Here is a 56,900-nt window from a genome sequence, read left to right as displayed (position 1 = left end):
CTCGCCGCAGGCCTCATACATGTCGAGCTCGCGCAGCAGCGCGAGAGGCTGGCGCAGGCGATACAGCTCGCCATGCACGATGTCGGCGGCCTCGTCGGAAGAGACGAGGCCCGGATAGTCCTGCGCGAGATACAGCCGGCCGCGGCACCAGGCATCCCCGAGAAAGTCGGCATTGGCCGCCAGCAGCCGCGCCATCGGATGATCGAAGCCGCGCATCAGGGAGCCGTAGACGAAGAGCAGGTCGGAGGTCATGCCCCGTCTATAGCCGTCATCGCGAGCGATGCGAAGCGATCCAGGGAACAATCGCGGAGCTTCGCCCGCGCCGCACGGCTGGACTTTCCTCCGCCCGATTTTAGAACCATTCTGCCGTCCCTGAAGACCTCGAATCACGTCATGGATGCTCAAGGCAACGCCGCCACACCTGTCCTGCTCGGACCCGACGAGGTCCTGCCGGTGCTTGAACGACATGTGAGCGGCCGCTCGCCATTCCTGTTCGCCTGCGATCACCACGGCCGCGCGCTCCCGCGCGTGCTCGGCGATCTCGGCCTGCCCGAGAGCGAGCTCGAACGCCACATCGCCTGGGATATCGGCATCGCCGGTGTAGCAGAGGCGGTAGCGGAGGCGCTCGATGCGCATCTGATCGCACAACGCTATTCGCGCCTCGTGATCGACTGCAACCGGCCGCCGAAGGCGCCGAACTCGATCCCGATGATCAGCGAGCGCACCACGATCCCGGGCAATGAGGGGCTGACGCATGAAGCGGCCGAGCTGCGACGCCGCGCCATCTTCGATCCCTATCACGATCGCATCAACGCGGTGATCGAGGCGCGAACGCGCCAAGGCAAGCCGACCATCCTGATCGCGCTGCACAGTTTCACGCCGGTCTATTCCGGCATCGCCAGGCCGTGGCATGTGGGCACGCTCTACCAGCGCGACCGCACCCTGCCGCCGCTCCTCCTGAAGGCGCTGCGCGCGGAGCCCGAACTCGTGGTCGGCGACAACCAGCCTTATGCCGTGAGCGACGCCACCGACTACACCATCCCCGTCCATGGCGAAGCGCGCGGGCTGATCTGCACGGGAATCGAGATCAGGCAGGATCTGATTGCCGAGGCCGAAGGCCAGCAGCAATGGGCCGAACGGCTGATCCGGATCTTTGGCGAGATCGAAGCGGCGCTGCGGACGCAGGGTCTGGTGTGACCCTGCGCGGCGAAGCTCCTACTCCGTCATGTCGCTCTCGTCCGGACGTGCGGACAGCAGGCTGGCGAGGCGCATCAAGGCGGTGCGCAGCTCATCATGGCTCGGCAGTCCGAGCGCAAGCCGCACCGCATTCGGCGAGTGGCCGTGCGCAATGGCGAAAGCGCTCGCCGGCGTGATTGCGATGCCGGCGCGCGCCGCGGCGGCCGTCAGCGCCTCAGCGCGCCAGCCATCGGGGAGATTGAGCCAGACGTGATAGGAGCGCGGGTCGGCCTCGATGTGATAGCCGGCGAGACATTCGGTGACGATCGCCTGGCGCACGAGCGCATCGGAGCGCTTGCGGCGGGTGATTTCGGCGGCGGTACCGTCCGCCAGCAGTCCCATGCCGGCGGCGAGCGCCAGCGATGTCACCGACCAGGCCCCGGTGCGCACCGTCGCGGCGAATTTCTCGCGCAGCCGTGAGGGGACATAGAGGAAGCCGACGGCGATGCCCGGCGCCAGCCGCTTGGCGAGACTGTCGACGATGACCGCCCGCTCCTCGGCCTGCGATGCAATCGGCGGCGCGTCGCTCAGAAAGCCATAGACGAGATCCTCGATGATCATCAGGTCGAGCTTGCGCACCAGGCGCACGATCTCCTCGCGCCTGGTCTCGCTCATGGTGTGGCCGAGCGGATTCTGCATCACAGGCTGGATGTAGATCGCGTTCAGCGCGTGCGCCCGGTGCGCCTTGAGCAAGGCGTCGCCGCGGATGCCCTCGCCGTCCATCGCGATCGGCACCAGGGTGACGCCGAGCCGGGCGGCGATGCCCTTGACCATCGGATAGGTCACCGCCTCGACGCCGAGCCGGCCACCGACCGGCACCAGCGCCGACATGGCCGTAGCCAGCGCTTGCCGGCCGCTGCCGGCGAACAGGAAATTCTCGGGCCGCGGCCGCAAGCGATCGGAGGTGAAGAATTTTGCGCTGGTGCGTCCGGCTTCGACCAGGCGGCGCTGCGTGATCGGCGCCAGCACCGTGGCCAGCACCTCCGGCCGCTGCCAGCTTTGCAGCGATTTGCCGATCAGTACGGCCTGGTCCGGCAACGTCGGAAAATTGAATTCGAGATCGATGCGGCCATCGAACGGCTCGAGCCGCAGCGCTGGCAGCGGCGCCTGCGGTTGGCCGGCGACGAAGGTGCCGCGGCCGACCTCGCCGACGACGAGGCCCCGGCGCAGCAATTCGGCATAGACCCGCGCCGCCGTGGACGCCGCAATCCCGCGCTCATAGGCGAACTGCCGCTGCGGCGGCAGCCGGTCGCCGGCCCGGAGCCGTCCGGCCGCGATATCGGCAGCAATGGCATCGACGAGAGCCGTATAGGAAACATTCATGCTATATTGCTCCGAGTGCAATGTTTTAATTGCACCGAGATTTGTACTGCGCGATTGCTCTTCGAACAATGATGGTCTTGAAGAGCAATAGGTGACACATGGCATATTCCCTGGCGCAGCGTTGGGCAACCGCGCAGACTGCCCACGGAGAAGGCACGCTGTTGCAGCGTCCGCAGATGTGGCTGCAGCGCTGGTCCTGGCGGCGCGAATTGACCAAGCTGGATACCGACCAGATGCGTGACTGCGGGCTCGATCCCGAGGCGGTGCGTCACGAGGCGGCAAAGCCGTTCTGGCGCGCGTAAGGAGCCCATCACATGCCGACATTGCCGTTCCATCAGGTCGACGTGTTCTCCGCAGCTCCCTTCAAAGGCAATCCGCTCGCCGTGATCGCCGGGGCCGATGGCCTCGACGATGTGACGATGCAGCGGATCGCCAACTGGACCAATCTGTCGGAGACCACGTTTCTGCTGCAGCCGCGCGAACCAGGCGCCGACTATCGCGTCCGCATCTTCACGCCGCAGCGTGAACTGCCGTTCGCGGGCCATCCGACGCTCGGCTCCTGCCACGTCTGGCTGGCGCTCGGCGGCGCGCCGAAAGGCGAGCATGTCGTGCAGGAATGCGGCGCCGGCCTGGTGCGGATCAAGCGCGACGGCGCAAAGGAAAATACCAGACTTACGTTCGCGGCCCCGCCGCAGCGTCACTCCGGTGAGGTCGAGCCCGAGCTGAAAGCCCGCATTGCGCAGGCGCTTGGGGTGACCGAGGCTTCGTTCCGGGCCGCGCAATGGGTCGACAACGGGCCCGGCTGGGTCGCGGTGCTGATGGGCTCACGCAGCGAGGTGTTGGCGCTGAAGCACGATGCGAGCATCCTACCGAACCAGTCCCTCGGTGTGGTCGGACCGTGGACCCCCGCAACTGACGGCAACGAAGTGCAGTTCGAGGTCCGCGGCTTCATGGGCCGCGGCGGCGAGGATCCGGTGACCGGCAGCCTCAATGCAAGCCTGGCGCAATGGCTGATCGGTGCCGGAATTGCACCGAGGCAATATGTCGCCGCGCAGGGCACAGCGCTCGGCCGCGCCGGCCGCGTGCACGTGACTCAGGAGGGCGAAACGATCTGGATCGGCGGTGACGTCACGACCTGCGTGAAGGGCACGATCAGCGCGTAGGGACGAACTCGCGGTATGGGTGGGCACAGACATTTCCGTTGAACCAACACATTCGGCTGTCGCCCCTGCGAAAGCAGGGGCCCATAACCACCGGCCGGCGTTCGATGCGAGTGCTTATGACATCCTTCATCGCAACAAATTTCTGCTGCGGCGTATGGATCCCGGATCGCCCTCGCTGCGCTCGGTCGTCCGGGACGACGGCGGTGAATGTCTTGGCGTCTGTCTATTAGCGCGACCGCGTCAGCGCGAGCCAGACGCCGCCGCCGATCATGAAGCCGCCGGAGACGCGAGACACCAGCCGCGTGCGCTGCGCCGAGAACAGTTTGCGCGCGCGGCCTGCGAGCAACGCATAAGCGCCGTCGGTGAGGCCCGCGATCACCATGAAGGTGACGCCGAGCAGCGCGACCTGCGGAACATGGTCGCGGCTCATGTCCATGAACTGCGGCAGGAAAGCGCCGAAGAACACCATCACCTTCGGATTGGACAGCAGCACCACGAGCCCCTGCAGAAAGAAGCCGCCGCGCGGCGGCGGAGGCGGCGCCTCGCTGGCTGCGATGCCCTCGACGGGAAAGCGGATCAGCTTGATACCGAGCCACACCAGATAGGCCGCACCGAGCAGCCGCACCCACTCGAACCAATAGCCCATGGTTGCCATCAGCGACGTCAGGCCGACGGCAACGACGCCGATCGCAATCGCGAGCCCGGTCTGCACGCCTGCGATATTGACCAGCGCGGCGCGGGTGCCGTGGCGCAGCCCGTTGGCGATCACCAGCGTGACGACGGGACCCGGCAACAAAGCAAGTGCGACGCAGGCGGCGAGGAAGGCGAGATAGGCTTGCAGGGACATGGCGGGGGCTCGTATGTGAGGAGAACTTCTGCATTAATGCACGGCCGCTACGCGAGCGGAAGTGCCCGGCCACGAGTCCTGATCTGAACAGAGTTCCGACGAGAATGCCGCAGCATGACGATGGGCTGGAACGCAGAAGCCATATCCTCCGCCGATGTCGAGATCGTCAGACGAGCGCTCTGCGCCGCACTTGAGGGTCCTTTCTTTCCTGACTGGGAATTTCACACGCTTATCGGCGTCGACCGAAACACTGCGAGCGAAGTTCTGGCGGCATGGCCTCAACGAACGGTTGCACCAGATGACTTTCGGTACGCGGTGATCGGGGTACTGAATATAATCTTCTTGGATATCCTCATGGAAGGGACGAAGAACTTCTCACCTATGTCCCCCAAGGCCGGGAAGCCATTCAGAATACATTGACTCGCTTGATCGCGGCTGGCGCTTGAGCCTTCACTTCCCGCTTCCCACCGTCGACAGCATCCAGCGCTGCACCTCCTGCGAGGCCAGGAACTGCTGCGCGGCCTGTTCCAATAGCGGCTGGACGGCCGAGCCCTTGATCACGGCAACCATCAGGTCGCAGCGGTGTGACAGCGCAAAGCCGATCGCGCTATGCGGGGCGCCCTCGCCGGACTCGAGATCGTAGCTGCGCGCCCGACCGCCGAGCTCGGCAATACGAACCGCCTGGCCCGGCGCACGCGCCGTGAAATGCGGGTTGATCAGGTCGATATCGGCGACGCGGTCGACTTCGTCATCATCGGCGACGCCGGTGTCGCAATTGCAGAAGCCGAGCTTGGCGCGAAGGTAGATCTCGCTGTCCTGGGCGCAGGCGGCAGACTGGCAGCGAAAGGCGCGGCCCGCAGGCCAGCCATCGCGCGGGAACGGCCAGGCGATCTCGCGCCAGCCGAGCTTTCCGGTCCCCATCTCCCGCTGCCGCGCGGCGCGCGACTGCATCGTCTCGAACACGAGCACCGCCCAGGCGACACTGAGCGCAAGCAGTGCGATCACAAGCAGCGGTTGCGGTCGCATGGCGATCTCACGGCAGGCCGGCGATGGCACGCGCCTCGCCGGTCATTTCGAGAACATGCAGGCCGGTGTTGGCGCGATCGACCGCATAGATATAGCCGCGATCGTCGGTCTCGACATTGTTGGTCTGGATCGCGACCTTGCAACGTTCCTCACCCTCGATGGTGACGCAGCGCTTGTCGGTCTTGTCGGTGATCGACGGGATGAAATAGCCGACCTCGCGCGGATGATAGGGGTCACGAATGTCGAGCGCGCGCACGCCGGCATTGAAGAAGGCGATGAAGGCGAGTTTCTTGTAGTAGACCGGTGCCATGCTCTCATTCGAGGAATGCGAGCCGAAGCGGCCGCCGCGGCTGCAGAAATGGCAGCTCTCCTCCGGCACCGTATAGCTCGAGATCATCATCGGCCGGGCCTCGGTGGTGACGTCGGCGAACCACACCATCTGCCGCGGCTCGCCGCATTCGTTCTGGATCGCCTCGTCGACGATCATCACGATGTCGCGCGTCCCGCCATCCTTGTCTTTGGCAAATTCGGCGATCGGCATCCCTTTCATCGGGAACGTGGTGTGCGCGCCGTTGAAGGCCGACATCGGCATGCGCGAGATCTCGGGATAGCGCAGATTCTCCGGCGTCGGCTCCTTCGGCCCGTTGAGCAGCCTATCGCGATCGACGATCTGCAACATCCCGCCCTTGTTGGTGCCGTAGCCGAAATAGACCCGATTGCCTTGCGGCCCCAACGAGATCGGCCCGTGCAGTTCGGTCGGCACGGCGCCGGTCGCGCCCGGCTCCTGGCCGGGAAGCCCGAAGTCGCGGATCTTGACCGGATGCGCGGGGTCCGAGAGATCGTAGACCTGGGTCATGCGGCGCACCCGCCAGTCGGGCGCGCCGGAGACCAGAAAGGCGATGCCGGTGTCGCATTCCCACCAGCTCTTATGCGTGTCCTTCAGCCCACTGAGCCGCGTCACCAGCACCGGATTTTCGGGATCGGCGACGTTCCAGATCTCATGCGCCTCGCTGCCGAAGGTGCGCAGCAGATAGACCGCATTGCGATCGCCCTTCGGCAAGGTCTTGCCGTCACAGACGCGCACCATCTGCGCGCCGCCCCCCTCATACTTACCCTCCTGCCCCGGGATGTGATGCAGATAGCGCGGATGCGCGGGATCGGTGACGTCGACGATCGAGGTGCCGTTCGGCTCGGCCTTGCCGGTCATCGGATTGACGGGATCGGGAACGGCCTCGGTGCCGCCATGATGGCCGATATAGGCGATCCAGCGGTCGCCCTGATGATGGATGGTCGGCTGATAGGCGCTGCGCGCCTGCAGATCGTTGTAACCGACCAGTCTCATATTCGAAGCCTCAGGCGCGGCTCCGATCACCTGCTGCGCCGACGCGGCAACGGGCGCAACGAAACTGAGAACCAAGACCGCCAAGCCGACGCGACGTTGCATTCGTTCCCACCCTTCTTCTCGTCACCGGTCTGATCGCCGGCTGGCTCCAACCTAACACGGCCAAGGCGGACGCCGAACACACGCTCTTGACATGCAACCATTTGGTTGCCTAATGTCTTGACCATGGACGACGTCTTCAAGGCGCTGGCGGACGCATCACGGCGCGCACTGCTCGATCGGCTGCATGCGCGCAACGGCCAGACGCTGACCGAGCTCTGCGACGGCCTGGCAATGACGCGGCAGGCCGTGACCAAGCATCTTGCGATTCTGGAAGCGGCCAACCTGGTCGCGACGATCAGGCACGGCCGCGAGAAGCTGCACTATTTGAATCCGGTACCGATCCACGAGATCGGCGAGCGCTGGATCAGGAAATTCGAGCGCGGAAAACTGGCCGCGCTCAGCGAGTTGAAACGGCAATTGGAGAGGCGTGATGAGTAAGCCCGAATTCGTCTATGTCACCTATATCGAGACGACGCCCGATGCATTGTGGCGGGCGCTGACGGACAGCACCTTCTCGCGGCAATACTGGTTCGGCACCGAGTTTCGAACCGACTGGAAGGTCGGTTCCCCGTTCGCGCTGGTCATGAACGGCACGACAACCGATGTCGGCGAAATCCTCGAATTCGATTCGCCGCGTCGCCTCTCCTATACGTTCAAACATGTCCTGGACAACGAGTTGCGAAACGCAGGGCCCACCATCGTCGTGTTCCTGCTTGAGCAGCACGGAAAGTTCATCAAACTGACGCTGACCCATGAAGGCTTTGTCGGCGCAGACGCAGTGAAGCTGCTCGACGGCATCTCCAAGGGCTGGCCGGCGATCATGTCGAGCCTCAAGAGCCTGTTGGAAACCGGCACGGCGCTCGCGATCCCCACGTCCGCGCTCGGCATCGAGGGAGTCTGAACCATGGACATCAGCGCGTTCAAACCCGAGACGGTCTACACAATCTACATCGCCTCGACGCCCGAGAAGGTGTGGCAGGCGCTGACCTCAGCCGAGTTCAGCCGGCAATATTTCTTCGGCAATGCGGTCGAGATCGATCTGAAGGTCGGCGGCAGCTACATCGTGCGGACGCCGGATGGGGCGCTGCATATCAGCGGCGAGGTCATCGAATGCGAGCCGCCGCGCAGGCTCTCCGTCACCTTCAACGTCAACTGGCCGGCGCTGATCGAGGCGCTCGGGCAGACGCTGGTCACTTATGAGATCGAGCAGATCGGCGACGCCGTTCGGCTCACCATGATCGAGGCGCATGAGCGTCCGCTCGCTGATGACATCCTCGAAGGTGGCCGGCAGGGCTGGCCGGCGATCCTGTCCAGCCTGAAGAGCTTGCTGGAAACAGGACAGCCGCTGGTCGTGAAGATGGCGCCGCCGGCAAAGATGCTGGCGGCGCTGAAGGCGTTGGGGATCGCGGTGCCTTAGCGAATTCGATGTCGTCCCGGCCTTGAGCCGGGACCCATAGCCCGCGGCCGAAGTTTTGCGCGAAGAAGAATTGGCAAACATCCCGCCACACGATCGCGCCCTGTGGTTATGAGCCCGGCTTTGGCCGGGGCGACAGCTAGAACGTGGACGATGCGTCGAAGGCGGCCGGCAGGGCGGGCCGGCGAGTCTGCTACGGCACGGCAGCGATGTAAGGAATGCTGGCGACGACAGCGCCGACCTGGATCGCATTGCTCAGCATGCCGCCCCAATGCAGCCGGCGCAGGCCACGCACGGCATTGGCGTCGCCGGCATCCCGGTCGCTGATCCGCGCGTCCATCTGATGCAAGAACCAGCGGCGGGAGACGATCGCAAAACCGGCGACCAGACCGATCCCGAGGGCCAACATGGGACGTTGATCTAACAGGACGGCGATCGTGCCGATGGCGCCGGCAATCGCCAGCGCCACGAAGTAGGAATCGAACATGCCGCGCAACAGCCGCGTGACGGGCACGATATCGAGCCTCACCAACAGAAAGGCCGGCGCAGCCAGCAGGAGATAGAACATCGGAAGCAGCAGGATGATTGCGGCGAACAAAGCGATGTTGTCTGGCATCGTACCCTGCCCTTACTTCACGTGCCGGCCTGATCGTTGAGCCGTATGATGCACCCGTCCAATCCTCTCGACCATTGCGCTTTGGTCGAGGATCGGCCGCAGGGTCGTTGCTTTGATCGGCGCGCTCTTATTCTTCAGGCCGGAGCCGGGGCGACGATCCGCCGGTAGAGATGCCAGGTGGTGTGGCCGAGCACGGGCACCGTCACCAGCAAGCCGAGGAAATAGGGCAGCGCGGAGACGATCAGAAGCACCACGATAATCGCCGCCCAGCCGATCATCGGCCCCGGGCTCGCCACCACCGCCCGCACGCTGGTCACCATGGCGGTGACGAAATCCACCTCGCGCTCCAGCAGCAGCGGAAACGAAACCACCGTCAGCGAGAACAGGATCAACGACAGGGCGGCGCCGTCGAGATTTCCGATCGCCAGGAACAACAGGCCTTCATTGGTTGTCAGCACCACGGTCAGGAATTCGCGCATGCTGGAGAAGGAGGCATTGAGCCCGAGCAGGAGCGCGATCAGGAGCCGGACCTGGTACATCCAGATCACGAAGAAAAACAAGGTGACGAACGCCATCCAGCCGATCTCGGCGCGCGAGGTGATCGTGCGCCAGATCGCGGCAAGAGAGATCGGCTCCTTCATCTCGCGGCGGCGGCTGACTTCATAAAGCCCGATCGCGACGAACGGGCCGATCAGCGCAAAGCCTGCGGCGAGCGGATAGGCCAGATAGACCATGCCGAAGGCCGTGAGGCACATCAGGATGGTGATGCCGCCGAGGACATAGACCGCGCCGAAGGCGAGGCCATAGAGCGGCTTTGCCTGGAAATCGCGCAACCCTTGCGTCAATGCTTCGGCGATGTCGGTCGTGGTGATGCGCCGCACCACGGGGTCGACCTTGCCCGAGACGGATGCTGTCATCGGCCTACCCTCCCAAATTCTTATTGGGGGGATGCTACCAGCGGGTGCGGTGCAAATTCAATTTGAACTTGGGGGCGGATTCGGATGGCGCAGGACTACGTCCCTCAAGGCGAGATGTGGGCTGACGCGGCACGGACCGTAGGCTCCCTCTCCCCGTTCTTACGGGGTCGCGACGAGCTTCGCTCGCGCTGAGAGGGTTGGGGTGAGGGGCAGACGCAACATGGGTGTGAATCGTAACACCTGTACCCCCTCACCCGGATTGCATCTTGCGATGCAATCCGAGCTCCCAGCGCGAGCGAAGCTCGTCGCGTCCCCGCAGGCGGGGAGAGGTTTAAGAGGCAGCGGTACATCCCCTACCCCCGCGCCCGTAGCTCCCGCCGCAGCACCTTGCCGGTGGCGGTCATCGGCAGGGTGTCGGTGAACTCCACCTGGCGCGGATATTCGTGCGCGGCGAGCTTCACCTTGACGAAATCCTGGATCTCACGCGCCAGCGCATCGCCCGGTGCAAAGCCCGGCCGCAGCACGATCCACGCTTTCACCGCCTCGGTTCTGACCGGGTCGGGCACGCCCACCACGGCCGCCAACGCCACCGCCGGATGCTTGAGCAGCGTGTCCTCGATCTCTGACGGACCGATACGGTAGCCGGCCGAGGTGATGACGTCGTCCTCGCGGCTCGAATACCAGAAATAGCCGTCTTCATCCTGGGTGCCGAGATCGCCGGTCAGCAGCACATCGCCCGCGAACTTCTTTCGCGTGGCGTCCGGATTGCGCCAATATTCGATCATGGTGCAGGGGTTGGGCTGGCGCACACCGATGATGCCAGGCATTCCTCGCGGCAGCTCCTCGCCCTTATCATTGACGATCAGCACCTCGAAGCCGGGCGTGGCCTTGCCCATCGAACCCGGGCGGATCGGAAACAGTCTGGCATTGTTGCCGACCACGAGATTGCACTCGGTCTGGCCGTAGATCTCGTGCGCGTCGATGCCGAAGGTCGCGCGCACCCAGTCGAGCAACTCGGCGCCAAGCGACTCGCCGCCGCTCAAGATGCTGCGCAGCTTCACGCCATCGTGCCTGACATTGGCCTGCCGCATCAGCTTCAGCGCGGTCGGCGGCAGAAACACGTTGCGGACGGCGTAATCGGCCATCAGCCGCATCGCCGCATCCGGCTCGAATTTCTTCGCCCGATAGCCGACCACCGGCACGCCGTGATACCAGGCCGGAAACAGCGCATCGAACAGCCCGCCGATCCAGGCCCAGTCGGCCGGCGTCCACATCACATCGCCGGGCTTGGGCAGGAAGTCGTGCACCATCTCGACATTGGGCAGATGTCCCAGCAACACGCGATGCGCGTGCAGCGCGCCCTTGGGATTTCCTGTCGTGCCCGAGGTGTAGATGATGATGGCAGGATCCTCGGACGATGTGGCCACGGTCGGGAAGTCATCTGAGGCGCGTTCGAGCGTCGGCCAGAATGGCCGGGCGCCGATGCCGCCGCCGTCGGTGACATAGATCGTCTTCAGCTCCGGCAACCGGTCGCGGATCGCAGCGAGTTTCGTCAGCCCCACAGCGTCGGTGACCACCACCTTGGCGCCGGAGTTCTGCAGCCGAAATTGCAGCGCGTCCTCGCCGAACAAAGTGAACAGCGGCACCGAGACCAGGCCGGCGCGAAACGCCGCGAGATGGACGATCGGCAATTCCAGGGATTGCGACAGGAATACCGCGACGCGGTCGCCCTGCGCCAGACCGTCGGCCTTCAGCACATGGGCGAAGCGGCGGGAGAATTCGCGCAACTGATCGAAGGACACGCGCCGGGCGCTGCCGTCCTCCTCGACGACGGTCAGCGCCAGACGACCTGAGCCGTCGGCGTGGCGGTCGCAGCAGGCGGACGCGATGTTGAACTGCGCCGGGATTTGCCAGCGGAAGTCGCGATAGAGCCGGTCGTAGTCGGACGTTTCCTTGAGCATGCGGAGGCGTTTCCCTCTCGGTGATTCTTCACCTCTCCCTGTAAGAACGGGGAGAGGGAGCGCATCGCGTACGCGACGTATAGCCCGTGCCTGCTTTCGACAGGGGGTGCTAACCCGACAGCGCCGCCTTCACCAGGCCGCTGGCTTTGGCAAAATCCATCTGGCCGGTGTATTTGGCCTTCAGCGCGGCGATCACCTTGCCCATGTCCTTGATCCCGGCCGCACCGGTCTCGGCGACCGCAGCGGAAATGGCCGCCTTCACCTCGTCTTCCGACATCTGCTTTGGCAGATAGGCCGAGATGATCGCGATCTCCTCGCGCTCCTGGGCGGCAAGTTCGGCACGGCCGCCTTTGTCGTAGAGCTCGACCGCCTCCTGACGCTGCTTGATCATCTTCTGCAGCACGGCCAGGATCTCGGGGTCGGCTAGCGGCGGCTTGCCCTGGCCGCGCGCCTCGATGTCGGCGTTCTTGAGGGTGGAATTCACCATGCGCAGCGTGGAGAGCTTGCGCTCGTCCTTGGCCTTCATGGCCTCCTTGACCGCATTATTAATGTCATCGCGCAGCATGATCGTGCCCTCTTCAAATCGTTTGGGCTGATCTAGGCGGTTCGCGCCCCCGAAACAACTCGGTTCCGCAGCCAGGGGTGACCCTGGCATACCAATTTGCCGGTCAAACCGGCGGAAAACGCGTGGGAACGAGGCGCCTGCCGCTTTGACGCCGGCGCGCCGGCCCTCTATGTAGAGGCCTCATGACACAGATTGAGAATGATGCCGCTTGGCCGGACCACAAGCCGACCGCGCTCCTCGTGCTCGCCGACGGCACAGTGCTGGAAGGCCATGGCCTCGGCGCCGAGGGCCACGCCGTGGGCGAGGTCTGCTTCAACACCGCAATGACCGGCTATGAGGAGATCCTGACCGATCCCTCCTATGCCGGCCAGCTCATCACCTTCACCTTCCCGCATATCGGCAATGTCGGCACCAACGACGAGGATATCGAGACGGTGAACATGGCGGCGACGCCGGGCGCGCGCGGGGTGATCCTGCGCACCGCGATCACCGATCCCTCCAACTACCGTGCCAGCCGTCATCTCGATCAATGGCTGCGCGCGCGCGGCATCATCGGGCTGTCCGGCATCGACACCCGCGCGCTGACCGCGCTGATCCGCTCCAAGGGCATGCCAAACGCGGTGATCGCGTACGCCAAGGACGGTCAGTTCGATCTCGACGCGCTGAAGAAGGAAGCGCGCGAATGGCCGGGCCTGGAGGGCATGGACCTGGTGCCGATGGTCACCTCGGCGCAGCGCTTCAACTGGGACGAGACACCCTGGGTGTGGAATGAAGGCTTCGGCCGCCAATCCGCGCCCGAGTTCAACGTGGTCGCGATCGACTACGGCATCAAGCGCAACATCCTGCGCCTGCTCGCAGGCGTCGGCTGCAAGGTCACGGTCGTTCCCGCCACCACCTCGGCGGAGGACATCCTGGCGATGAAGCCGGACGGCGTGTTCCTCTCCAACGGCCCTGGCGATCCCGCCGCGACCGGCAAATATGCCGTGCCGGTCATCCAGCGGGTGATTTCGTCGGGGACGCCTACATTCGGGATTTGTCTGGGCCACCAGATGCTGGGCCTGGCGGTCGGCGCCAGAACCAAGAAGATGCATCAGGGCCACCACGGCGCCAACCATCCGGTCAAGGACGAGACCACCGGGAAGGTCGAGATCACCTCGATGAACCATGGTTTTGCGGTGGACCAGGCAACATTGCCGGCCGGCGCGACCCAGACCCATATCTCGCTGTTCGACGGCTCCAATTGCGGCATCCAGCTCGAGGGCAAGCCGGTGTTCTCGGTGCAGTACCATCCCGAGGCGTCGCCCGGGCCGCGCGACTCGCATTATCTGTTCCAGCGCTTTGCCGAGCTGATGCGGGAGAACAAGCGCGCCCGCGCTTAAGGCTTCCCGCCGATCCGATCGTGACATCGATGCCCGGGTTCGTCCCGCCTGTGGGGCCGAAGCCCCCTCGGCGCGGCGAAGGCCCGGGCATTTGCTTATGCATCATGCGGTGCGCCGCCGGAACGCGTCGCACTGGCGGCGGTTGAATTCGCTCAACGCAGAATCGCCGGGGAGGATCGCATGGCCACCGTCAAGGAGAAGATCGAACCGCTGGCGGTCGTGTTCAAAGACGACGGCTTGGTGCCGAACAATCCGATGCCGTTCCTAATCTACAAGGGCGCGGTGGATGTCGCAGGCGGCCACCCCGAGGAGACGATCGAAGAACTGTTTGGCGCCAATGACTGGGGCGACATGTGGCGCAACGGCGTCTACGACTATCTGCATTATCACGCCACGGTGCATGAGGCGCTTGGCGTCGCCCGGGGTTCGGCGCGGGTGCGCTTCGGCGGCGATAAGGGCAAGGAATTCGACCTCGCGCCCGGCGACGTTGCGATCCTCCCGGCGGGTACCGGCCATCGATGCATCGCGGCGAGCGATGATTTCTGCATCATCGGCGCCTACCCACCGGGGCCGAAGATGCAGATCACGCGGCCGACGCCGGAGAACCACGCCAAGGCATTGAAGACCATCCCGCAGGTGCCGATGCCACCGACTGATCCGGTGATGGGAAAGGACGGTCCGCTGCTCCGCCTCTGGAGTCCTCGACACCGTTAGGTTGCGCAATACCACACAACACAGGCTTGTGATTGCACCCTCTGATCAGACGTGAACGTCGGCCCATCTGATCAGACTATTTCTCAGGGGCTTCGCGCTCCCACTGCATTTGCTCAAGATTTTTTTCCACTTTCACCAGTGTTGTGGAGGCTCGTCATGAACAGCCGCTGTCGCTGCATCAACTGCATTACTCCGCCTCATATCCTCAAGAAACTGCTCGAAAATCCCGATGGAAAAGTTCGCGACGCCGCGCTCAGGACGCTGCTCACGACTGCGAGCCTGCGTGGCGAACGTCGCGTCCGCAGCCTGATGGGATTTGCAGCGGCGCCGTCCGGCGCGCGTCGCACCATTTTCGACTGCAACAGCACCACCACATTGCCGTCAGCAACATTGGCGCGCAGCGAAGACGGCCGGCCCTCCAGCGACCAGACTGCCAATGACGCTTTCGACGGATTGGGCAAGACCCGGCAGTTCTACAAGGAGGTTTTCGATCGGGACTCTCTCGATGGAAACGGCATGCGCCTCAACGGCTATGTTCACTACGGCTCCGCCTACAACAACGCGTTCTGGAACGGTAGCGAGATGATCTTCGGCGACGGCGATGGCGTGCTGTTCACCGATTTCACCAAGTCGCTCGACGTCATCGCCCATGAGCTGACCCACGGGGTGACGGAATTCTCGGCCGGGCTGGAATATCATAATCAGTCCGGCGCCCTGAACGAGTCGATCTCCGACGTGTTCGGCTCGCTGGTCAAGCAATGGGCCGGCCAGCAGACGGCCGAGCAGGCCGACTGGCTGATCGGCGCCGAGGTATTCACGCCTGGGACCCCCGGTGATGCGCTGCGTTCGATGAAGGCGCCCGGCAAGGCCTACAACAATCCGACGCTCGGGCGCGATCCTCAGCCGGACCATATGAGCAAATATGTCCAGCTGCCTGACACCGACGATGGCGACAATGGCGGCGTTCATATCAACTCGGGCATCCCGAACAAGGCGTTCTATCTGACGGCGATCGGGATCGGCGGCTTCGCCTGGGAGGCGCCCGGGCATATCTGGTACGCCTCGCTGAAGGCCTCCTCCGCCAAGACGGACTTCCAGGAGTTCGCCGACACGACTTATCTGCAGGCGGGTCAGATCTACGGCCAGCAAAGCGCGGAACAGCAGGCCGTGCTGGCAGCCTGGAAGGACGTCGGCATCCGCATCAGCGGCGTTCGCGCACTCGCAGGAACGGCCACGCGCATGAAGAAGCAGGCGGCCTTGACCACGGGCAACGGGCGCGACCAGGATCAGGAAATCATGCGCAGGATCGACGAGTTGTCGAGCCAGCTTGCAACGCTGACACAGGAGGTCGCAAGTCTTGGAGGCGGCAGGCCGCACTGATCAAGCATATGAGAGCCAACAACCCGCAGGGACCGGCTCTCACCCCATGAATGCAGATATGGCATGAAAGTCTCGTACACGTCCCATGGCGGCCAGGCGGCCGGGCTGTTCGTACAGCGGCCGCCTGTTGTCGTCGATGCCGCCACGCTCGATCCGACCAGGGTGAGCGAACTCAAGAGCCTTGTCGACGCCGCCATCGCAGCGCCTCCCCCCGCCGCGCGCTCGGACAGGACGCGCGACGAGATGAGCTACACGATCACGGTCCAGGATGACGGTCACGAGACCAGGCTTTCGCAGTCCGACACGACCATGTCGGCAGAATTCCGCAGGCTGCTGGACTGGCTGCGACATCATCCCGGGAGCTGACCCGCTCATTCCGGGAGACGCCAACAGGCCTGACATCACCCGTGCAAGGACGACGCCACGGCAGATGGCGGCGTTATCCGCTTCCATACACAAGCGAATCGGTTGGCTGCTAGCAGGACTCCGCTCCAGTCGACCGCCGACCCGCATCAGGCCGCGTTGCTGCCCTCCTGGCGGCTGGCTTCGAACAGGAACCAGGTCCGCCGCTCGGTCTCATCAATGAAGGTCTCCAGCAGGCCCGCCGTCGCCGGATCGTCATTATCGTCACAGAGCTGGTGGGCTTTGCGCATGGCGGCGGCAATGTGCTTGTTGTCCTCCATCAACTCGCGCAGCATCTCGCGCGGCGGCACATATTCCTCGTTGTTGTCCTTGATGGTCTGCAGCTTCGAGACCTGGCTGATCGAGCGCAGCGTGGTGCCACCCAGCTTGCGGACGCGCTCGGCAAGCTGGTCGGTGGTGGCGAAGATCGCGTCCGACTGCTCGTCCAGCATGATGTGATAGTCATGGAAATGGCGGCCGCTGACGTGCCAGTGGAAGTTCTTCGTCTTCAGGTAGAGCGCAAACGCATCTGCCAGCAGTGTGTTCAGCGCGGCCGAGATCTTGTTGACGGCGTCGGGCGCCAGATCGGTCGGGGTGTCGAGATCGGTTTTGTCAGTCTTCGCTTTACTCACGGTGGCACCTTCCTGTTAAAGCAGGCCATGGACAGTCGAGGCGGGACCCGTTAACGCTCGCTGGCCTCACCGGTTCCAAAGCCGGAACTCCATTTTGAAGCTCGCGGACCATGGACGACTGGATCGATTACTACGATTCCACGCACACGATTTACGCGAGCAAGCGGCATCGCGACCTGCACTTTCAGGTGATCGCGCGCGACATCATCGGCTACATCAGCGCGCCTGATGCGGTCGTTCTGGACTATTCCTGCGGCGAGGCGCTGTCGGCGGCGAAGGTCGCCGACGCCTGCAGCATGCTGATCCTTGCCGAACCTGCGCCGGGCGTGCGCGGACGACTGATCGCGCGCTATGCACCGAACACAAAGATCCGGGTGCGCTCGCCGGAAGAACTGCGCCGGATGCCGGAGGCCTCGATCGATCTCGTGGTGATGAACTCGGTCGCGCAGTACATGACGCAGGCCGAGCTCGATGTGGCGCTCGCGGTGATCCGCCGGCTGCTGAAACCGACCGGCCGGCTGGTGCTGGGCGATATCCTGCGTCCAGGTGTCGGCATGGGCCGCGACGTGCTGGCGCTGTTGCGGTTTGCCGCCGCCGACGGCTTCCTCAAGGACGCCCTGGTCGGCCTGATGGCAACCGCGCTGTCGGATTACCGCCAGCTTCGCACCAAGATCGGGCTACAGCGCTATCGCGAGACCGAGATGCTCACCAAGCTGAAAAAGGCCGGCTTCAGCGCGGTCCGGGCGCCAAAGAACATCGGCCACAATCCCTGGCGGATGACCTTCGTGGCGCGCCCCGCTCTCACCGGCAGCACATGACACGGATCGAAACCGGATTAGGGTTAACCGAAACATCGGGTGGCCGCCGGCAGCGCGAGCGGTAAGATCACCCTCGGCCCGGTGGCGGAAGCTTCGACGCGAAGAGCGGTGCAACGCTCTTGAACCTGGTTCAAGTCCAGGCCGGGCCTCCAGCCTTCGCTGCTTGCGCAGCTACGGCTCGGCGAGCCAGCCTTCATCGGCCTGTGCAGCCACGGCTCGGGAGCCAGCCCTCTCCGCCTGTGCAGCTACGGCTGGGCAAGCCGGCTTCGCCGCTGACGCGGCTTCGGCTCGACGAAGCAGCTTGAAACCTCAATCGCTTGGCGCCGCCTCGCATTCCCGCATCTGCAACCGATCGGCATCGCGGGCAGCCGAGGCGATGACGGCATCGAGCAAACCAGGAAAGCGGGCGTCGAGATCCTCCCGGCGCAAGCTCATATAGCGCGCGGTGCCGACCAGACGTGTCTGCACCAGGCCGGCCTCGCGCAGCCGCGCAAAATGATAGGCCAGATTCGACTTGCCGCTGAAGGCGTTGAAGTCGCCACAGCGAAGCTCTCCTCCCTCCGGTTCGTGCTTGGCCAGGTTGTAGACGATGGCCAGCCGGATCGGATCGCTGAGGCAATCCAGCAGGACGGGCAGCTCGATCTCTGCGCGGGTCGGATGGTGAGGGGTACGGCTCATGGCGCGATGATAGGCAGCTCCTAGTGATGTTCAATAGTTTTTGAACCAATTGACAAATGGTATCGGCCTGACGATTGTTCAATGGAAATTGAACAAAAGGCGGCATGACGATGAACGTACTCTGGCTGGCGTTGGCGACGTTTGCGATCGGCACCGAGGCCCTGGTGATCGCCGGCCTGTTGCCGACGATCGCCGCCGACCTGCAGATTTCCGCACCCGCCGCCGGCCAATTGGTCACCGCCTACTCGCTCGCCTACGCGATCGGCTCGCCGGTGCTGGCCGTGCTGTTCCACAATGTCGACCGCAAGACGGTGTTGATCCTGGCACTCGTCTGCTTCATCGCCAGCAACCTGCTGGCGGTCGTGGCGCCCGGGTTTCCGCTGCTGATGGTCTCGCGCGTCTTGATGGCCCTGGGTGCCGGGCTCTGCACCCCCACCGCGATCGGTGTTTCGGTGGCGATCGCCCCACCGGAACGGCGCGGACGCGCCGTCGCACTGGTCACCTCCGGGCTGACGGTCGCGACCGTCGTCGGGGTTCCGCTCGGCACCGTCGTCGGCAATCAGATCTCCTGGCGCGCCACCTTCCTCATGGTCGCCGGGCTGGGCGTCTTCGCGCTGGCCGGTATCGTGCTGCGCCTGCCGCGCAATCTGCCCCGGCACACGAGCAGTCTCTCCGAACGGCTGGCGGTGGCGCGGCACCCTGGGGTGCTGATCGCGTTGGTCGCCACCACGTTGTGGGCGATCGGCGCAATGTCGGTCTTCGCCTACCTCGCGGTTCCCCTGCACGGCATCGGCTTCGGCACTGCAGAGGTGAGTTTCGCCCTGTTCCTGTTCGGGGTGGCGGCGGCGGTCGGCAACATCTCCGGTGGCATGCTCGCCGATCATTTCGGCCCGGTGCCAACCTCGGCCATCGCGCTGGCCGGCATGGCGACGGCCCAGTTCCTGCTCTCCGCGCTGCTGAAATCCACTCATTCCGGGGATTTCACGCACTATCTCGTCCTGCTGCCAATCGTCTGCTGGGCCGCCTGCGGATGGGGCTTCTTTCCGGCCCACAGCACGAACATCATTCGGGCCGAACCGCATGCTGCGCAGATCGCGCTCTCGCTCAATTACTCCGCCATGTATCTCGGCTTCGCGATCGGCGGCGCCCTCGGCGGGATCGTGCTGTCAACGCTGGGTCCGGCCAATCTCGGTTGGGTCGGCGCCGCCAGCGCCAGCATGGGACTCGCGGTGCTCCTGCTGCTGGTGCGGCGGGAACGGCTCCAAACTGCCTAAAATGCCCGTTGATGGGTCTCTCAAAGCCCTTTTCGGCTTAGGGAAACTGGTCTAAAGAGCCGCTTGCGCGCGAGGACTGGTCGCGCCTTGGCCGAAGGGGACGCGCGGTTCGCGCGCCCTTTTTTTGTGCCTGAATTCCTGCCCGTGAGATTGAATGCCGAAACGAACCGACATCTCCACCATCCTGATCATTGGCGCCGGCCCGATCGTGATCGGCCAGGCCTGCGAATTCGACTATTCCGGAACGCAAGCGGTGAAGGCGCTGAAGGAAGAGGGCTATCGCGTCGTCCTCGTCAATTCCAATCCGGCGACCATCATGACCGATCCGGAACTGGCCGATGCGACCTATATCGAGCCGATCACGCCGGAGATCGTCGCCAGGATCATCGAGAAGGAACGCAATGTCGTTCCCGGCGGCTTTGCGCTGTTGCCGACCATGGGCGGGCAGACCGCGCTGAACTGCGCGCTGTCGCTACGCCGGCAGGGCACGCTGGAGAAGTTCGACGTCGAGATGATCGGCGCTACTGCTGATGCAATCGACAAGGCGGAAGACCGCCAGCTGTTCCGCAACGCCATGGAAAAGATCGGGCTGCAGACGCCGAAGTCGCGGCTCGCCAATGCCTCGGCGCTGAAGAAGCAGTACCGTGACAAATATTACGCCGAGCGCGAGAAGCTGTCCGGTGCCGAACGCGACGAGCTCGACCGGCAATGGACGCTCGGCGAGAACGAGCGGCGCAAGCGCTATCAGGAGCATGCACTCGGCGAGGCGCTGATGGCGCTATCCGAGATCGGCCTGCCGGCGATCATCCGGCCGTCCTTTACCATGGGCGGCACCGGCGGCGGCATCGCCTACAACAAGGAAGAATATCTCGACATCATCGAGCGCGGGCTGGATGCCTCCCCCACCAACGAAGTGCTAATCGAGGAATCGGTGCTCGGGTGGAAGGAGTACGAGATGGAGGTGGTCCGCGACAAGAAGGACAACTGCATCATCGTCTGCTCGATCGAGAACCTGGATCCGATGGGCGTGCACACCGGCGACTCCATCACTGTGGCGCCCGCGCTCACCCTCACCGACAAAGAATATCAGATCCTGCGCGACGCCTCGCTGGCAGTGCTGCGCGAGATCGGGGTGGAGACCGGCGGCTCCAACGTGCAGTTCGGCGTCAATCCCGCCGACGGCCGTATGGTCGTGATCGAGATGAACCCGCGCGTGTCGCGCTCCTCCGCGCTCGCATCCAAGGCTACCGGCTTTCCGATTGCCAAGGTCGCGGCCAAGCTCGCGGTCGGCTACACCTTGGACGAGATCGCCAATGACATCACCGGCGGCGCCACGCCGGCCTCGTTCGAGCCGACGATCGATTACGTCGTCACCAAGATCCCGCGCTTTGCTTTCGAAAAATTCCCGGGCGCCTCGACCACGCTGACCACATCGATGAAGTCGGTCGGCGAGGTGATGGCGATCGGCCGCACCTTCCAGGAGAGCCTGCAGAAGGCGCTGCGCGGGCTCGAGACCGGACTGACCGGCCTCGACGAGATCGAGATCGAGGGGCTCGGCCGCGGCGACGACAAGAATGCGATCCGCGCCGCTCTCGGCACGCCGACGCCGAACCGCATTCTCCAGGTCGCCCAGGCGATGCGGCTCGGCTGGTCTGACGACGACATCTTCAAGTCCTGCAAGATCGATCCCTGGTTCCTGGCGCAGATGCGCGGCATCGTCGAAATGGAGGACAAGGTCCGCCAGCATGGCCTGCCGCCACATGCGAAGGCCATGCGGAGCCTGAAGGCGATGGGCTTCTCGGACGCGCGGCTTGCCGTGCTCGCCAACACGACGGAGGCCGATGTCGCCGCAAAGCGCCGCGCGCTCGGCGTGCGCCCGGCCTATAAGCGCATCGACACCTGCGCCGCCGAGTTCGCCTCGCCTACGGCCTATATGTATTCCAGCTACGAGACGTTGTTTGCCGGCCAGCTCGCCGATGAGAGCGCGCCGTCCGACAAGAAAAAGGTGATCATCCTCGGCGGCGGCCCCAACCGGATCGGCCAGGGCATCGAATTCGACTATTGCTGCTGTCATGCCTGCTTCGCGCTTGCCGACGTGGGCTATGAGACCATCATGATCAACTGCAACCCGGAGACGGTGTCGACCGACTATGACACCGCCGATCGGCTCTATTTCGAGCCGCTCACCGCCGAGGACGTGCTGGAGATCATCGCGACCGAGCGCAGCAACGGCACGCTCCACGGCGTGATCGTGCAATTCGGCGGCCAGACCCCACTCAAGCTCGCCCATGCCCTGGAGGCCGCAGACGTGCCGATCCTCGGCACCTCGCCGGAGGCGATCGACCTCGCCGAGGACCGCGACCGCTTCAAGCGCATCCTCGACAAGCTACACCTCAAGCAGCCGAAGAACGGCATCGCCTATTCGGTCGAGCAGGCACGGCTGGTTGCCGCCGATCTCGGCCTGCCGCTGGTGGTGCGTCCATCCTATGTGCTCGGCGGCCGCGCCATGCAGATCATCCGCGAGGATAATCAGCTCAGCGACTACCTGCTCGGCACGCTGCCCGAGCTGGTGCCGGGCGACGTCAAGGCGCGCTATCCAAACGACAAGACCGGCCAGATCAACACGGTGCTCGGCAAGAACCCGCTGCTGTTCGACCGCTATCTGTCCGATGCGACCGAGATCGACGTGGACTGCCTCTGCGACGGCAAGGATACCTTCGTGGTCGGCATCATGGAGCATATCGAGGAGGCCGGCATTCACTCCGGCGATTCGGCCTGCTCGCTGCCGCCCTACTCGCTGGACGCGGCCACGATCGCCGAGCTGGAGCGGCAGACGCGCGAGCTTGCGCTCGGGCTCAACGTGGTCGGCCTCATGAACGTCCAATATGCGATCAAGGACGGCGAGATCTACGTGCTCGAGGTCAACCCCCGCGCCTCGCGCACGGTACCCTTTGTCGCCAAGGTGGTCGGTACGCCGGTCGCCAAGATCGCCGCGCGCATCATGGCAGGGGAAAAGCTGGCCGATTTCGGCCTGACGAAGCGCGAGCTCAAACACGTTGGCGTGAAGGAATCGGTCTTCCCCTTCGCGCGCTTCCCCGGTGTCGACACGGTGCTGGGTCCGGAGATGCGATCGACCGGCGAAGTGATGGGCATCGATCGTTCCTTTGCGGTCGCCTTCGCCAAGAGCCAGCTGGGCGGCGGCACCCGCGTGCCGCGCCGGGGCACGGTGTTCGTCTCGGTGCGCGAGAGCGACAAGCAGCGGATCACGGATGTGGTCGCGATGCTGCATTCGCTCGGCTTCAAGGTGCTGGCGACCTCGGGCACGCAGCGCTTCCTCAGCGATCGCGGCGTGCCGGCCGAGAAGATCAACAAGGTCCTGGAGGGGCGCCCGCACATCGTCGACGCCATCACCAACGGCGACATCCAGCTCGTCTTCAACACCACCGAAGGCCCGCAGGCGCTGGCCGACAGCCGTTCGTTGCGGCGTGCTGCCCTCTTGCATAAAGTGCCATATTACACCACTCTTTCCGGTGCCGTGGCGGCAGCACAGGGCATCCACGCCTATCTCGGCGGGGACCTTGAGGTCCGCACCCTGCAGAGCTACTTTTCCGAAACCTGATCGCCGCCGGCGCGCGAACGCCCGCTAAACGATTGGCAATTATCGGCAATAAAGCTCCCCGCAGGAACCCGCTGCCTTATTGGACTGTTGTCTCGGCCCTTGAAGGGCCGAATATGCCGGGCTTTCGGGCTTTGATTCGGGCCGCAAAAGCTTAATCTGAAACGACTACTCGTGCGGGCTCACGCCTCCCGCCCGCGCGATCGAAGGACGAGAAGAGACGATGGAAAAGGTTCCTATGACCTCGGGCGGCTATGCCGCGCTCGAAGACGAACTGAAGCGCCGTCAGCAGGTGGACCGTCCACGTATCATCGAACACATCGCCGAGGCGCGTTCGCATGGCGACCTCTCGGAGAACGCCGAGTATCACGCTGCGAAGGAAGAGCAGTCGCACAACGAGGGCCGCATCGCCGAGATTGAAGACAAGCTTGCGCGCGCCGATGTGATCGACGTCACCAAGCTCTCGGGCGACACCATCAAGTTCGGCGCCACCGTCACCCTGATCGACGAGGATACCGAGAAGAAGACGGTGTGGCAGATCGTCGGTGAGGTCGAGGCCGACGCCAAGAAGGGCAAGATCTCCATCACCTCGCCGCTGGGCCGCGCCTTGATCGGCAAGAAGAAGGGCGCCTCGGTCGAGGTGATGGCCCCAGGCGGCGCCAAGTCCTACGAGATCGCCAAGGTGGAGTGGCGCTAGCTTTTCTCGGATGTCTTGAAGTCAAAAAGGCCGCGCGTCCTGCGCGGCCTTTTTGCCACGCTGCAAGGTGTGTGTGGGGTCGCCCGGTGTGATGCGTCTGAGCCTCGGCGGGCGAGCGGTGGGAATCCCAGCGGGTGACGAAATCCGGCTGTTGCGGTAGTAATGAAACCGGTTCGCTTCAATCGGGGGATGACAAATATGGAGCAGATCTTTTCCAAATATCAGCCAGTGGCGCTCAGCCTGTTTCGCTTCATCACGGGACTGATGTTGTTCCAGTTTGGCGTCGCAAAAATTCTGAAGATCCCGGCGGAATCGCCGTTCGCCAAGGTCGAACTGATGTCGCTATACGGCGCTGCCGGCATGATCGAGCTGACCCTCGGCGGATTGTTGATACTCGGCCTGTTCACGCAGCCGGTCGCGTTCATCCTCTCCGGCGAGATGGCGTTCGCCTATTTCATCAGCCACGCCCCGCGGAGCTTTTTCCCGGTGGTCAACAATGGCTCGCTCGCCATCGCGCTCTGCTTCGCCTGCCTGTATCTCGCGACTGCGGGCGGCGGCCCGATCAGCCTGGATGCCATGCTGCGGAAGAAGGGCTGAGGTGATTTGATCCAACGTGATTCCGGGGCGATGCGCCAGCATCGAACCTCAGATGCGCGTTTGCGCATGGGGCAATCCCGAGCTTGCTGACGATCTCGAGATTCCGGGTTCAGCCCCTGCGGGGCTGCCCCGGAACGACAGTCAGGGTTATCTCGGCCCTTTGACCCCGAGCGGAACCGCGGCCTCGTATTTCGAATTGTGCAGCACCAACGACGTCCTGACATTGCGGACGTGAGGTGCCGCAGTCAGATGGGTGACGAATTCCTGGAACGTCGCCATGTCGGGCGCCACGCATTTCAGGATGAAGTCGACCTCGCCCGACAGCATCCAGCATTCGCGTACCAGCGGCTCGGCGCGCACGAACTCCTCAAAGGCCTTCAGGTCGGCGTCGGCCTGGCTGGAGAGATGGACGGCCGCAAACACCGTCACGTCAAAGCCGAGCTTGCGCGGATCCAGCAGGCCCCGGTAACCGGTGATGTAGCCCTCCTCTTCCAGGGTCCGCACCCGCCGCAGGCAGGGCGGTGGCGAGATCCCGACCCGCTTGGCGAGCTCGACATTGGTGATCCGGCCGTCAGCCTGGATCTCGCTCAGGATTTTGAGATCAATCTCGTCAAGATTCTTCGACACGGGGATATGGGGTCCTGGCGGGAGCTTCAGCGGATGACCGCCGGGTCATCGGAGCGGCGGAACTGTCTTAGCCCAGGTCGGCTGGTTTGAGCAATTTTATTGCGCAGTTTTCCCGAGATGACCGGGTCGTGAAGGGAAAATTCGCTGAGATGCGTTGCAATTCTTGCATGGCTAGCCAGATGCCTTAGACTTGGATTTGACACTTTCGATGGGGGCCGCGGGGACGTGTGTCGACACATTCCGGTCGCCACCTCGCCAAAATGCCCCCGCCCAGCGAGAAATCCACCCCATGCAAGCTCCGATCCACGCCAAGGTCGTCATCATTGGTTCCGGCCCGGCCGGCTACACGGCCGCGATCTACGCAGCCCGAGCCATGCTGGAGCCAATCCTGATTCAGGGCATCCAGCCGGGCGGCCAGCTTACGATCACCACGGACGTCGAGAACTATCCTGGTTTCGCAGACGTGATCCAGGGTCCCTGGCTGATGGAGCAGATGGAGAAGCAGGCGGCGCATGTCGGCGCCCAGATCAAGACCGACTACGTCACCAAGCTGGACCTGTCGCGACGCCCGTTCCGGTTGACCTGTGATTCCGGCGACACCTATCTCGCGGAAACCGTGGTCCTCGCGACCGGCGCCCAGGCGCGCTGGCTCAACATTCCCTCCGAGGACAAGTTCAAGGGTTTCGGCGTCTCCGCCTGCGCGACCTGTGACGGCTTCTTCTATCGCGGCAAGGACGTGATCGTGGTCGGCGGGGGCAACACCGCAGTCGAGGAGGCGCTGTTCCTGACCAATTTCGCGGCATCGGTCACGGTCGTGCATCGACGCGACCATTTCCGCGCCGAGCGCATCCTGCAGGAGCGGCTGTTCAAGCATCCCAAGATCAAGGTGGTGTGGGACAGCGTGCTCGACGAAGTCTGCGGCGCCAGCGAGCCCGCCAAGGTCACCCATGTCCGGCTGAAAGACATCAAGACCGGCGCGGTAACCGAGATCAAGGCCGACGGCGTCTTCATCGCGATCGGACATGCGCCTGCGACCGACCTCGTCGCGGGCCAGGTCAAGCTAAGACCATCCGGCTATGTCGAGGTCGCCCCGAATTCGACGGCGACCTCGGTGCCCGGCCTGTTCGCAGCAGGCGACGTGGCCGACGAGACGTACCGCCAGGCGGTCACCGCGGCCGGCATGGGCTGCATGGCCGCGCTCGAGGCGGAACGCTTCCTCGCGCATGCCGCGGGCGAACGCGCAGCAGCGGAATGAATTCACGATGGCACGAACTCGCGACGGATTTACAGACATGGATTGGGACAAGCTGAAGGTGTTTCACGCAGCGGCGGAAGCTGGCAGCTTCACGCATGCCGGGGAGCAGCTTGGCCTGTCCCAATCGGCGGTGTCGCGCCAGGTCAGCGCTCTCGAACAGGAACTGGCGGTCTCGTTGTTCCACCGCCATGCGCGCGGACTGATCCTGACCGAGCAGGGCGACCTCCTATTCCGCACGGCGCATGACGTGTTCATGCAGCTGCAGGCGGCACGCGCCAAGCTGACCGACAGCCGCGAACGGCCGAGCGGCGACCTCAAGATCACGACCACGCCGGGCGTCGGCATCAACTGGCTGATCCCGCGGCTCGGCGAGTTCACCGCGCTGTATCCGGAGATCCGGATCTCGCTGATCGTCACCGACGAAGAGCTCGATCTGTCGATGCGCGAGGCCGACGTTGCGATCCGCACCCGCAAGCCGACGCAGCCCGACCTGATCCAGCGCAAGCTGTTCGCGATGGGCTTCCACGCCTATTGCTCGCCGGAATATGTGAAGCGCTTCGGCACGCCGCGGACCCTCGACGAACTCGACAATCACCGCATCATCACCCTGGCCGACGGCCAGGTCGCGCCGCATCTGCAGAACCGCAACTGGCTGGTCGAGGCTGGCCGCAACGGCTCGGGTCCACGCGAGGCCTATTTCAAGGTCAACAACATCTTGGGATTGGTGCGCGCCTGTCAGCAGGGCCTCGGCATCGCCGCGCTGCCGGACTACCTGGTCGAGGAAAACAGCCGCCTCGTTCAGCTTTTCGGCGAGTCGGATTCGATCCAGCTCGACACCTATTTTGTCTATCCCGAGGAGTTGAAGACGGTCGCGCGCGTGCAGGTGTTCCGTGACTTTGTCGTGAGCAAAGCGCAGCGCTGGCCGTCCTGATTTTGCGCATGTCTGACATGCGGCTCGCATGGGTTGCTGGGCAGCGGTAACGGGCACCATAATATCTGTGTGCTGAGCGCTCGCGTTGCGCATTTGTCCCCCTCCTCCAGTGGCGCGGGCGCTCAGGCATCCCTCTTGGAAGGTGATTGTGTCGGCCTTCATAGGCCAAACCTCCACAGCCGGGCTCATTGGGCCCGGCTATTTTTTTGGTCCGGCGTTTTTTTGCGCGCAACCAGCCGCATCGTTGACAGCGCGGCCTTTTCCAACGCATGTAGGTGCCATGTCCACATCGTCGCCTGCCAAGCTCTCGTCGAAAAAAGCTCCCCATTCGGGGAGGTGTGGACGCGCGCGCTAGATCTTCGCCGCCGCTTCGCAAAGCCCCGCCGCAAGGACGGGGTTTTTTATTGGCTCCGTCTCCCCGGCACTCAACCACAAGGAGATGGACCATGACCGACCTTCGAAACTTGCTGCACGGCCTCTGGCTGCCGCTCGTCACCCCATTCCGCGATGGCGCACTCGACGAATCGTCGCTGCGCAATCTTGTCCGCCACTATGCGGACAAGCCGATCGACGGGCTGATCCTGGCCGCAAGCTCCGGCGAAGGCCTGTTGCTGTCATGGCCGGAACGCGAGCGCCTCGTCGCAGTTGTGCACGCTGAGCTGGCTACGATCGGCCGATCCTTGCCGATCTGTTTCGGACTCGCCGGCGCGGCGACATCCGAATTGCTCGATGCCCTGGACCGGACAGCGGCCTGGCCGGTTGACGGCTATCTGGTCTCCAGCCCTTATTATCTCAGGCCGTCCCAGCGCGGACTGATCCGGCATTTCACCGCGCTGGCGGAGCACGCCGCGCATCCGATCGTCCTCTACAACATCCCCTACCGGTCCGCGGTTGCGATCGAGAACGAAACCCTGCTGCGGCTCGCCCAGCATCCCAACATTGTCGGGCTGAAGGATTGCTGCGCCAATCGCGCCCAGACCCGCGAGCTGCTGGCGAGGAGGCCGGATGGCTTTCGCGCGATGACGGGCGAGGATGCCCAGAGCTTCGATGCGCTTGACGCCGGCGCCGATGGCGCGATCCTGCTCTCGGCGCATGTCGAGACCGAAACGTTTGCGAGCGTCCAGACCCACCTCAAGGCCGGTGATCGCGATGCCGCCGCAGCGTGCTGGCAGGCGGTCGAGAACCTGACGCGGCTTTTGTTTGCCGAACCAAGCCCGGCGCCGGCCAAGTACTGGCTGGCGCGCACCGGGCTCATCGCAAGTCCTGAGCTGCGCCTGCCGATGGTGGAGGTGGGGGCCGAGCTTGCCGCCCGCCTCGATCAGGAGATGGCGGCGCGCACGACGGCCCCGGCGCGGGTGGCGTGACCAATGCCGCCGCGCCGGCTCTGCCCGGCGCGGCCGGCCGGCGAGATCTCGCCGGGTGCTGCTGGTTAATCCGAGGTAGCAGGGACGAAAAGATTTGAAGGACGGCGCAACCGGATTTTTAAAACTATTCCAATATCAAACTTGCAAAGAGCAGAACGCGGGGGCGTCGTGGCTTTGCAAGATCATGCATACCCTGGCCAGCAGGGTTTTACGCGGGAAGACATCCTTTGGGGTATCGGCATCTGGTCGGTGATTCTGACCCTGACGCCGGCGATCGCGTTTTACCTGTTGATGGTCGCATAGCCCTCAGCCGCGCCGCCGCGCGGCATCGAGGTCTGCACCATCCAACAACACAACAGGCGACAGGCCGCGCGCTGGAGGCCTGGCTTTCGCGCGAGATCAAGCCGCCTGCTTGTGCATCGTGCCGTTTGACGACACGGTGCCTCGGATCGCCTTCACCGAACGCTCGATCGCGGCCCAGAGCCTGGCGATCTCGGCCGCGGCACGGCCCTCGGCATAATATTCGCGCACGCCCTCGCCCTGTCCCAGCGCCATCAGAAGATCGGCGCGGTTGGTGATCTGGCCACCCCAGACCGGCGCCTTGAACTTGGCCAGCGCTTCGCGGGCGATGGTGACGATCGGGCTTTCAGCCTCGTCGCGACGGGCCGGCGCGCCGTTCAGCACCACGGCATAAGGCTTGCGGGCGGCGCGGCAGGTCTGGATCGTCTCCTGCACCGCGTTGACGTCGAACACACCCGGGCGCGCGGGAATGATGACCATGGTGGCATTCTTGATCGCGTCTTCGACGACGGCCGAGACGGTCGGCGGCGTATCGATCAGCACCCACTCGACGCCCTCGCGCCGGGCGGCGGCGACGATCCCGCTCACCGAGTTCACGGCGGTCTTGATCGGCGGCTCGTTGGTGCCGCGCAATTTGTGCCAGAGCGTCAGCGACCCCTGCGGATCGGCATCGATGAGCAAACAAGACTTGCTCGCCTTGATCTGCGCAGCGAGGTGAGCGGCAAGCGTGCTTTTGCCCGACCCCCCTTTACGCGATGCGAAAACAATAACGTTCATACTTTGGCCTCCAGATTGACCCCGGCCAAAAATGGATCACTGAGCTGATTCGCGGAAGATAAATTTAGTGTTTGATGTGGCGTAACTCCTGATTGCTGATTCGCATTGGTTTTTGAGTCACACCCGAGGCGAATCTTATCGTTGAGCGTGCGAATTTCGATGAGCGTCAATCGCTGATTAGGGATTGAACACGCGACTGTGAGCGCGCTGCCATTCATGCCGCGAGATGATCCAAGAGCGCCATCATGACCGGCGCATCCGGCATCGGCAGCACCGCGTCGATCCGATCGATCAGCCGCGCCTCCAGCAGCGGGTTCTTCGCTTTGCCGATGGTGCCGAGCGGGCCGCGGAAGCCGTGATCCTCCCAGGCGAGCTCGAGCACCGCCTCACTGGTGAGCGCATCGATCAGCTCGTCGGCGCCGCGCTCGACGCTGATCAAGGGATGCGCCGAGAACACCGTCGGCCGCGGATACATGATCACGGGCTTGGCGGGCGCATTGGCCTCGACCCGCTTCCAGCGGTCCGGATCCTGCAACACCCATTCGACCAGCTGGTTCTCATAGCCGACGATCAAAGGCTGAGCGCCGGCGCCACCGGCGATGTAATCGTCGAACAGCTTGCCCGATGACGGCGGCTTGAAACCCATCCGTTTAAATACGGTGCCGACATCGCCGTCGATACGGGGAAGCGTATCGAGCCCGATCACGTCGCCGCTCAACAGGCTCGCGGCAAGGCCAGCGAACATGAATCCGGAATTGGAGCGGTTGGGATCGGTGGACACGATGCGGGCGCGGCCGAACAGATCGGCCACGCCGATCTGGGCCCAGCCGTCGCCGGCGATGATCGCCTTCAACAGCTTCAACAGATCGACCGTATAGCGCGGGCCGCCGGCGGGCTCGGCAAACCCCGCCTTCACCAAGCCGTCGGCAATGCGATCCCAGGAATACAGCACGATCGGCGAATTGAAGATCACCTGGTCGCGTGAGATCTTCACCCCCGATTGGCGCGCCACCTCGACCAGGACGGAGGAGGACGGCCACAGGAATTGCGGCTTCTGATCCAACAGCGCGCGCTCGCGCACCATCTCGACCGAGCCGGCGCGGCGCGCATCGAGCACGAGCCCGAAGCGCCGTTCCAGGAGGCCGCGCACGCGGCTGTTGTTGATGAAGCCTTCCTTCTCGCCGCCGGCAAAGCCGAACAGCTGCTTCGCCTTGCCGAGCGGGCCTGCGATCTCCGGATGCTGGTTGAGATAGACGTAGCCGCCGGTGGCCGCGGCGCTGGTCGCGAGCAGGCCGATCCCGAGAGCTCGGCGCGATATGGCCATCAGCCCCTCCCCTCACTCTTGTCCTGATTGGTCCCGTGCGCCGAATCGAGCGCGGGCGGGCGCGATGCCGCCGGCCCAAGATCCTCGTCGAGCGAGCTCTTCAAGAGCTTCATCTCGATGTCGAGCTTGTCGAGATCGGCATCCTCGAGATTGGTGGCATAGCGCGTGAAGGCGCTATCGAGCCGCTCGATCAGCTCGCGCGTGGCGGTCAGCCGCTGCAGATCCGGCACGGTGGTCCGTTCCAGCTCGCCATAGGCCTGCGCGATCTCGGCCGCGCGCGGCAGATAATAAGTGAGAAATCGGCGGACGCGATCGAGCCGGAGCGGGTCCTTCTCAATCGCCGCAAAGATGCGCCTGGCAATGACCGCCATGTGCCGCACGCATTCGACCACCTTGCGGTCGCGAATCTGCGCTGCCGCCTGGTCCAGCCGCGCGGCTTGCGGCGCGGCCTCGGTCAGGAGCTCGCGGGCGAACGTCACCTTGCCGCGCGCCACACCGCTGGCATCGAGCAGCGGAAAGGCTTCGCGCGGCGCAAGCGCGGCAACGGCCCCACCCCCGGCCGCCACGCCGATGATGCAGGCGAGCCAGAACGGCATGCTCAGGCCGATCGCGAGCGCCGGAACGACCACCGCCGCAACCACCCCGCCTACGATCCAGCCGGTTTCAGAGCTTGCCGCGGGCATCTAGAACACCGTTTCCAACGTATCGGTCCTATTGATGCGGAAAATGGTGGCCTCCCCCCGCTGTCATCGTCCGCGAAAGCGGACGATCCAGTACGCCGTGACGTTTCGGCTCGATCTCTTCTGCCGCGGAGTACTGGATGCTCCGCCTGCGCGGAGCATGACAGCGGTGGAGATGGCAAGAGCTCAACCCAGGCATCTAATTATATCCACGCACCGCGCGGAAGGCGTCGGTGAGATTCTTGGTGCCATCGAATACCCTGCCGCCGGTCAGCTTGGCCAGTGCATCGAGCTGAGTGCGATCGGCCTCGTCGCCGAAGGTCACGCCGAACACCGGCACCCGGCCGCCATCCGCCCGCCAGGGCTGCTCGAAGGTGGAGCGCGAGCCCTGGCTCTTGCCGTCGGTCATGATCACGATCGCCGCCAGATGCGAGCCGGCATCCAGCGTCGGCTTCATGGCCGCCAGCGCCCGCGCGCCGCAGGTGTAGAAATCAGTGCCGCCGCCGGCATGCAGCGTCAGGGTCTCCTTGAGCAGCGCCGCCTGCTCCTGATCGTTGCCGCTCGCGCTCGTCACCCATTGCACGTGGTCGCTGAACGGCAGCACGATGATCTCGTCCTGCTTCGACCATTGCACCAGCATTTCCCTGGTGCGCGCCGGCGTCAGCAGGAAGCGCATGGCGTCCAGAAGCTGGGTCTCGCCATGGCCCTGCATGCTGCCGGAGAGATCGAGACAGAGCGCGGTCAAGGACGGCCGCCGCAGCGCCTCCTGATAAGTATTGAGCGCGACCTGGATCACCTTGGGCTCGGGCGGGCGCACCACCGTCACCGGTCGCGACGGATCGAGATTGGTCGCGGGATCGCCCTGAAGCAGCGCGGCGCGTCCGAGCTCGACGCGGCGGCCGGTCTTGGCGATGCGCGCCTGGGTCTCCGGCTTGAGCAGGAACTCCTGGAGCTCGCTGAAGAACGCCTCGACCTCCTTGCCGCGGCCGCGGTCGACGAAGCCGAGCGGCGAATCGGCGACCGAGACGCCGTCCTGCGGATAGATCGCATAGAGCTGCTCGAAGCCGTCGGCCTTGAGCTTGTCGTTGGTCTCCTTGATGACGGCCTCGTAGTTCCACATCGCCTGATAGTGCGCGCCGTTGCGCTCGCCTTCGCGATAGAGATCGGCAAGCCAGCCGCTGGAACCGGCCGAACGCTCGACCCCGCGCAACAACGCCCGCACCGTGGAGACGACGCCTTCGCGTTCGAGATCGCCGGCCTCGATCAGATCGGGCTTGCCGATCGCCGAGGCCAGCATGGCAAGATAAGCCGACGCGCCGGAATTGGACTGCGTCGCCGAGGTCATCAGGAATTTCAGCCGGCCGGCCTCGACCGCTGCCAGGATATCCCTGGTCGTGACCTTGGCGCCGATCCAGCCGAGCTCTTCCGCTTTCGACCGGCGCACACCGAGGATGACAGGCATCTGGGTGATCGACTTGATCGACTTCACCCGGCGGCCGGTGTCGAACATGTCGATCCAGATCGAGGCCGCCGGCCAGACCGCATCGGCCTTCGGATCGCTGCCCGGCTTGAGCGACAGCGCGATATCGAGCGAGCCTTGATAATGCATGTCGCAGGTTGCCCCGCGCGAATGGCAAAACTCCTGCACTGACGGCTCCAGCACGTCGTTCTCGGAGCCGGAGAGAATGGTGAATTGCGGCCCGGACTGCCCGCAGGCGGCGAGCCAGAGCGTGAGGGACAAGATTGCCAGCGGACGCGCGGCTAGCTCCGCCGTCGTCCCGGCGAACGCCGGGACCCATAACCACCGGCCTTGGTTGTCGTGCGCGGGATCGGCCGCGTGCCCATTCCCTGGCATCACGCGGTATGGGTCCCGGCGTTCGCCGGGACGACACCGCGTGTGACGCGCTTTCGTTGGGAGACCATGACCCACTGAGGTCCGGAGATGATGACCCACGCCCGCTGGCAGAGCGCGAGACAAACCAAGCGATAACTCGCTCAGCGCCCGCAGGACTAGCTCCGCTGTCGTCCCCGCGAAAGCGGGGACCCATAACCACAGGCCTTGGTTATTGTGCGCGGTAGCAGCCGCGTGCTCATTCCCAGGCATCACGCGGTATGGGTCCCGGCGTTCGCCGGGACGACACTGCGTGTGACGCACTTTCGTTGGGAGACCATGACCCACTGAGGTCCGGAGATGATGACCCACGCCCGCTGACAGAGCGCGAGACAAACCAAGCGATAACCTACCCTGCGCCCGCAGGACTAGCTCCGCTGTCGTCCCCGCGAAAGCGGGGACCCATAACCACAGGCCTTGGTTATTGTGCGCGGTATCGGCCGTGTGCCCATTCCCTGGCATCACGCGGTATGGGTCCCGGCGTTCGCCGGGACGACACCGTTTATGACGCGCTTTCTTCAGGAGACGACGACCCATTGCCCCGTTCAGAGCGAGGTGAGTCAGACGAAGCGATAGCCCACTCAGCGCGCGCCACATGGCCGCAACTCTCATACCGGGGCCTTCGACAAGGCCGCCCTCAGCTCGGCGGTCTGCTGCGACATCCGCTGCTCGATATCCTCGCGCTTCTTGCGGCCTTGCTGCTGCGTGGTCAGCACGCCGGCGATGGTGTCGATCAGGTCGCGATTGGTCTTTTCCAGCGTCTCGATATCGACGATGCCGCGCTGCGACTGCTGCTCGATCTGGATCGCCTGCGTCTTCATCATCTCGGAGGCCTGGCGCATCATCTGATTGGTGGCATCCGTCACCGTCTTCTGCAATTCGAGCGCCGACTTCTGCCGCTGCAGGCCGAGCAGCAGGATCATCTTCTGCTTCCAGACCGGAATCGTCAGCTCGGTCGTCGCCTGCAGGTTTTCGATCAGGGTCTCGTCGCCCGACTGCACGATGCGGATCTGCGGCAATTGCTGGATGCCGACCTGCCGCGCCTGCTGCAGATAAAAGACGCGCTTTTCGAGCCGGTCGAGCGCCTGCACCGCGTCCTGATAGGTCTGCGCCGCCATCAGCGCGTCGCTACCCTCGGCCGGCGCCTTCGCCGCGCGTTCCAGCTCGGCCAGCGGCCCGCGCCGGTAGCCGTTGACGAAGTCCTTGCCGGCGGCGATGTGCGCGTCGAGCTGGGTGAGCGCCGATTTGGTCTGCTCATGCAGATCGTCGAGCAGAGCGATGTCGCGCCGGAGCGTCTCCTTGTTGCGGTCGAGGTCGACGCAGATGCGGTCGATCTGCGAGGCAACATCGTCGAAGGCTTCAGCGAAGCGGCGCAGGCGCGCCTCCGCCGACGAGAACAGGCGGGTGAGAAACCCGGCATCCTTCAGCGCGGCGGGGTCGAGCCCGCGCGCCTTGGCCAGGATGTCGGACAACAGCTTGCCGGTGTTGCCGAGCTCGCGGTTCTGGGTCTGCGCCAGGATGCGGTCGGCGAACTCGACCACCGAGCGCTGGGCGCGATCGCCGAAGGTGACGATGCGGGAGCGGTCGGAAATATCGATCTCGGAACGGATGCGGGCGACCACGGACTGGTCGGCTTGAACCGTCGGCAGGTTGACGGTCTCGGACATGAGCACCTCGGGAACGGGGTCACAGCGACCCGACGAAAGGGATGGTGAGCATAGAGGCGCATTTCAATGGTTCGATGACGGCGGGACCGGAACCAAATGCGACGCATGTTCAGGCACATGGAGAGTGCGACCATCGGCCGCCGGGTTCGGAGCCAGCGATAGCTCCGGCAGGGCGGACCATTGATTGGTCGCTCTGCCGGCCGACCGGTTCATCGTCCAGCATTGCAACGCTGACGACGTTGAGAGGCGAAAAGACGCGGGTCCATGCTCTCCCGGGCCATGCCAGCCCAACGCCCTGCGTGTTACAAATCCTGAAATTTTATAGCGCCTGAGGTGAGATCTGTTCATCGCCACTCTGCCCGGATGACACAGGCGCGCGCCCGCGGTCTCGCGGCATCCGACGCCCGAGTTTGGCTGCAACGTGCCCTCATCAGATGAGCGAGGGCGCAGGGAATGCCGGGTGAAGGCCTCACCCATGGCCCGCCTGCAACAAAAAAGCAGGCGGCAGTCACCACAGGATCAGCCGAACATCCGGCATTCCCTGCGCGATGGGCTTACGGCTTATACGTGATCTCCCCGGGGACCGGCTTGATTGCCCCCGTCGGTCGCGAGATGCGTCAACATCTCCGAGCTTAGCGCCAGCACCGGGGCGCCAGGACCACACGACTTCACCGTCCGCAACTCATCAGTCGTCGCGCAAAAGCGCCTGACAAGCCGCGGCCACCGCATCCCCGCCCCACGTATCGTGACGATCGCGCGTACGCCCCTTCGCATCGAGGCGGGATGGCATGGATGAAACCACTGATTTGGGGATGAAGTCAAGGTAATTTCTGTTATTCCGAATTATTGCTGGGCTTTGGTCAGCACCCCGTAACTCCGTGTGACGGAGAAGCTAATGTCTTTGCCATAGCGCATAGTCCAGCTGTTCGCGCGCCGTTGCTTTGCGTAACGGTTGCCTCAATAGGCTTGCTAAAGAAACGCGGCCACGCAATTTGGACGTGCTTGTCTTCCTGGTATTTGATGTGTTTGTCGCTGAAAATGACAACGTCATCATCCCCACGAACCAGCAGACTCACGCATCCTCGCCCGCTGGACAGCCCGCACTTAGCCCAGGCTCTCGGCGCCGATCAGAATCCGACCACTGCCGGAAGTTGCAATTGTATGCTGAACGCCGATAATATTTCAAACTGGGAGAACTTCTAATGCCTATAACCGAGCAATCCATTGATCAAGCGTATTCTGACCTGAGGCGAACCTGCGGCGGTCAACGGAACGATTATTTTGGTCTTTTGTACTTGATGCAAGAATTTGGGGTCGAGCGGGACGTCGCGCTTGAGCAGGTAGCGTTTGGAGGCAATGACTACGGGGTAGACAGCTTCCACTTCGATCCCGCGAAGCGGAATTTCTACCTTTTTCAGTTCAAGTGGTCGTCTTCCTACGAACAATTCAAACCGTCGTTTAAGCGGTTGACCGATTTCGGGATGGAAAGAATTTTCGGCGCCCACACTCAGGATCAGCATCAAAATCAGTTACTGCTACAGATGAAAAGCTGCATCCTCGAAAACGAAGCAATTATCGATCGTGTCTACATTCACTTCGTGTTTACTGGTGATCCGGCTGACGCTGAACGTAGTCAAGTTCTAGACAAGCTGCGCGAGGATCTGGAAAACAAGAAGTACCTCATCGACCAGAGGTTCGGACGAGCAGTCACTCTGGTGATCGAGTTTCGCTCAGCGCGGACGCGCAAGGTCGGTTCAGCCGCCCACTTACGAAAAACACATAGCTACCCGATCGAGTTAGAGGAAACTATATCCCGTGAAGGGCCGGCCGGTGAAACCATGACAGTTGGTTTTATACGGCTCGCCGACTTGCACGCGATGTACAGAGAGATGGGTGAGCGCTTTTTCGAGCGGAATATTCGCGCCGCTCTGCCGGAAGATGAGGCCGTAAATCGCTCGATACAACAGTCGATAAAAAGGATTGTAATAGACGGCAAGGAAAGCGCGCGCGTTTTCGCCTTCAATCACAACGGAGTTACGCTCTTTGCCGAGCACCTCGATATTCAGAACGGAGGATTCAAAGTCACGGAGCCTCGGCTACTAAATGGAGCACAAACCGTTACAACATTTGGACGCTTCATAAAGGCAAATGAAGGCAATAAGAATTTGGCGGAAGGCGCAACGGACGATTTACGCGTCATGTGTCGCATCATCACCAACGCGACTCCTGATTTCGTCACCAAGGTTACAATCAATAACAATCGACAAAATCCGGTGGATCCGTGGAATCTTCATGCAAATGATTTCATCCAGCTGGAGTTGCAGGATCGGTTCCGCGATGAGTTGGGCATTTACTATGAGCGACAAGAAAAAGCATTCACAAACCTAAGCGACGAACAGCTTGAAGAACAAGGAATTACGGAGCACAGGGCGATCGAACTGACGAAGCTTGCGCGCACCTTCCTCACCGTAGACGGGGACATCGATAAGCTGACTCGGTTCAGAGAGGTATTCGAGGACGACCGCATCTACAATCAGGTGTTCAGCGAAAGCCGTCTTAAGGCCGACCTACGAAAGGTCATGCTCTGCTACAAGGTCCAGTTTCGGCTGGGGCGTCTCAGCGACGCTATTGTCGACAAGGGCGCCAACAAGTATGCCTACGTTCTTCGCTCTCGCAATCTGCTTTGGGCACTCCTGTGCCAGGCGATTCTCAATGATCAGAAACTGGAGGATCGCGCTGAGAAATTTGGCAAGGGACTTAGTCTTGAAGCGCAGTATACAGACTGGCTCTCGACGCTTGCTACAACGCGCTGCCGTTTTATCCTCGCCGATCTGGTGGCTGACAAGGCGTACGCAGGAAAAGCTGCCGAAGGAAATTTTGGTTTCATGCGAAGCAATGCGGCCTACGGCCGAGCGATGGAAATCGCCTATAAGCGCTGGCGTTGGGTTCAGAAGCAACCGAGATAGCCGACAGATGACAGTCTTTGCGTCGTCAACAATGCGGAGCGTGCTGGCGACCATTGTCTCTTCCGCCGCCACCATAGATCGGTGATCATGGGATCACTGTGAGCCTGGGATTCCGAAGCTCGCCAAAGGCACCTGTGAAGAGCGCGTAAGAGCGGATCAGCGAAGCGTGATCCGCCACTTCAATTGTGCCGTGCTCATTTGGGGGCGCCTCGTTTCAGACAAATCATGCTCGTGAGGCGCCGGCCGCCGTCGTCTATCTTGAATGGCGGATTACGCCGCCGCGAGTCCGCCCTACGGCCCTGAAAATCAGAATCTTCATCAACTTCGCCGCGCGACAGGCGTTTGCCCATCCGATCCAGCATTGGCGAGCCAAGGCACGTTCCACAGGTAGTTCACAAAGGCTTGCGGAGATGCTTGTATCTTACGATTGCGGTAAAGAATTTTGATGAAATGAAGGTATATGATAATGAATATTGCCTTGGCGTTCTTGTTTGTCAGTTGGTCAGCGGTGGCTGATAATGTTCGTGTAGATCTCGCCTACGTCGACTCCGATCGCTCTATCGAAGAAGGCGGCAATGCTGCTATCACTCAGGTCCAATCTGGCCCAGGGATCAATGGGCCTTGCACGCAGTACATGGCCGTCGGGGTGGGCTGCTCATGCAATCATGGCGTTATGCGAGGCCGAAACGCCTTGAGACCGGGCTGGCACTTGGATGAACGAATGCACGCCATCAGAGATGGCTGGCACGCGACCTACTTCAAAGGGACGCATAACGCTGTGTGCTATCGAGATTCATGATCCACAGCAATCTCAATTGTGCATTCGCGGCAAGCCGGCGTCTTCTCCGTGGGGTCAGCCCTTGGCTTGGTAATGGTGGGCTGGCGATGCGGGTGATAGAAGTTCCCCCGATCGGGCGTCGAAAGCGCTCGGCCCTTGAAGGTGTTTATAGGTGGGAACCAGGGTCTAATACGGATTGATTGGCCGCGCCTGCCGCGCTCTAAGTCGGCCGGGGGGAGCACTCAAAACACGGAGCTGTTTCGTGGGTTCCTTAATCGACGACGCGCTAATGCTGACCATCTTCTGCTCTGCAGCCTACCTTGTCATCGTGATCATGAGCGCCGCCGTAAGCGCAATTCTCGGTAACGCCCTCACTGCCTGCAGGCGTGCTTGGCAGGGCCTGAGCCTACGGCTGAGTTGAGGCGGGAGCGCCGGCAACGCACCCTTGCGCGGGTCTGCGCTTCCAACTCTGCCGACCGGAACGGCAGCGTGTAGGGCGGATCGGCGCAGCGTGATCCGCTGCTTCAATTGTGCCAAGCTTATTGGTGGAACGAATGGGTCGTACGACGCTTCAAACGCTCGCAGGTAGATTCGTTCAAAATGCTCGTACGAGCGGATCTACCGGCGTCGAACTTGAAAATGGCGGATTACGCTGACGCTCATCCGCCCTACGGGCCTGAAGCTTTGAAACACAGAACCACGTCGGCCATCGCGGATCGGACCGCAATGGCGGACCCATGGTCACATCGACGCAAATGTTCCGCACCGGAGCGCTTTGATCTGGATCAAGCCCGTCGAACGGTCTATGAACTTCAGTTCAGGCAATAGGCTGACGTTTTGAATCATGACGTCCGTCTTGTCAAACTAGCGGAGTGGGGGCGAACCAACAACCAGCAACGTAGTGGAGAGACCGCCATGGCCGTCAATCTCAGTTCAGTTGCACAGCAGCTTTTGACCCCTGACGTTATTGCGCAAATTGCATCCTTTGTTGGCATTGACCGGAACACAGCGCAGAAGGTCGCGACAGCGACGATCCCGACAATACTGGCCGGCCTATCCGATCTGGTTGGAACCTCGGCTGGCGCCAACCAACTATCAAAACTGCTGTCAGAACAGCAAGGCACCAATCCCATGGACCTGCTGCGCACCTCCGGTGCTCAGGGCCTGGCGCAAATGGGCTCGAGCATGTTGTCCGGACTGCTCGGAGGCCGAACGGTGGACACCATGGCCCAGGCGATTGGCAAATTCGCGGGAACGGGCGAAGGCGGCGGCAAGTCGTTACTCGCCTTCATCGGCCCGCTGGTCCTGGGTGCGCTCGGTCAGCAGCAGCGCAACGCGGGGCTCGATGCAACCGGATTGGCATCGCTTCTGCGCTCGCAGAAGGATCAGATCATGGCGGCGATCCCGTCGGGACTCAGCGATCAACTCAGCGCCTCGGGCCTGATCGACAAGGCGGAAGCCGGAGCGCGCGGTGGAATGGCCACGGCTGCCGCCGCAGGGAGCCGGATTGCCGGCGTCTCCGAACGGGCAAGCACTGGCGCGAGCCGGGCCGCCTTTGCCGCCAGCCGGACGCAATGGCCTTATATACTCGCCGCGGCGGTCATCCTTGGCGGAATTGCCTTGTATGCGCTTCAGGGTCCGACCGAGCAGAGGGGCACTGAGAGTGCGGCTGTCACGCGGCCGTCAGCCGGAACAGTGGGCGTGGCGTCCCCGGATTTCACCGTTGACGGGGTGAACCTGGCGAGCCAGGTCAATTCGTCCCTGGGTACACTGAAGGCTGCACTGCCAACCATCACCGATGACGCCAGCGCGCAGGCGGCCCTGCCGAAGGTCAACGATGCCATTTCACAGCTGGACGGCATCACGGCGCGGGCGGCCAAGCTTTCGCCGGACGCGCGAAGCGCGCTTGCCAAGCAGATCATCGCGGCGACGCCGGCAATCAATCAGATGTGCGACAAGGTGTTGGCGACGCCGGCCGGCGCGGTCGCAAAGCCCGCGATCGACAATCTTCGGGCCAAGCTCGACGAGCTGGCCAAAGTCTGACACGTCACGTGCAACGGCTCGCGCCACGCTTTCAATAGCGCGATTGCAGGAGCGGATCAGCAAAGCATGATCCGCCCTTCAATCGATGCGTCGTCACCGAATTTCCGGCCGCTGACACCGAGATCAGTCGGCGACAATCGGCCCGAATGGCCCCCATCGATCGCCCGTGAAGCGCATCATTCGGAACTCCTTGACGACACGATAGTCGGTCGGGCCGGTGTTGACGGAGAGCCCCGGGAGCAGCAGATCAAGCTTCACGTTTTTCAGGCCCGTCGCTTGCGCCATGACATTCTCGCGCGAGAGATTGTCGCCGCATCGCTTCAAGACCTGCACCAACAGCTCGGCTGCGCTATAGCCATAGACCGTGAAGATGCTTTTCCGGTCGCCTCCCGGATAATAGCCGTCCATGAAGGCGCTCCATCGCTTCACGCCTTCGTCATCACGCCAGGTGGGGTCGTCAGCCTCCTTCAACGAACTCGCCGAGATGATGCCCTTTGCGTTCTCGATGCCGGCAGGGCTCAGGACCGCGTCGATCGAGGACGAGCCGACGCCAAGAAGGTGAACGGGCTTCCAGTCAAGCTCCGCCATCTTTCGGATGACCTGGGCGGCGAATTTCGAGGCCGCCATGTTGACGAGGACGTCGACGCCGGCCGCCTTGAGGCGCACGACCTGCGAGTCGACGGTCGGGTCCGACACATCGTATGAAACGTCACTGACGATGAGGTCGCCCGCCCTTGCGCCGAGCGCTTCCTTTAACCCTGTCAGATAATCCTTGCCGCTCTCATCGTTTTGATAGAGCAGGCCGATCCTGGCATTCGGATAGTTGTCCAGGATGAAGCGCGCGTAGACGCGAATCTCCGTGCGCAGATTGGGCGCAAATCCCATCGTCCAGGGAAAGTTGATCGGATCCTCGAAACGCGTCGCCCGCCCGGCCACGAACAGCTGAGGAATCTTGCGGTCATTGAGATATTTCTGAACCGCGATGTTCGAGGCATTGCCGAGCGTCTGGAATGTGAACAACACCTCGTCGCTCTCGATGAGTTTGCGGACCTGCTCGACGGTCTTGGACGGCGCCGCCGCATCGTCATAGGAAATCAGCGTGATCTTGCGTCCATTGACGCCGCCATGATCATTGATCATGCGGAAATAGGCTGCCTGCACCTTGCCGATCACTGAGGATGCCGAGAGCGGACCGCTATAGGGCATCGTCTGGCCGATCTTGATTTCGGTGTTACTCGCGCCTTGACCATATTGACGGTCACCCGATTGACGATCTCCTGCAAGCAAAGGGGTCGTGACGAAAAGTCCGGCAGCAAGGATTGCCGCCCTGGTCGCATTTGTGCGCAAGCTCCTGCTCATTGCTGGAACCCTCATCGCTGGAACGGAGCTCGCAAATCCGGGCGCCGCCACGACATGCATGCTCCTTCGCCGGCTGGAGAGCGAACTCATCACGCAGCCCGCACGAAAGCTGTTCGGCAGGATTGGATCAGAGCGGAGAAGCCCTGTCCAAGGAGCTCCGCCCGCGGTGGGTTGGGAAATTTTCCCGATGTGGCGGCGACATTCGGCGCAAACCAATGTCGAGATTCCGGGCTCAAGGGACTGCGGCCTTGCCCCGGAATGACAGTGATTATGCGACAGCAAAATCAGCTGTCTCGGCGCGCAAGCCCCGGGCGATAGCAGAATCGACGACGCGCTGCAGGCGATGTACAACACATATCGATAAGCAGGCCGGCTCCCCGTCGGCTAAGATGGCAAAGCGCCCCAACGATAAGAAAGAACAGACCATGCGCACCGTGCTGCTCGCCACCAGCCTCTGCACCATCGCACTCACCGCATCCGCACTTGCAGCCTCAGCACAGACCGCGCGGCCCGAGCCCGGGCCGCTGACCATCGCGCGGCAGGGCAGCTTCTTTGTCGGCGGGCGCGAGGTGAAGTCCGACACGCTGTCGACACTGCCGGCCTATGCGCCATCGGGCACGATCACGGTCGACCAGATGTACGTGCGCTATCAGGTGCCGACCGGGACGCTCGGCGTTCCCATCACCCTGATTCACGGCTGCTGCCTCACCGGCAAGACCTGGGAAACCACTCCTGACGGCCGCATGGGATGGGACGAATATTTCGTCCGGCACGGACACCCGACCTATGTCATCGACCAGGTGTGGCGCGGGCGGTCGGCGGCCGATCCGTCGGCGATCAACGCGGTCCGCACCGGGAAAGCGCCTGTCGACAAGTTGCCGACGGTGTTTTCCGCAGGCCACGAGGGCGCGTGGGCGATCTTCCGGTTCGGCAAGGACTATCCGCAGACCATGCCCGGGATGCGCTTTCCGCTCGCGGCGCAGGCGGAGTTCTGGAAGCAGATGGTGCCCGACAGCCTCAACAGCCTGCCGACGCCCAATCCGACCGTGCCGGCGTTGTCGGAGCTGGCGCAAAAGATCGGCGGCACCGTGCTGATGAGCCATTCGCAGTCCGGCATCTATCCGTTCCAGACCGCAGGCCTGAACCGCAAAGGCATCGCCGGCATTGTCGCGATCGAGCCGGGCGCCTGCCCCGAGCCGACTGCCGACATGACACCCTATGCCGGCCTGCCGATCCTGGTGTTGTGGGGCGATTACGTCGACGAGTTTCCGCGCTGGGCGCCGCGCCTGAAGAACTGCCGCGCCTTCGTTGCCGCAGCCAACGCGGCCGGCGCCAAGGCCGAGCTGCTGGTGCTTCCGGACATCGGCATCAAGGGCAACACCCACATGCTGATGCAGGACGACAACAGCCTCGACATCGCCGACATCCTGATCGACTGGATCGGCAAGCACGTCGCGACCACGGAGTGAGGCGATCAACTCGCATCGCGGCTCCGCTTTGAGCAGCAAACATGCTGGAAGCAGTACGTTACTTGCCAAAGCCTTGCGAAAACGTCGATCCGGCCAGTTGAACCTGTCGCCGGACTCATGCTTTGCTCATTCGGGCGGCAACGTTCACGATAGCGCCTGCACATCCGAAAGTTGCAGGCTCGCGACGCCCCGCAACCAGCCGTTCGCTCAACCCGGGCGGGAGTGTGCAAAACCGTTTCTGGATTCAACTTTTTCGTTACAGCGGTAACAAGACCCCTACGCTCTCCGAAAATTGTGCTGCAGCGCACAGATATCCTCCCGTATACCAGTACCGGGGGCGACGGAGATACTTTATGAGTGATAGGACCGAAGGTCCGGTGAACGGCCCGAGTCCCGACAGCCAGGGCGATGGCCAGGGGGGCGCGATCGTCGCCCAACTGACACCGTCCGCGCACCAGGATCGGCGGGTTCCGCTTTGCCTGGTTGTCGAGGATGACAGCACCATGCGCCACCTCGTGACCAGCTATCTCGAGGATCACGATATCAGGGCCGTTTCGGCGGCGCGGCGGGAGGAGGTGGCGGGCCTGCTGACGCGCACCCACCCTGACCTGGTCGTGCTCGACCTGCGGCTGGGGCAGGAGGATGGGCTCGATCTCCTGCGCGAGATTCGCGCCACCTCGGACGTACCCGTCATCATCGCCACCGGCCATCGCCGCGACGAGATCGACCGCGTGGTCGGGCTGGAGCTGGGCGCGGATGATTACATCACCAAGCCGTTCGGCCTGCGCGAGCTGCTGGCGCGGATCCGCGCGGTGCTGAGGCGCCGCGAGGCCGGCCAGGCTGCGGCCCAGCGCGAAATCGAAAAGGGACGTTGCCGCTTCGGCAGCTGGCAGCTCGACCGCAGGAACCGCCGCCTGACGGATCTGCAGGGCGAACCGGTGGCGCTCAGCAAGGGCGAATACGCTTTGCTGATCGCATTTCTCAACGCACCGCAACGGCCGCTGTCCCGCGAGCACCTGCTGCAGGCGACGCGCGTCCATGAGGACGTGTTCGACCGCAGCATCGATGTCCAGGTGCTGCGGCTGCGCCGCAAGCTGGAAACCGATCCGAGCGCGCCGTCGATCATTCGAACCGAACGCGGCGTCGGCTACGTCTTCACGCTCCCCGTCGAGCCGCTCTGATGGCCGACCCGCCATCAACGCGCGCGGAGCTTCGGATGTGACGTTCGCATCCCGAGATTCCCCGCACCGGGGCGCGAATGTCAGATCCGCTCCACCAGATACGGCCGCGCGGCGCCGAAACCACGCGGTCGCCAAGGCCATCGCCAAGACCATCATTGCTATGCGCGACGTGAGCCGCATTACGGCCGTAACACGAACGCGCCGCGCCGGAATGCTGCGGAAACATGGCCGCGACAGGATCGCTCTGCCGAACATTGCTCGGGAGAAATCCATGTCGTCCGCAAAGCCGTTGCCGCAGCTCCGAAGCAAGCCGCTGACCTCGACGATCCACACGCTTCGAATTGATGCAGCGCCCATTGGCCACGGCGTTCAGCCTGCGTCCGCCGGTGCAACGCATGTCCGCCGCGTCTGTGATATGATCGCGCGATTGGCGTTCGAGCTCCAACAGTCGTTCCCCCACCTGCTGCTCACGATCGTGTCTTTCGTGATCTCGGAATTCCTTCAGGGTTGCGCGACCTACGCTCAGACGATGTACCCGATTCATTTGCCCACCGACCCGCCGCCCACCGCCCCGCGCGACGGCTTGCGCGAGCGAGACCTCGCGCCGCAGCAGGGTGATCTGCCCGCGCCGCCCACGCGACGACCCAGGCTGATCCTCGTTTCCAACAACGTCGGCTCCGGCAGGACGTTCGAACATCCCGGGACCCGACCGACCTGATGCGCTCACACGCCTTGGCCATCTTCATCTGTCTGTCGTTCGCGGCCTCAGCGCTCGGGATCGGCATCGCTGCGCACCTCACCACATCAGCCGACGCGGAGTCGCCGCTTGGTCCCGAACTGACCGCTTCCGAAGACCAAGCGCCGATCTCGCCGATCCCGCAGCCGCCGCCTGCCGATCCGCAAAAGCTCCTGCTCGGCGAGCGGCTGTTCGGCGATACACGACTGTCGGCGAACGGCGATTTATCGTGTCAGTCCTGCCACGATATCAAGACCAATGGTGCCGTCGACGCCGCGCACCGCGGCTCGCCCTGCGCGACCGGCCCGTCCTCGGCAGGGCTCAACACGCTGAGCGTGTTCAATGCAGCGCTGAGCTTCAGGCTCGGCTGGCAAGGCAATTTCCGCAGCCTTGCGGCGCAGGCCGAGGCCTCGATCGAAAGCCCTCACGGCATGCACAGCAGCGCGGGCGACGTGGTCCGCAAGCTCAACGCCGATCCGGACATGGTCCGGCGGTTTGAGGCGGCGTACGGACACGATCCGGACCGGGACAGCCTGCTGGACGCGCTCGTCACCTTCGAACGCTCGCTGCTGACGCCAGACAGCCGCTTCGACCACTGGCTCAAGGGCGACAAGTCGGCGCTGACGACCGAAGAGCACGATGGCTATCGCCTGTTCAAATCCTATGGCTGCATTTCATGCCATCAAGGGGTGAACATCGGCGGCAACCTGTTTCAGCGGCAAGGCGTGTTCAAGCCGCTGGTGAAGACCGGCCCGCAGGTGGTGCGGGTGCCAAGCCTGCGCAACGTCGCAACGACCGCCCCCTATTTTCACGACGGCAGCGCCGCTACCCTCGAACAGGCCGTCGCCAGAATGGCCGTCGCCCAGCTCGATCGGACCCTGACGGACCAGCAAATCGCCTTGATCGTCGCATTTCTTAAGACGTTGACCGGGAATTACCGTGGCTCGCCTGTAGCGAGCGGAGCTCAGCCATGAGACCTGCGTGGGCAGCTGGCATCGTTGTCATTCTCGTCGGCGTCCTGACCTGGCTGTCGCTGCGGGCGCTGAATCCGGAGGCGGAGAGATTCGATCAGGCCTTCACCGAACTCAATCGGTTCGGCATGATCGAAAACGCGCTCTACCGCCACGTCTTCACCGCGCGCGCCGGCGTGTTGCGCAACTACGACCCGCTGGTCGAGGACGTCAATGCGCTGCACGACTCGCTGCAGAAGCTGAAGGAAGAGCAATCGACGGACGCCACCGCGACCGAGATCCTGAACCGGCTTGCGGCCTCCGTGGAGCGCCAGGAAGAGCTGGTCGAACACTTCAAGACCCAGAATGCGCTGCTGCAGAACTCGCTGGCCTTCTTCGGCCGGTTCGGCGGACAGCCTCACGCCGCGGAGCTGGATCCGGCGATCAGCAACGCCGCCGCGGCCATCCTGCATCTGGCGCTCGACACGTCGGCGCCCACGGTCCGCGACGTGCAGGATCGCCTCGACGAGCTCGAGCGGCAGGCGGCCGAAGCCAACCTGTCCGACTCCGTCGACGCGCTGCTTGCGCACGGCCGGCTGCTCAATCGCCTGCTGCCGTCCGTCGACAATATCTTGAAAACCCTGCATGGCCTGTCGCAGACATGGCAGCAGGATCAGCTTCGCGCGACGCTGCTCAATCAGCAGATGGCCTCGCGCGCGTCGGCGCGACAGTACCGCGTCCTGCTCTACATCACCTCGCTGCTGATCGTCGCCTTCCTGGTCTATCTGGGCCTGCTGCTGAGCTCGCACGCCAAGGCGCTGCGGCGCCGCGCCGAGTTCGAGCACATCATCGCCCGGATCTCGACGCGCTTCATCAATGTCGCTCCGCAGGAGCTCGGCAGCGAGATCGATCGCGCCTTGTCCGACATGTGCGCCTTCCTGAAGCCGGACCGCGCCTATTTCGTCATGACCACTCCGACGCCGCGGGTCCGGGTCTGGCAGAAGCCCGGCGTCGAATTTCCGCCCGACTGGCCGGCCCGCGCGCCTGAGCTCGCGCTTCAGATCGGCACCGCGGCCGATGGCACCGTGCAGATCGAGCGTGTCGACCGGATGCCGGTCGGAGAGTTGAGGACGCTGTGCATGAACCTCGGACTCGGCGGCTGGGCCTGCGCCACGCGGGTCGCCGCGGACGGCATCACGGCTGCGCTCGGGTTCGACGCCGTCGGCCGCCCCTGCCCTGGACGGGCAGCCGAGCTGCCGCTGATGCGCATGGCCCTGGATTCCATGGTCCGGGCGGTCGAGCGCCAATCCATGGAGCAGGAGCGCTCGCGGCTGGAAGCGCGCTTGCAGCAGTCGCAGCGCATGGAGCAGATCGGCTTCTTCACCAGTGGCATCGCCCACAACTTCAACAACATTCTCGGCGGCATTCTCGGCCACTCCGAAGTCATCGAAGAGCATGTCGGATCGGACGCGAAGCTCGTGCGCAATCTCGGGGCCATCAGGCGCAACGCCGAGCGCGCCAGGGACCTGATCGATCAGATCCTGGTGTTCGGACGCGCCCGCAATGCCGGACGCAAACCCTTAAGCATCGGCGCCCTGGTCGCCGAATCGGCGTCCCTGCTCGAGGTGTCGCTGCCCGACGGCATCGACCTCGTCATCCGGCAACCGCCGACCGCCGCGATCGTCGCCGGCGAGCACGTGACGTTGCAGCAGGTCATCCTCAATCTGTGCCGCAACGCCTCCAACGCGATGCCGGACGGCGGACGCATCGAGATTGCGATCGAACTGCACGACATTGCAACGCGACGCGGTTTCAGCCACGACAGCATCGAGCCCGGACACTATGTCTGCATCGCCATCACCGATACCGGGCACGGCATCGAGCCCAACCTGCTGGAGCGGATTTTCGAACCCTTCTTCACCACGCGTCCGTCCGGGAACGGGCTTGGGCTGGCGACGGTGCGCGAGATCGTCCGTGAGCATGGCGGGGCGCTCAACGTGCAGAGCATGGTCGGCGAAGGCACCCGTTTCGAGATCTGGCTGCCGCGGGCGGCCGCGGCCGAGCCGGCATCGACGCGGCATGTCGGGCTTCCGACCGGCGACGGCGAAACCATCCTGCTGATCGCCCAGAATTACCCTTGCGTGCTGCGCGACGAGGAGCTGCTCGCGGCGCTCGGCTATGAGCCGGTCGGCTTCTCCAGCCCCGACGCTGCACTGGCCGCGTGCCGCGCCCAACCGGAGCGCTTCGACCTGGTCGTCGTCGGCCATTGCGGCTCAGCTTCGGCCTCGCTGCAAACCGCCGCTGCCCTGCATGACGCACTGCCGCGTGCGCCGATCGTGCTCGCCTCCAAAGCAGCCATCGAGATCGGAGCCGAAACACTGGTCGCGGCCGGCATCTTCGACGTCGTACGATGGCCGCTGGTCGCCGAAGAAATCGCAATCACGCTCGCGCACGGGTCGGAGCGCAACAAGGTTCATCCCTTCGCTGCGCCGCGTCACGTCGCGCGGCCGAGATCATCGCTGCATTAGATTTGGGACACGATACAAGCGTTGTGCAAGCAACAGGGGAGCCAGCACGATGAGCAGGTCTTGGAATAGCGGCCATGGTCCAGCTTGCGGTTGCTGCGCGTCCGCGCGGCTCTCCCGCCGCAGCTTCATCGCCGGCACCGCCGCGGTCGGGACGACGGTCGTGCTGAGCGGGAGGGGCGCTGTCGCGCAAAGCCGCAGCCTGATCGACACCCATCATCACTTCTACCCGCCGCGCTATCAGAAGCTCTGGCTGGACTGGGAGGACGCGCACAAACTGCCGCATTTCCCCGGCCAGGTGGCGTGGACGAAGCAGAAGGCGATCGAGGACATGGAGGCGGCCGGGGTCCGCACCGCCGTCCTGTCGATCGCATCGACGCCAGGCGTCTGGTTCGACCTTGGCGCAGAGAAGGCCAGCGAGCTCGCGCGCGAGTGCAACGATTACGCGGCGGAGATGGTCCGGGACAATCCCGGCCGGTTCGGTCTGTTTGCCACCCTGTCGATGCTTGATGCTGATCGCACGCAGCGTGAAATCGAGTATGCCTTCGACACGCTCAAGGCCGATGGCGTCGGCCTGCAGACCAATTATGGCGACAGCTGGCTGGGCGATGCGCGCTACCGCGTGGTGTTCGATGAACTGAACCGGCGCAAGGCGGTGGTCTATGTGCACCCGCTGGTCGCGAGCTGCTGCGCGGCCTTGAGCGTCGGCACGTTTCCCGCCGTCATCGAGGTGCCGCACGACACCACGCGCACGATCCTGAGCCTGTTGCTGTCCGGAGGCCTCGCGCGCTGGCGCGACATCAAGTGGTTGTTCTCGCATGCGGGCGGCACCATGCCGATGATGGCCGGCCGCATCGAGTCGTTCTATGGCACGCGGCCCGAGTTGCATCAATTCGCACCGGACAACATCTCGGGCGAGTTGCGGCGCCTTTACTACGACACGGCCAACGCGACCAGCGCGCCATCGATAGCGGCGCTGTTGAAGCTGGTGCCGACGTCGCAGGTGACCTATGGCTCCGACTATCCCTACTTCCGTCTCGACCAGATGCGCGACCTGGAACGGCTGGGCCTCGACGCCTCCGACCTCAGGGCGATCGGCAGCGGCAATGCGACCCGGCTGATTCCACGGCTCGCGTGATCAGGCCCGGCGTCAGTCGGCGGACGCGACCGGCGACGGGTTGGAAGAGGGATCGGGATCGTAGCCGAACAGATAGACCAGGTATTTGTAGTAGTCGGGCTGTTTGGCCTTGAGGTCCGCACGGCTGAACGGACCATCATTGCCGTACAGGAAGACGCTGGCGGTGACCGCGAAGAACTCGGCGGTGTTGCTCATCAGATAAGCGTCTTGCGGATACGGTTTCTGCTCCTTGGCCTGGTCAAAGTGCAGCTGGATTCCGGCATTCTTGAAGCCCTGCGGCAGCTTGAGATTGTGATAGGCGTGCAGCAGTTCGTGCAGAAGGGCGGGACGGTCCGCATAGGCCGGCGACCCCAGCAGGATCGGACGGATCATGATGACGCCGAGATTGGTGTCGACGCCAAGCGCGACCGGATCGGGGTTGATCCAACGGCCCTGTTCGCTGTCCCAGATCGAGCCATAAGACAGCAGGCGCGAGGTCTGTGGCGGCGAGGCTGCATAGCAGGCGGGATGCAGCAGCTGCTTGGGATCCTGGAGATCCTTGCCGCTGCTATCTTTCGTGAAGCTCAGACAGCCAAGCTCGTTGACCGTGACGGGAATGGTGCGGAAGAACTCCAGCACGCGCGGGCTCAGGCCCGCGACCTGCTCGACCATGTCGACCTGGTGCTTGAGCCGGTCCACCATGACGGTGAAATCCTTGCGTCCCGCGATCTCGGTGAAGTCCAGCAGGTGGCCGCGATAGGCTTCGACCAGGAGCTTGTCGGCGGGCTGCTTGTCCGAGGCGGGCGCCGGCGCATTTGGCGTCGGCGCGGCAAACGCCGCGGGCGGGTTATCGCCAGCCCGGCCGGAGACGGGCAGACACAAGGCAGCACACAAGGACGTCGCAAGCACGAACCGCATGGTTGTCTCCAGGGACCGAGATACCATCCCTGCAGGACCGGCCGGTCGGAGGAGCCGGCTCTCAAGACGCGGAACGGTGCGGGTCAATCTAGGGCCGCGAAATTGCGGGTTCGTTAAAGTGGAACGCGCAGTTTGACAGGCGCGGGCTACCCGAGATCAGCCTTCGTGCAGTCGACGCCGACTAGAAGCCACCGGCAGCTACGTCTGCGCCGGCGCGACGCAGATCGCCGACGGACCGGCCGGGCCGATCGTCCACGTTCGGCTTCGCGGTCGCCAATCGCAGCACCGCGAGATAGCTCGGCTGGATTTCCATCCGATCTCTATGAGGGCCTTCGCTCAGATAGCGATGGAGTCGCGGCAGGTTGTAGCAGGGAACGTAGAACAGCAGGTGATGCTCCAGGTGATAGTTCACATAGTAGGGAGCGATGAACAGGCGTTCCAGGAAGTTTGCATGGGTTGTCCTGGTGTTCCTGAGCGGATCGTTGCTGTCGGGGACGACCGCATGTTCGGCAATGTTGCGGATGCGGACGATCACCATGTGCCAGGTCAGGAGCGGCAACAGCCAAAGCATCGGATAGACCCACCACAGGCCGCTAGCCGTCAGCGCCGCGATCATGACGCCGTTGGTCACGCATTGCGGCCCGAGCATCTTCCAAAAATGGGTAGCACGCTGACCGAGCGGCCAATCCTTCGATCCCAACGCCGCGAGGAGCTGCGCCTTGCGCTGCTGATAGCCGGTCTGTCCGGTGATATCGCGAAAGAACTTGCGCCGAAAGCTGAGCTTCGTGATCGGAAACGGCGCCGACAGCACCAGGTCCGGGTCGTCCTCCTGCTGGGTGTTCGCATGATGCTTGAGATGGTAGCGTCGATAGGCACAGGTTTCCGCGAATATCGGATAAGCGCAGAACCACTGGGCCAGCGCCAGATTGACTCTCTCGTTCGACGACAGACAACCGTGTGCGCCATCGTGCATCAGGATCGCCAGCCCAAGCTGACGCGAACCGATGATGGCGACCGCCAGCAGATAGGTCAGCGGATTCGGCCACCACACAACCAGCGCCATCGCGCCGATGATGAGCGTCCAGGCATGCGCGATCAGACCCACCCCTTTCCAGGTGGACCGCTTGCGGACGATCGCCAACTGCTCCTCGGTGAGGAGATCGCGGGCTTTCAGACGATGGACGGTCATGATCGCCTTTCCTTGTCTGTCGAATTAGTGACGGCTTGCGCGCCGACGACACGGAGGCGCCCTGCCCCTCCGGCCACTGTCGATTCCATGGCCTGATCGCCGATCGCGCGCAGCAAAGCGGTACACATCTCGTCGGGCGAGCGGCCCATCGCCAGGCCTTCGTTGACCACCCCGATGGCGACCGCCCAAAATCTTTGCGAGGTCTCCTCAGGCGCGCGCAGCGGCTGCCATCCGTGCCGCTCGACTTGCGCGGCGAACGCACGCTTCCCCTCGCCGTGAAGACGCTCCATCGTGCGCTCGACCAGCGGCGCAAGGTTCGGCCGACGCCGCGCGAGCGCGAGCGCATCGGTGAAGAATGCGACGGTGTCGTTCGCCGTCACCGTCTCTGCAAGAGCGCGCACATACTCCTGTGGCGTGTTGGCCTTGAGAGCGGCCTCCTCAGCCGCACGCGCCAAATAGAGCACATCGCGACAAGCGGTTTCGACGAAAAGGGCTTCCTTGGTTCTGAAGTAATAGGTGATCTGGCTCGGAAACGCGTCGGCGGCCGCGGCGATGTCGTTGATCGACGTGCCGGACAGGCCTCGCTCCTTGAACAAGCCGGAGGCGGCATCAAGCAGCAGCGAGCGCATCTTGCGCCCCGCCGACTTGGTCGCGCGGATGGTGTGTTTCGGCTGGTCCGAAGGATCATCCATGGAGATGGACTTTACCGCAAAATTTGTATGTTATACAAACAAAAAATGGGGATCGCTCTAACTTGGTCGTGAACAAGCGGCGAGGCCGCGATCGGAACGGCTCGCTCGCGCGGAATCGCCATGACGTCGCTTGGCCCTGTACGCGGAGCGTCGTCCTGTCGGTTAGTCCTCGTTGAGATCTGGCAGCGCTCGAGCGCAACCGATCGCACTATCACAAGCGTGATGCCGCTCGGACCATTACGGCCAGAGCGAGATGGCACTGCCATGGAGATAGCGGTCGATAACGAAAGCTACAGGCTGGACGTCGAGCGATGCTTTTCGCGCTATTTTGCTTCGGCCAAGATCTTGTTGGCCAGTGTAAGCATCTCGTCATGTCCATTCGTGACGTCTTTTGCGACATTCAATGTTGGTTGTCCAAAGATTGCCTGCAGGCCATCCGACGACTTGACGTACTTCTTGGCAAGCTCCACGCCATCGTCAGCCGTCTTTTCCGCCTTCGCTACTCTCGCCTTCTGTACTTGGGTGCCGAAGAGAGCTCCAGCTGCTGCGAAAACAACAGCTTCCAACGAATTCAGTAAGGACGTGAGCCGCGTCCAAACGAGCTCTTGTGGCTCGCGGACATGAAACCCGAGATACACGAGATATCCGATCCAGATCACGATCAGCACGGTGGCAACGGCCATCGTGAAGCGGTTGACCTTTTTGGGCTCCATGGCGGACGGCTTTCCAGCTTGAGTGTCAGATGCAAATTCAAGGGCTTCGACGATCTTCATGATCAGCTCTCATTCCCAAATGCAATTTCGAGCAACCGAACAAGGCACACGCTTGCCTTCTGCAGCTGCTGGATGCTGCGACCCGCAACCATGATGCAATCGGGTCAACTTCGAGTGCAACTTTAAATTTTTTTGTAAGATGTTAGCTACTTCACAATAGGTTCACCCGATGTGAGTTTGAAGGGTTGGCCGCACCGCGCGCCGCAGGGCTCACCCCGGCCGCTACGGTGGCGCTCTTACGATCCATCGTTTGAAAGGTGCTATGGCTCCAAGTGCTCGCGCATCTCAGCAAATAGCGGTCGAACGTCGTCGAGGCGCAGCTTGCCCTTCCGATGGCTCTTAAGATCGCGCAGTCTGGAGCACAGCGATCGTGTCGCGCTTCACCGGCTCGGTCTCGGAGAAGTAGTCGTTCATTCGCTTGACGAACGCGCGGGCTACGGCCGGCGGCAAATCGATGGGCTGCTTGCCATCACCAGTCCCGTCTATCCGTGATGACGAAGCCCCCCGGCAGATCCGGCAGGTCGCCTTCCGCGACCTTGTTGCAGACAGCATCGGCCTTGCAGACCCACCTCGCATCATCGCAACGCCTACACCTACTCATACCCCGATTGGTTCGCCCCGCATCGGTGCCGGAGGAGCCCCCAAGCCGAGATTGGCAGTTTGGCGGTATGCTAATGACTAGCGGGACGCCGTTCGCATAGACGCGTTGATCTCTTGGAAGTGCAACGAGCCGTCGCCGATGGCGTTAGGTCTCCGCCAGACTTTGAAGGGAAGGACAACGATGTCCGAAGCCGGTGGCCCGGAGCTGAGTCGACAGCCGTCGCCTGCTTATCCGCCCTGCCGCGCCTGCGGCCAGATTCCCGCTTCCGTACACCGTCTATCGGACCCGCGAACCGGACGCACCGCCCGGATGTTTGAGTGCCAACGGTGTCGCACCATCAACTGGATCGATCCCGCCTGATCCGTTCTGACCCATCACTCGGCTGAACCGGCGCCGTGCCTCAGCGTTATAGGCCAGACCTTGCAGGGATCGCGGCCATGAACAAGGATCCGGTACCATCATCCGACAAACTGTCCGAAGACGAGGAGCGATTGACCGAGGAGCTGCGGCAAGCGGTGAGCGAAGCAATCGAGGAACAACGTCAACTCTCCCAAAAGTTGCGCCGCAAAATGAACTAGGCGCAAGGCGCTGTAGCCTAGTTCGAATGCGTAGTGTCCCAATTCCGGTCTCGAAACATGAAGACGGCCTCTCTCAGACTTAGAGGTGGTTCATCTGCACCCGTCCGTCCCGCGCTTACGCACCTGCAGCGGCACCCTCCTCGAGAGCCGAACGAAAGGCTCCCAGTTTTCATCATCAGCCGGCGAGCCGCTTGGCAGAAACCGGACGGCAAAGAGGTTCTAAAGCTTCCCATAGCGAATTTCCTGGGAAGCAATCGAGCCATACTACTGAGTTAAGTGCTTGATTTCGTTGGTACAGTTGGGTGGGCTCGAACCACCGACCTCCTGTTCCACAGACAGGCGCTCTAACCAACTGAGCTACAACTGCATCCGCAAAGGGGCCGCTCGCAAAGGGCGGCCGATGCGGGCGGAAACTAGGTGCAATGCGCGGCTTTGGCAAGTCCGGGAAGGGCCAAGTCCGCCGCTGCAACACCCGATTTTTCAACCGGTTCTGCAGCAACCGGTTCTGGAAAGGCTAAGCCCGGGCGGATGGCCCGGGCTTGGGTGGATCGACGTGCTGGCGGCACCGACGGACGGGAGGCACCGCCGTCGGCCTTGGCTTAGGCGGCCGTCCTGAACAGCTTCGAGGCGCTTTCCTTGAACGGCTCGACCGTCTCGGTGGCGACCTTCTGGCCGAGCTCACCAAGTTCCTTGGCCTGCGCCGTGACGGTCTCAACCATCTTGCGCGAATGGCCGGTCCACAGCTCGAGCGCTTCCGACGGCGACTTGATGCCGAGCAGCTGCTGGGCGAAGTCCAGATTCGCAGTGGTGTTGGCCCGCATGAACTCCATCACCTTGGTGGAATATTCGCTCGCGCCCTTGCTGGCGTTCGCGAAGAACGCCTCGATCGCGCTGTTGTGGGTCTCGGCGGCATCCTTGAACTTGGCGTAGCTCTCGCGGGCCTGCGAGACGCCCTTTTCAGCAAACGCACGCATTTGCTCGGGAACCTCGAACGGAATGACGGAAGCAGAGAACGGATCGGTGGCGTTTGTCATGGCATGTATCCTTCGCAACAATCAGCACATTTTCCCCAGCACCCGGCCGGGAGGGGTCGATTCGGATCACGCAGAGGAAGTGCCCCTGAGAGCAACTTCTCGTAGAAACAGATCATGTCGATTTTGTGCAACGCAAAGCAATTTTATGGCGTTGCATAAGACGTCGGGTGTGATGCCGCCTGGCTTTGAGTTGGCCTAAGTTGTTGGGGCCCTTACGACTTCGGTTTGGCCGCGTCCATCGCCGCCTTGCTGACGGTCTGGCCCATTTCGCTCGCCTGCTCGGCCAGCGCCCGCATCTGCGCCTGCACGAACTCGCTGTGCAACCGCATCACCTCAGGGAGATCCTTCGCATGCAGCAGCGACTGCGCATAATCGAGGGACGCCTGCACGTTCTTCTCGGCGTGAGCCATCACCTTGGCGCCGATGTCCTTGGCGCCTGCCCTCACGCTCTCGCCCCGTTCCTCCAGCGTGCCGGC

General features: G+C 63.2%; 51 protein-coding genes and 2 tRNA genes (2 of these 53 cut by a window edge). 28 read left to right on the top strand and 25 right to left on the bottom strand.

Going from position 1 to position 56,900, the window contains the following annotated elements; genetic code table 11:
- Positions 1–252, bottom strand: the 5' portion of a protein-coding gene (locus ACQR1W_RS08510; RefSeq protein ID WP_434850338.1) for a gamma-glutamylcyclotransferase family protein. The gene continues 162 nt to the left of window position 1, outside the view; only the first 252 of its 414 coding nucleotides appear in the window; it begins with the start codon at positions 250–252; the stop codon falls past the left edge of the window.
- Positions 253–393: 141 nt separating this feature from the next.
- On the opposite strand from ACQR1W_RS08510, the gene ACQR1W_RS08505 reads away from it, so the two are divergent.
- Complete coding sequence (locus tag ACQR1W_RS08505) at positions 394–1,197, top strand: N-formylglutamate amidohydrolase (RefSeq protein WP_434850337.1); 804 nt, start codon at positions 394–396, stop codon at positions 1,195–1,197.
- A gap of 18 nt (positions 1,198–1,215) precedes the next feature.
- Here ACQR1W_RS08505 and ACQR1W_RS08500 read toward each other — a convergent pair whose 3' ends face one another.
- Positions 1,216–2,628 (bottom strand): PLP-dependent aminotransferase family protein, encoded by a 1,413-nt coding sequence (locus tag ACQR1W_RS08500; RefSeq protein WP_434850336.1) that lies wholly within the window; start codon positions 2,626–2,628, stop codon positions 1,216–1,218.
- Positions 2,629–2,657: 29 nt separating this feature from the next.
- Here ACQR1W_RS08500 and ACQR1W_RS08495 point away from each other — a divergent pair, with 29 nt between their 5' ends.
- Positions 2,658–2,861, top strand: a complete 204-nt coding sequence (locus ACQR1W_RS08495) for a DUF1127 domain-containing protein (RefSeq protein WP_434850335.1) — start codon at positions 2,658–2,660, stop codon at positions 2,859–2,861.
- A gap of 12 nt (positions 2,862–2,873) precedes the next feature.
- Positions 2,874–3,722 carry a PhzF family phenazine biosynthesis protein gene (locus tag ACQR1W_RS08490; RefSeq protein ID WP_434850334.1) on the top strand — a complete coding sequence of 283 codons (849 nt, stop codon included), beginning with the start codon at positions 2,874–2,876 and terminating at the stop codon, positions 3,720–3,722.
- 226 nt (positions 3,723–3,948) lie between these two features.
- On the opposite strand, the gene ACQR1W_RS08485 is transcribed toward ACQR1W_RS08490, so the two are convergent.
- From ACQR1W_RS08485 to ACQR1W_RS08475, 3 genes are all read right to left on the bottom strand, one after another.
- Positions 3,949–4,569, bottom strand: coding sequence for a LysE family translocator (locus tag ACQR1W_RS08485; protein WP_434850333.1), 621 nt, complete (start codon positions 4,567–4,569; stop codon positions 3,949–3,951).
- Between the two features lie 450 nt (positions 4,570–5,019).
- Positions 5,020–5,595, bottom strand: a complete 576-nt coding sequence (locus ACQR1W_RS08480; protein ID WP_434850332.1) for a hypothetical protein — start codon at positions 5,593–5,595, stop codon at positions 5,020–5,022.
- Between the two features lie 7 nt (positions 5,596–5,602).
- Complete coding sequence (locus ACQR1W_RS08475) at positions 5,603–7,039, bottom strand: LVIVD repeat-containing protein (RefSeq protein ID WP_434850331.1); 1,437 nt, start codon at positions 7,037–7,039, stop codon at positions 5,603–5,605.
- A 123-nt stretch (positions 7,040–7,162) separates the two neighbouring features.
- Between ACQR1W_RS08475 and ACQR1W_RS08470 the strand changes: the two genes are divergently transcribed.
- From ACQR1W_RS08470 to ACQR1W_RS08460, 3 genes are read left to right on the top strand one after another with little or no spacing between them, the layout of a single operon-like run.
- Positions 7,163–7,477, top strand: coding sequence for an ArsR/SmtB family transcription factor (locus ACQR1W_RS08470; RefSeq protein ID WP_008967638.1), 315 nt, complete (start codon positions 7,163–7,165; stop codon positions 7,475–7,477).
- Complete coding sequence (locus tag ACQR1W_RS08465) at positions 7,470–7,940, top strand: SRPBCC family protein (RefSeq protein ID WP_434850330.1); 471 nt, start codon at positions 7,470–7,472, stop codon at positions 7,938–7,940. The genes ACQR1W_RS08470 and ACQR1W_RS08465 overlap by 8 nt, the downstream gene beginning before the upstream one ends.
- Before the next feature lie 3 nt (positions 7,941–7,943).
- Positions 7,944–8,456, top strand: a complete 513-nt coding sequence (locus ACQR1W_RS08460; protein ID WP_434850329.1) for an SRPBCC family protein — start codon at positions 7,944–7,946, stop codon at positions 8,454–8,456.
- A 190-nt stretch (positions 8,457–8,646) separates the two neighbouring features.
- Here the strand turns inward: ACQR1W_RS08460 and ACQR1W_RS08455 are convergent, their stop codons facing one another.
- From ACQR1W_RS08455 to ACQR1W_RS08440, 4 genes are all read right to left on the bottom strand, one after another.
- On the bottom strand, positions 8,647–9,069 hold the full coding sequence (locus ACQR1W_RS08455; protein ID WP_434850328.1) for a hypothetical protein: 423 nt from the start codon (positions 9,067–9,069) through the stop codon (positions 8,647–8,649).
- A gap of 134 nt (positions 9,070–9,203) precedes the next feature.
- Positions 9,204–9,986: a DUF2189 domain-containing protein gene (locus ACQR1W_RS08450; RefSeq protein ID WP_008967642.1), complete on the bottom strand. Its 783-nt coding sequence runs from the start codon at positions 9,984–9,986 to the stop codon at positions 9,204–9,206.
- Positions 9,987–10,339: 353 nt separating this feature from the next.
- The gene (locus ACQR1W_RS08445) at positions 10,340–11,947 is read right to left on the bottom strand and encodes an acyl-CoA synthetase (protein ID WP_434850327.1); all 1,608 of its coding nucleotides are present in this window, start codon (positions 11,945–11,947) and stop codon (positions 10,340–10,342) included.
- A gap of 109 nt (positions 11,948–12,056) precedes the next feature.
- Complete coding sequence (locus ACQR1W_RS08440; RefSeq protein WP_434850326.1) at positions 12,057–12,512, bottom strand: GatB/YqeY domain-containing protein; 456 nt, start codon at positions 12,510–12,512, stop codon at positions 12,057–12,059.
- Between the two features lie 182 nt (positions 12,513–12,694).
- Between ACQR1W_RS08440 and carA the strand changes: the two genes are divergently transcribed.
- From carA to ACQR1W_RS08420, 4 genes are all read left to right on the top strand, one after another.
- On the top strand, positions 12,695–13,891 hold the full coding sequence (gene carA, locus ACQR1W_RS08435) for a glutamine-hydrolyzing carbamoyl-phosphate synthase small subunit (protein ID WP_434850325.1): 1,197 nt from the start codon (positions 12,695–12,697) through the stop codon (positions 13,889–13,891).
- A 180-nt stretch (positions 13,892–14,071) separates the two neighbouring features.
- Positions 14,072–14,605, top strand: a complete 534-nt coding sequence (locus tag ACQR1W_RS08430) for a cupin domain-containing protein (RefSeq protein ID WP_434850324.1) — start codon at positions 14,072–14,074, stop codon at positions 14,603–14,605.
- 156 nt (positions 14,606–14,761) lie between these two features.
- Positions 14,762–15,985: a M4 family metallopeptidase gene (locus ACQR1W_RS08425; protein ID WP_434850323.1), complete on the top strand. Its 1,224-nt coding sequence runs from the start codon at positions 14,762–14,764 to the stop codon at positions 15,983–15,985.
- A 63-nt stretch (positions 15,986–16,048) separates the two neighbouring features.
- Positions 16,049–16,351 (top strand): protealysin inhibitor emfourin, encoded by a 303-nt coding sequence (locus ACQR1W_RS08420; RefSeq protein ID WP_434850322.1) that lies wholly within the window; start codon positions 16,049–16,051, stop codon positions 16,349–16,351.
- A 146-nt stretch (positions 16,352–16,497) separates the two neighbouring features.
- Here ACQR1W_RS08420 and ACQR1W_RS08415 read toward each other — a convergent pair whose 3' ends face one another.
- Positions 16,498–17,019: a Dps family protein gene (locus ACQR1W_RS08415; RefSeq protein WP_434850321.1), complete on the bottom strand. Its 522-nt coding sequence runs from the start codon at positions 17,017–17,019 to the stop codon at positions 16,498–16,500.
- 110 nt (positions 17,020–17,129) lie between these two features.
- On the opposite strand from ACQR1W_RS08415, the gene ACQR1W_RS08410 reads away from it, so the two are divergent.
- On the top strand, positions 17,130–17,837 hold the full coding sequence (locus ACQR1W_RS08410; protein ID WP_434850320.1) for a class I SAM-dependent methyltransferase: 708 nt from the start codon (positions 17,130–17,132) through the stop codon (positions 17,835–17,837).
- 75 nt (positions 17,838–17,912) lie between these two features.
- Positions 17,913–17,989 (top strand) — tRNA-OTHER (locus tag ACQR1W_RS08405).
- A 157-nt stretch (positions 17,990–18,146) separates the two neighbouring features.
- On the opposite strand, the gene ACQR1W_RS08400 is transcribed toward ACQR1W_RS08405, so the two are convergent.
- A complete protein-coding gene (locus ACQR1W_RS08400) occupies positions 18,147–18,515 on the bottom strand; it encodes an ArsR/SmtB family transcription factor (protein ID WP_008967651.1) in 369 nt (122 codons plus the stop codon).
- A gap of 104 nt (positions 18,516–18,619) precedes the next feature.
- On the opposite strand from ACQR1W_RS08400, the gene ACQR1W_RS08395 reads away from it, so the two are divergent.
- From ACQR1W_RS08395 to ACQR1W_RS08380, 4 genes are all read left to right on the top strand, one after another.
- Positions 18,620–19,789, top strand: a complete 1,170-nt coding sequence (locus tag ACQR1W_RS08395; RefSeq protein ID WP_434850319.1) for an MFS transporter — start codon at positions 18,620–18,622, stop codon at positions 19,787–19,789.
- Positions 19,790–19,943: 154 nt separating this feature from the next.
- Complete coding sequence (gene carB / locus ACQR1W_RS08390) at positions 19,944–23,408, top strand: carbamoyl-phosphate synthase large subunit (protein ID WP_434850318.1); 3,465 nt, start codon at positions 19,944–19,946, stop codon at positions 23,406–23,408.
- Between the two features lie 220 nt (positions 23,409–23,628).
- Positions 23,629–24,102, top strand: coding sequence for a transcription elongation factor GreA (gene greA / locus ACQR1W_RS08385; RefSeq protein ID WP_008971209.1), 474 nt, complete (start codon positions 23,629–23,631; stop codon positions 24,100–24,102).
- Positions 24,103–24,300: 198 nt separating this feature from the next.
- A complete protein-coding gene (locus ACQR1W_RS08380; protein WP_434850317.1) occupies positions 24,301–24,699 on the top strand; it encodes a DoxX family protein in 399 nt (132 codons plus the stop codon).
- Between the two features lie 147 nt (positions 24,700–24,846).
- Here the strand turns inward: ACQR1W_RS08380 and ACQR1W_RS08375 are convergent, their stop codons facing one another.
- Positions 24,847–25,326, bottom strand: a complete 480-nt coding sequence (locus ACQR1W_RS08375) for an Lrp/AsnC family transcriptional regulator (protein WP_008971207.1) — start codon at positions 25,324–25,326, stop codon at positions 24,847–24,849.
- A 289-nt stretch (positions 25,327–25,615) separates the two neighbouring features.
- Here ACQR1W_RS08375 and trxB point away from each other — a divergent pair, with 289 nt between their 5' ends.
- From trxB to dapA, 3 genes are all read left to right on the top strand, one after another.
- Positions 25,616–26,581, top strand: coding sequence for a thioredoxin-disulfide reductase (gene trxB, locus ACQR1W_RS08370; protein WP_434850316.1), 966 nt, complete (start codon positions 25,616–25,618; stop codon positions 26,579–26,581).
- A gap of 7 nt (positions 26,582–26,588) precedes the next feature.
- Positions 26,589–27,512 carry a LysR family transcriptional regulator gene (locus ACQR1W_RS08365; RefSeq protein WP_008971205.1) on the top strand — a complete coding sequence of 308 codons (924 nt, stop codon included), beginning with the start codon at positions 26,589–26,591 and terminating at the stop codon, positions 27,510–27,512.
- Positions 27,513–27,958: 446 nt separating this feature from the next.
- Positions 27,959–28,876 (top strand): 4-hydroxy-tetrahydrodipicolinate synthase, encoded by a 918-nt coding sequence (gene dapA / locus ACQR1W_RS08360; protein WP_434850315.1) that lies wholly within the window; start codon positions 27,959–27,961, stop codon positions 28,874–28,876.
- 399 nt (positions 28,877–29,275) lie between these two features.
- Here the strand turns inward: dapA and ACQR1W_RS08355 are convergent, their stop codons facing one another.
- From ACQR1W_RS08355 to ACQR1W_RS08335, 5 genes are all read right to left on the bottom strand, one after another.
- Positions 29,276–29,953, bottom strand: a complete 678-nt coding sequence (locus tag ACQR1W_RS08355; RefSeq protein ID WP_008971203.1) for a ParA family protein — start codon at positions 29,951–29,953, stop codon at positions 29,276–29,278.
- 214 nt (positions 29,954–30,167) lie between these two features.
- Complete coding sequence (locus ACQR1W_RS08350) at positions 30,168–31,277, bottom strand: hypothetical protein (protein ID WP_434850314.1); 1,110 nt, start codon at positions 31,275–31,277, stop codon at positions 30,168–30,170.
- Complete coding sequence (locus ACQR1W_RS08345) at positions 31,277–31,960, bottom strand: 5-bromo-4-chloroindolyl phosphate hydrolysis family protein (protein ID WP_434850313.1); 684 nt, start codon at positions 31,958–31,960, stop codon at positions 31,277–31,279. The genes ACQR1W_RS08350 and ACQR1W_RS08345 overlap by 1 nt, the downstream gene beginning before the upstream one ends.
- A 196-nt stretch (positions 31,961–32,156) precedes the next feature.
- On the bottom strand, positions 32,157–33,812 hold the full coding sequence (locus tag ACQR1W_RS08340) for a substrate-binding domain-containing protein (protein WP_434850463.1): 1,656 nt from the start codon (positions 33,810–33,812) through the stop codon (positions 32,157–32,159).
- A gap of 644 nt (positions 33,813–34,456) precedes the next feature.
- Complete coding sequence (locus tag ACQR1W_RS08335) at positions 34,457–35,515, bottom strand: toxic anion resistance protein (protein WP_434850312.1); 1,059 nt, start codon at positions 35,513–35,515, stop codon at positions 34,457–34,459.
- A gap of 1,202 nt (positions 35,516–36,717) precedes the next feature.
- Between ACQR1W_RS08335 and ACQR1W_RS08330 the strand changes: the two genes are divergently transcribed.
- Together ACQR1W_RS08330 and ACQR1W_RS08325 are read left to right on the top strand one after the other, a co-directional pair.
- On the top strand, positions 36,718–38,481 hold the full coding sequence (locus tag ACQR1W_RS08330; protein WP_434850311.1) for an AIPR family protein: 1,764 nt from the start codon (positions 36,718–36,720) through the stop codon (positions 38,479–38,481).
- Between the two features lie 1,693 nt (positions 38,482–40,174).
- Complete coding sequence (locus ACQR1W_RS08325; RefSeq protein ID WP_434850310.1) at positions 40,175–41,302, top strand: DUF937 domain-containing protein; 1,128 nt, start codon at positions 40,175–40,177, stop codon at positions 41,300–41,302.
- 123 nt (positions 41,303–41,425) lie between these two features.
- Here the strand turns inward: ACQR1W_RS08325 and ACQR1W_RS08320 are convergent, their stop codons facing one another.
- Positions 41,426–42,661 (bottom strand): ABC transporter substrate-binding protein, encoded by a 1,236-nt coding sequence (locus ACQR1W_RS08320; protein WP_434850309.1) that lies wholly within the window; start codon positions 42,659–42,661, stop codon positions 41,426–41,428.
- 425 nt (positions 42,662–43,086) lie between these two features.
- Between ACQR1W_RS08320 and ACQR1W_RS08315 the strand changes: the two genes are divergently transcribed.
- The 6 genes from ACQR1W_RS08315 (at position 43,087) to ACQR1W_RS08290 (ending at position 50,660) form a co-directional block, all read left to right on the top strand.
- Complete coding sequence (locus ACQR1W_RS08315) at positions 43,087–44,130, top strand: esterase (RefSeq protein ID WP_434850308.1); 1,044 nt, start codon at positions 43,087–43,089, stop codon at positions 44,128–44,130.
- Between the two features lie 353 nt (positions 44,131–44,483).
- On the top strand, positions 44,484–45,311 hold the full coding sequence (locus ACQR1W_RS08310; protein ID WP_008974219.1) for a response regulator: 828 nt from the start codon (positions 44,484–44,486) through the stop codon (positions 45,309–45,311).
- Positions 45,312–45,471: 160 nt separating this feature from the next.
- Entirely contained in the window at positions 45,472–46,029 is a 558-nt protein-coding gene (locus ACQR1W_RS08305; protein ID WP_434850307.1) for a hypothetical protein, read from the top strand.
- Positions 46,029–47,021 carry a cytochrome-c peroxidase gene (locus ACQR1W_RS08300; protein ID WP_434850306.1) on the top strand — a complete coding sequence of 331 codons (993 nt, stop codon included), beginning with the start codon at positions 46,029–46,031 and terminating at the stop codon, positions 47,019–47,021. The genes ACQR1W_RS08305 and ACQR1W_RS08300 overlap by 1 nt, the downstream gene beginning before the upstream one ends.
- Positions 47,018–49,525: a two-component system VirA-like sensor kinase gene (locus tag ACQR1W_RS08295; protein ID WP_434850305.1), complete on the top strand. Its 2,508-nt coding sequence runs from the start codon at positions 47,018–47,020 to the stop codon at positions 49,523–49,525. The genes ACQR1W_RS08300 and ACQR1W_RS08295 overlap by 4 nt, the downstream gene beginning before the upstream one ends.
- Before the next feature lie 49 nt (positions 49,526–49,574).
- The gene (locus ACQR1W_RS08290) at positions 49,575–50,660 is read left to right on the top strand and encodes an amidohydrolase family protein (protein WP_434850304.1); all 1,086 of its coding nucleotides are present in this window, start codon (positions 49,575–49,577) and stop codon (positions 50,658–50,660) included.
- Positions 50,661–50,672: 12 nt separating this feature from the next.
- On the opposite strand, the gene ACQR1W_RS08285 is transcribed toward ACQR1W_RS08290, so the two are convergent.
- The 4 genes from ACQR1W_RS08285 to ACQR1W_RS08270 all read right to left on the bottom strand — a co-directional run bounded on the left by ACQR1W_RS08285 (position 50,673) and on the right by ACQR1W_RS08270 (position 54,211).
- The gene (locus tag ACQR1W_RS08285; protein ID WP_434850303.1) at positions 50,673–51,557 is read right to left on the bottom strand and encodes a hypothetical protein; all 885 of its coding nucleotides are present in this window, start codon (positions 51,555–51,557) and stop codon (positions 50,673–50,675) included.
- Positions 51,558–51,738: 181 nt separating this feature from the next.
- Positions 51,739–52,746 carry a fatty acid desaturase family protein gene (locus tag ACQR1W_RS08280; protein ID WP_434850302.1) on the bottom strand — a complete coding sequence of 336 codons (1,008 nt, stop codon included), beginning with the start codon at positions 52,744–52,746 and terminating at the stop codon, positions 51,739–51,741.
- On the bottom strand, positions 52,743–53,438 hold the full coding sequence (locus ACQR1W_RS08275; protein WP_434850301.1) for a TetR/AcrR family transcriptional regulator C-terminal domain-containing protein: 696 nt from the start codon (positions 53,436–53,438) through the stop codon (positions 52,743–52,745). The genes ACQR1W_RS08280 and ACQR1W_RS08275 overlap by 4 nt, the downstream gene beginning before the upstream one ends.
- A gap of 323 nt (positions 53,439–53,761) precedes the next feature.
- A complete protein-coding gene (locus tag ACQR1W_RS08270; RefSeq protein WP_434850300.1) occupies positions 53,762–54,211 on the bottom strand; it encodes a hypothetical protein in 450 nt (149 codons plus the stop codon).
- A gap of 1,038 nt (positions 54,212–55,249) precedes the next feature.
- Between ACQR1W_RS08270 and ACQR1W_RS08265 the strand changes: the two genes are divergently transcribed.
- Complete coding sequence (locus tag ACQR1W_RS08265) at positions 55,250–55,390, top strand: hypothetical protein (RefSeq protein WP_008969570.1); 141 nt, start codon at positions 55,250–55,252, stop codon at positions 55,388–55,390.
- A 290-nt stretch (positions 55,391–55,680) separates the two neighbouring features.
- Here ACQR1W_RS08265 and ACQR1W_RS08260 read toward each other — a convergent pair.
- The 3 genes from ACQR1W_RS08260 to ACQR1W_RS08250 all read right to left on the bottom strand — a co-directional run.
- Positions 55,681–55,757, bottom strand: a tRNA-His gene (locus tag ACQR1W_RS08260).
- A 232-nt stretch (positions 55,758–55,989) separates the two neighbouring features.
- Positions 55,990–56,424, bottom strand: coding sequence for a phasin (locus ACQR1W_RS08255; protein ID WP_434850299.1), 435 nt, complete (start codon positions 56,422–56,424; stop codon positions 55,990–55,992).
- Between the two features lie 212 nt (positions 56,425–56,636).
- Positions 56,637–56,900, bottom strand: partial view of a phasin gene (locus ACQR1W_RS08250; protein ID WP_008969567.1) — the 3' portion only. Its footprint extends 117 nt past the window's final position; the window shows 264 of its 381 coding nt (coding positions 118–381); its start codon lies beyond the right edge, outside the window — the gene reads right to left on this strand; it ends in the stop codon at positions 56,637–56,639.

Origin of the sequence: Bradyrhizobium sp. HKCCYLS1011 (assembly GCF_051167795.1) — a bacterium.
In the GTDB taxonomy this organism is placed as follows: domain Bacteria; phylum Pseudomonadota; class Alphaproteobacteria; order Rhizobiales; family Xanthobacteraceae; genus Bradyrhizobium.
This window is presented reverse-complemented; position numbering and strand designations above follow the sequence as displayed.

Coding starts and splice junctions, on each gene's coding strand:
- ACQR1W_RS08505 (WP_434850337.1), top strand. CDS start 394: ATGGATGCTCAAGGCAACGCCGCCACACCTGTCCTGCTCGGACCCGAC.
- ACQR1W_RS08495 (WP_434850335.1), top strand. CDS start 2,658: ATGGCATATTCCCTGGCGCAGCGTTGGGCAACCGCGCAGACTGCCCAC.
- ACQR1W_RS08490 (WP_434850334.1), top strand. CDS start 2,874: ATGCCGACATTGCCGTTCCATCAGGTCGACGTGTTCTCCGCAGCTCCC.
- ACQR1W_RS08485 (WP_434850333.1), bottom strand. CDS start 4,569: ATGTCCCTGCAAGCCTATCTCGCCTTCCTCGCCGCCTGCGTCGCACTT.
- ACQR1W_RS08480 (WP_434850332.1), bottom strand. CDS start 5,595: ATGCGACCGCAACCGCTGCTTGTGATCGCACTGCTTGCGCTCAGTGTC.
- ACQR1W_RS08475 (WP_434850331.1), bottom strand. CDS start 7,039: ATGCAACGTCGCGTCGGCTTGGCGGTCTTGGTTCTCAGTTTCGTTGCG.
- ACQR1W_RS08470 (WP_008967638.1), top strand. CDS start 7,163: ATGGACGACGTCTTCAAGGCGCTGGCGGACGCATCACGGCGCGCACTG.
- ACQR1W_RS08465 (WP_434850330.1), top strand. CDS start 7,470: ATGAGTAAGCCCGAATTCGTCTATGTCACCTATATCGAGACGACGCCC.
- ACQR1W_RS08460 (WP_434850329.1), top strand. CDS start 7,944: ATGGACATCAGCGCGTTCAAACCCGAGACGGTCTACACAATCTACATC.
- ACQR1W_RS08455 (WP_434850328.1), bottom strand. CDS start 9,069: ATGCCAGACAACATCGCTTTGTTCGCCGCAATCATCCTGCTGCTTCCG.
- ACQR1W_RS08450 (WP_008967642.1), bottom strand. CDS start 9,986: ATGACAGCATCCGTCTCGGGCAAGGTCGACCCCGTGGTGCGGCGCATC.
- ACQR1W_RS08445 (WP_434850327.1), bottom strand. CDS start 11,947: ATGCTCAAGGAAACGTCCGACTACGACCGGCTCTATCGCGACTTCCGC.
- ACQR1W_RS08440 (WP_434850326.1), bottom strand. CDS start 12,512: ATGCTGCGCGATGACATTAATAATGCGGTCAAGGAGGCCATGAAGGCC.
- carA (WP_434850325.1), top strand. CDS start 12,695: ATGACACAGATTGAGAATGATGCCGCTTGGCCGGACCACAAGCCGACC.
- ACQR1W_RS08430 (WP_434850324.1), top strand. CDS start 14,072: ATGGCCACCGTCAAGGAGAAGATCGAACCGCTGGCGGTCGTGTTCAAA.
- ACQR1W_RS08425 (WP_434850323.1), top strand. CDS start 14,762: ATGAACAGCCGCTGTCGCTGCATCAACTGCATTACTCCGCCTCATATC.
- ACQR1W_RS08420 (WP_434850322.1), top strand. CDS start 16,049: ATGAAAGTCTCGTACACGTCCCATGGCGGCCAGGCGGCCGGGCTGTTC.
- ACQR1W_RS08410 (WP_434850320.1), top strand. CDS start 17,130: ATGGACGACTGGATCGATTACTACGATTCCACGCACACGATTTACGCG.
- ACQR1W_RS08400 (WP_008967651.1), bottom strand. CDS start 18,515: ATGAGCCGTACCCCTCACCATCCGACCCGCGCAGAGATCGAGCTGCCC.
- ACQR1W_RS08395 (WP_434850319.1), top strand. CDS start 18,620: ATGACGATGAACGTACTCTGGCTGGCGTTGGCGACGTTTGCGATCGGC.
- carB (WP_434850318.1), top strand. CDS start 19,944: ATGCCGAAACGAACCGACATCTCCACCATCCTGATCATTGGCGCCGGC.
- greA (WP_008971209.1), top strand. CDS start 23,629: ATGGAAAAGGTTCCTATGACCTCGGGCGGCTATGCCGCGCTCGAAGAC.
- ACQR1W_RS08380 (WP_434850317.1), top strand. CDS start 24,301: ATGGAGCAGATCTTTTCCAAATATCAGCCAGTGGCGCTCAGCCTGTTT.
- trxB (WP_434850316.1), top strand. CDS start 25,616: ATGCAAGCTCCGATCCACGCCAAGGTCGTCATCATTGGTTCCGGCCCG.
- ACQR1W_RS08365 (WP_008971205.1), top strand. CDS start 26,589: ATGGCACGAACTCGCGACGGATTTACAGACATGGATTGGGACAAGCTG.
- dapA (WP_434850315.1), top strand. CDS start 27,959: ATGACCGACCTTCGAAACTTGCTGCACGGCCTCTGGCTGCCGCTCGTC.
- ACQR1W_RS08355 (WP_008971203.1), bottom strand. CDS start 29,953: ATGAACGTTATTGTTTTCGCATCGCGTAAAGGGGGGTCGGGCAAAAGC.
- ACQR1W_RS08350 (WP_434850314.1), bottom strand. CDS start 31,277: ATGGCCATATCGCGCCGAGCTCTCGGGATCGGCCTGCTCGCGACCAGC.
- ACQR1W_RS08345 (WP_434850313.1), bottom strand. CDS start 31,960: ATGCCCGCGGCAAGCTCTGAAACCGGCTGGATCGTAGGCGGGGTGGTT.
- ACQR1W_RS08340 (WP_434850463.1), bottom strand. CDS start 33,812: ATGCCAGGGAATGGGCACGCGGCCGATCCCGCGCACGACAACCAAGGC.
- ACQR1W_RS08335 (WP_434850312.1), bottom strand. CDS start 35,515: ATGTCCGAGACCGTCAACCTGCCGACGGTTCAAGCCGACCAGTCCGTG.
- ACQR1W_RS08330 (WP_434850311.1), top strand. CDS start 36,718: ATGCCTATAACCGAGCAATCCATTGATCAAGCGTATTCTGACCTGAGG.
- ACQR1W_RS08325 (WP_434850310.1), top strand. CDS start 40,175: ATGGCCGTCAATCTCAGTTCAGTTGCACAGCAGCTTTTGACCCCTGAC.
- ACQR1W_RS08320 (WP_434850309.1), bottom strand. CDS start 42,661: ATGAGCAGGAGCTTGCGCACAAATGCGACCAGGGCGGCAATCCTTGCT.
- ACQR1W_RS08315 (WP_434850308.1), top strand. CDS start 43,087: ATGCGCACCGTGCTGCTCGCCACCAGCCTCTGCACCATCGCACTCACC.
- ACQR1W_RS08310 (WP_008974219.1), top strand. CDS start 44,484: ATGAGTGATAGGACCGAAGGTCCGGTGAACGGCCCGAGTCCCGACAGC.
- ACQR1W_RS08305 (WP_434850307.1), top strand. CDS start 45,472: ATGCGCGACGTGAGCCGCATTACGGCCGTAACACGAACGCGCCGCGCC.
- ACQR1W_RS08300 (WP_434850306.1), top strand. CDS start 46,029: ATGCGCTCACACGCCTTGGCCATCTTCATCTGTCTGTCGTTCGCGGCC.
- ACQR1W_RS08295 (WP_434850305.1), top strand. CDS start 47,018: ATGAGACCTGCGTGGGCAGCTGGCATCGTTGTCATTCTCGTCGGCGTC.
- ACQR1W_RS08290 (WP_434850304.1), top strand. CDS start 49,575: ATGAGCAGGTCTTGGAATAGCGGCCATGGTCCAGCTTGCGGTTGCTGC.
- ACQR1W_RS08285 (WP_434850303.1), bottom strand. CDS start 51,557: ATGCGGTTCGTGCTTGCGACGTCCTTGTGTGCTGCCTTGTGTCTGCCC.
- ACQR1W_RS08280 (WP_434850302.1), bottom strand. CDS start 52,746: ATGACCGTCCATCGTCTGAAAGCCCGCGATCTCCTCACCGAGGAGCAG.
- ACQR1W_RS08275 (WP_434850301.1), bottom strand. CDS start 53,438: ATGGATGATCCTTCGGACCAGCCGAAACACACCATCCGCGCGACCAAG.
- ACQR1W_RS08270 (WP_434850300.1), bottom strand. CDS start 54,211: ATGAAGATCGTCGAAGCCCTTGAATTTGCATCTGACACTCAAGCTGGA.
- ACQR1W_RS08265 (WP_008969570.1), top strand. CDS start 55,250: ATGAACAAGGATCCGGTACCATCATCCGACAAACTGTCCGAAGACGAG.
- ACQR1W_RS08255 (WP_434850299.1), bottom strand. CDS start 56,424: ATGACAAACGCCACCGATCCGTTCTCTGCTTCCGTCATTCCGTTCGAG.